The 51,362-nt window shown below is 52.2% G+C and carries 56 protein-coding genes, 1 tRNA gene and 1 pseudogene; 50 read left to right on the top strand and 8 right to left on the bottom strand.

Annotated elements, in window-relative coordinates; all coding sequences use genetic code 11:
• The 9 genes and pseudogenes from ACQRD3_RS08955 to ACQRD3_RS08995 form a co-directional block, all read left to right on the top strand.
• Nucleotides 1-250: pseudogene (locus ACQRD3_RS08955) on the top strand (hypothetical protein); the annotation flags it as partial.
• A 4-nt stretch (nucleotides 251-254) separates the two neighbouring features.
• Nucleotides 255-2,234, top strand: a complete 1,980-nt coding sequence (locus ACQRD3_RS08960; RefSeq protein ID WP_321067704.1) for a hypothetical protein — start codon at nucleotides 255-257, stop codon at nucleotides 2,232-2,234.
• Nucleotides 2,227-2,910, top strand: a complete 684-nt coding sequence (locus ACQRD3_RS08965) for a hypothetical protein (protein WP_321067705.1) — start codon at nucleotides 2,227-2,229, stop codon at nucleotides 2,908-2,910. Before ACQRD3_RS08960 ends, ACQRD3_RS08965 begins: the two co-directional genes overlap by 8 nt.
• 301 nt (nucleotides 2,911-3,211) lie before the next feature.
• Entirely contained in the window at nucleotides 3,212-4,339 is a 1,128-nt protein-coding gene (locus tag ACQRD3_RS08970; protein WP_343121038.1) for a hypothetical protein, read from the top strand.
• Nucleotides 4,287-6,503, top strand: coding sequence for a VirD4-like conjugal transfer protein, CD1115 family (locus tag ACQRD3_RS08975; RefSeq protein ID WP_278904273.1), 2,217 nt, complete (start codon nucleotides 4,287-4,289; stop codon nucleotides 6,501-6,503). The genes ACQRD3_RS08970 and ACQRD3_RS08975 overlap by 53 nt, the downstream gene beginning before the upstream one ends.
• Before the next feature lie 301 nt (nucleotides 6,504-6,804).
• Nucleotides 6,805-7,797, top strand: coding sequence for a Fic family protein (locus ACQRD3_RS08980; RefSeq protein WP_278904271.1), 993 nt, complete (start codon nucleotides 6,805-6,807; stop codon nucleotides 7,795-7,797).
• Between the two features lie 84 nt (nucleotides 7,798-7,881).
• Nucleotides 7,882-8,895 carry a replication initiator protein A gene (locus tag ACQRD3_RS08985; protein ID WP_278904270.1) on the top strand — a complete coding sequence of 338 codons (1,014 nt, stop codon included), beginning with the start codon at nucleotides 7,882-7,884 and terminating at the stop codon, nucleotides 8,893-8,895.
• Nucleotides 8,896-8,910: 15 nt separating this feature from the next.
• Complete coding sequence (locus ACQRD3_RS08990) at nucleotides 8,911-9,474, top strand: hypothetical protein (protein WP_427781083.1); 564 nt, start codon at nucleotides 8,911-8,913, stop codon at nucleotides 9,472-9,474.
• Between the two features lies 1 nt (nucleotide 9,475).
• Nucleotides 9,476-10,750, top strand: a complete 1,275-nt coding sequence (locus ACQRD3_RS08995) for a hypothetical protein (protein WP_343121040.1) — start codon at nucleotides 9,476-9,478, stop codon at nucleotides 10,748-10,750.
• 62 nt (nucleotides 10,751-10,812) lie between these two features.
• Here the strand turns inward: ACQRD3_RS08995 and ACQRD3_RS09000 are convergent, their stop codons facing one another.
• Entirely contained in the window at nucleotides 10,813-11,169 is a 357-nt protein-coding gene (locus ACQRD3_RS09000; RefSeq protein WP_278904264.1) for a helix-turn-helix domain-containing protein, read from the bottom strand.
• Nucleotides 11,170-11,232: 63 nt separating this feature from the next.
• Nucleotides 11,233-12,267, bottom strand: coding sequence for an IS110 family transposase (locus tag ACQRD3_RS09005; protein WP_278904262.1), 1,035 nt, complete (start codon nucleotides 12,265-12,267; stop codon nucleotides 11,233-11,235).
• Between the two features lie 162 nt (nucleotides 12,268-12,429).
• Here ACQRD3_RS09005 and ACQRD3_RS09010 point away from each other — a divergent pair, with 162 nt between their 5' ends.
• From ACQRD3_RS09010 to ACQRD3_RS09100, 19 genes are all read left to right on the top strand, one after another.
• A complete protein-coding gene (locus ACQRD3_RS09010; protein ID WP_278904260.1) occupies nucleotides 12,430-12,948 on the top strand; it encodes an RNA polymerase sigma factor in 519 nt (172 codons plus the stop codon).
• On the top strand, nucleotides 12,945-13,655 hold the full coding sequence (locus tag ACQRD3_RS09015; protein ID WP_427781086.1) for a DUF4367 domain-containing protein: 711 nt from the start codon (nucleotides 12,945-12,947) through the stop codon (nucleotides 13,653-13,655). Before ACQRD3_RS09010 ends, ACQRD3_RS09015 begins: the two co-directional genes overlap by 4 nt.
• Before the next feature lie 113 nt (nucleotides 13,656-13,768).
• The gene (locus ACQRD3_RS09020) at nucleotides 13,769-14,125 is read left to right on the top strand and encodes a hypothetical protein (protein ID WP_278904257.1); all 357 of its coding nucleotides are present in this window, start codon (nucleotides 13,769-13,771) and stop codon (nucleotides 14,123-14,125) included.
• A gap of 119 nt (nucleotides 14,126-14,244) precedes the next feature.
• Entirely contained in the window at nucleotides 14,245-15,921 is a 1,677-nt protein-coding gene (locus ACQRD3_RS09025) for a hypothetical protein (protein WP_278904255.1), read from the top strand.
• Nucleotides 15,922-15,943: 22 nt separating this feature from the next.
• On the top strand, nucleotides 15,944-16,747 hold the full coding sequence (locus tag ACQRD3_RS09030; RefSeq protein ID WP_278904253.1) for a hypothetical protein: 804 nt from the start codon (nucleotides 15,944-15,946) through the stop codon (nucleotides 16,745-16,747).
• 790 nt (nucleotides 16,748-17,537) lie between these two features.
• Complete coding sequence (locus ACQRD3_RS09035; protein WP_427781088.1) at nucleotides 17,538-20,618, top strand: helicase-related protein; 3,081 nt, start codon at nucleotides 17,538-17,540, stop codon at nucleotides 20,616-20,618.
• Between the two features lie 13 nt (nucleotides 20,619-20,631).
• Entirely contained in the window at nucleotides 20,632-21,756 is a 1,125-nt protein-coding gene (locus ACQRD3_RS09040) for a hypothetical protein (RefSeq protein WP_343121044.1), read from the top strand.
• Between the two features lie 11 nt (nucleotides 21,757-21,767).
• Nucleotides 21,768-22,184 (top strand): zinc-finger-containing protein, encoded by a 417-nt coding sequence (locus tag ACQRD3_RS09045; RefSeq protein WP_343121045.1) that lies wholly within the window; start codon nucleotides 21,768-21,770, stop codon nucleotides 22,182-22,184.
• A 96-nt stretch (nucleotides 22,185-22,280) separates the two neighbouring features.
• The gene (locus ACQRD3_RS09050) at nucleotides 22,281-22,934 is read left to right on the top strand and encodes a hypothetical protein (protein WP_427781090.1); all 654 of its coding nucleotides are present in this window, start codon (nucleotides 22,281-22,283) and stop codon (nucleotides 22,932-22,934) included.
• Nucleotides 22,927-23,160, top strand: a complete 234-nt coding sequence (locus ACQRD3_RS09055) for a hypothetical protein (RefSeq protein ID WP_343121047.1) — start codon at nucleotides 22,927-22,929, stop codon at nucleotides 23,158-23,160. The genes ACQRD3_RS09050 and ACQRD3_RS09055 overlap by 8 nt, the downstream gene beginning before the upstream one ends.
• Before the next feature lie 12 nt (nucleotides 23,161-23,172).
• On the top strand, nucleotides 23,173-23,703 hold the full coding sequence (locus ACQRD3_RS09060) for a hypothetical protein (RefSeq protein ID WP_343121048.1): 531 nt from the start codon (nucleotides 23,173-23,175) through the stop codon (nucleotides 23,701-23,703).
• Nucleotides 23,700-23,975 carry a hypothetical protein gene (locus ACQRD3_RS09065; RefSeq protein WP_343121049.1) on the top strand — a complete coding sequence of 92 codons (276 nt, stop codon included), beginning with the start codon at nucleotides 23,700-23,702 and terminating at the stop codon, nucleotides 23,973-23,975. The genes ACQRD3_RS09060 and ACQRD3_RS09065 overlap by 4 nt, the downstream gene beginning before the upstream one ends.
• A gap of 43 nt (nucleotides 23,976-24,018) precedes the next feature.
• Entirely contained in the window at nucleotides 24,019-24,270 is a 252-nt protein-coding gene (locus tag ACQRD3_RS09070) for a hypothetical protein (RefSeq protein WP_427781093.1), read from the top strand.
• A gap of 12 nt (nucleotides 24,271-24,282) precedes the next feature.
• The gene (locus ACQRD3_RS09075) at nucleotides 24,283-24,897 is read left to right on the top strand and encodes a hypothetical protein (protein WP_343121051.1); all 615 of its coding nucleotides are present in this window, start codon (nucleotides 24,283-24,285) and stop codon (nucleotides 24,895-24,897) included.
• The gene (locus ACQRD3_RS09080; RefSeq protein ID WP_343121052.1) at nucleotides 24,898-26,274 is read left to right on the top strand and encodes an AAA family ATPase; all 1,377 of its coding nucleotides are present in this window, start codon (nucleotides 24,898-24,900) and stop codon (nucleotides 26,272-26,274) included.
• 119 nt (nucleotides 26,275-26,393) lie between these two features.
• Complete coding sequence (locus ACQRD3_RS09085; RefSeq protein WP_343121053.1) at nucleotides 26,394-26,843, top strand: single-stranded DNA-binding protein; 450 nt, start codon at nucleotides 26,394-26,396, stop codon at nucleotides 26,841-26,843.
• A gap of 80 nt (nucleotides 26,844-26,923) precedes the next feature.
• A complete protein-coding gene (locus tag ACQRD3_RS09090) occupies nucleotides 26,924-27,274 on the top strand; it encodes a resolvase (protein ID WP_343121054.1) in 351 nt (116 codons plus the stop codon).
• 3 nt (nucleotides 27,275-27,277) lie between these two features.
• Nucleotides 27,278-27,886 (top strand): hypothetical protein, encoded by a 609-nt coding sequence (locus ACQRD3_RS09095; RefSeq protein ID WP_343121055.1) that lies wholly within the window; start codon nucleotides 27,278-27,280, stop codon nucleotides 27,884-27,886.
• A complete protein-coding gene (locus tag ACQRD3_RS09100; protein ID WP_343121056.1) occupies nucleotides 27,880-29,472 on the top strand; it encodes a VWA domain-containing protein in 1,593 nt (530 codons plus the stop codon). The genes ACQRD3_RS09095 and ACQRD3_RS09100 overlap by 7 nt, the downstream gene beginning before the upstream one ends.
• A gap of 67 nt (nucleotides 29,473-29,539) precedes the next feature.
• Here the strand turns inward: ACQRD3_RS09100 and ACQRD3_RS09105 are convergent, their stop codons facing one another.
• Nucleotides 29,540-29,743, bottom strand: a complete 204-nt coding sequence (locus tag ACQRD3_RS09105) for a polymorphic toxin type 44 domain-containing protein (protein ID WP_427781097.1) — start codon at nucleotides 29,741-29,743, stop codon at nucleotides 29,540-29,542.
• A 182-nt stretch (nucleotides 29,744-29,925) separates the two neighbouring features.
• Between ACQRD3_RS09105 and ACQRD3_RS09110 the strand changes: the two genes are divergently transcribed.
• From ACQRD3_RS09110 to ACQRD3_RS09195, 18 genes are all read left to right on the top strand, one after another.
• Nucleotides 29,926-30,153 carry a hypothetical protein gene (locus ACQRD3_RS09110; protein WP_343121057.1) on the top strand — a complete coding sequence of 76 codons (228 nt, stop codon included), beginning with the start codon at nucleotides 29,926-29,928 and terminating at the stop codon, nucleotides 30,151-30,153.
• A gap of 349 nt (nucleotides 30,154-30,502) precedes the next feature.
• Nucleotides 30,503-31,876, top strand: coding sequence for a hypothetical protein (locus ACQRD3_RS09115; RefSeq protein ID WP_343121058.1), 1,374 nt, complete (start codon nucleotides 30,503-30,505; stop codon nucleotides 31,874-31,876).
• Complete coding sequence (locus ACQRD3_RS09120) at nucleotides 31,873-32,634, top strand: ThiF family adenylyltransferase (protein ID WP_343121059.1); 762 nt, start codon at nucleotides 31,873-31,875, stop codon at nucleotides 32,632-32,634. Before ACQRD3_RS09115 ends, ACQRD3_RS09120 begins: the two co-directional genes overlap by 4 nt.
• 5 nt (nucleotides 32,635-32,639) lie before the next feature.
• A complete protein-coding gene (locus ACQRD3_RS09125; RefSeq protein WP_343121082.1) occupies nucleotides 32,640-33,731 on the top strand; it encodes a DNA polymerase III subunit beta in 1,092 nt (363 codons plus the stop codon).
• Nucleotides 33,732-33,794: 63 nt separating this feature from the next.
• On the top strand, nucleotides 33,795-34,526 hold the full coding sequence (locus tag ACQRD3_RS09130; protein ID WP_343121060.1) for a hypothetical protein: 732 nt from the start codon (nucleotides 33,795-33,797) through the stop codon (nucleotides 34,524-34,526).
• Between the two features lie 6 nt (nucleotides 34,527-34,532).
• Complete coding sequence (locus tag ACQRD3_RS09135; RefSeq protein ID WP_343121061.1) at nucleotides 34,533-34,733, top strand: hypothetical protein; 201 nt, start codon at nucleotides 34,533-34,535, stop codon at nucleotides 34,731-34,733.
• 72 nt (nucleotides 34,734-34,805) lie between these two features.
• Nucleotides 34,806-35,258 (top strand): hypothetical protein, encoded by a 453-nt coding sequence (locus tag ACQRD3_RS09140; protein WP_343121062.1) that lies wholly within the window; start codon nucleotides 34,806-34,808, stop codon nucleotides 35,256-35,258.
• Nucleotides 35,242-36,651: a DUF6094 domain-containing protein gene (locus ACQRD3_RS09145; RefSeq protein WP_427781100.1), complete on the top strand. Its 1,410-nt coding sequence runs from the start codon at nucleotides 35,242-35,244 to the stop codon at nucleotides 36,649-36,651. The genes ACQRD3_RS09140 and ACQRD3_RS09145 overlap by 17 nt, the downstream gene beginning before the upstream one ends.
• The gene (locus ACQRD3_RS09150) at nucleotides 36,648-36,950 is read left to right on the top strand and encodes a hypothetical protein (protein WP_343121064.1); all 303 of its coding nucleotides are present in this window, start codon (nucleotides 36,648-36,650) and stop codon (nucleotides 36,948-36,950) included. The genes ACQRD3_RS09145 and ACQRD3_RS09150 overlap by 4 nt, the downstream gene beginning before the upstream one ends.
• A 32-nt stretch (nucleotides 36,951-36,982) precedes the next feature.
• Nucleotides 36,983-37,522 carry a hypothetical protein gene (locus ACQRD3_RS09155; protein ID WP_427781102.1) on the top strand — a complete coding sequence of 180 codons (540 nt, stop codon included), beginning with the start codon at nucleotides 36,983-36,985 and terminating at the stop codon, nucleotides 37,520-37,522.
• Nucleotides 37,515-37,811: a hypothetical protein gene (locus tag ACQRD3_RS09160; RefSeq protein WP_343121065.1), complete on the top strand. Its 297-nt coding sequence runs from the start codon at nucleotides 37,515-37,517 to the stop codon at nucleotides 37,809-37,811. The genes ACQRD3_RS09155 and ACQRD3_RS09160 overlap by 8 nt, the downstream gene beginning before the upstream one ends.
• A gap of 9 nt (nucleotides 37,812-37,820) precedes the next feature.
• On the top strand, nucleotides 37,821-38,363 hold the full coding sequence (locus tag ACQRD3_RS09165; protein WP_343121066.1) for a hypothetical protein: 543 nt from the start codon (nucleotides 37,821-37,823) through the stop codon (nucleotides 38,361-38,363).
• Nucleotides 38,363-39,052, top strand: a complete 690-nt coding sequence (locus ACQRD3_RS09170; RefSeq protein ID WP_278903532.1) for a hypothetical protein — start codon at nucleotides 38,363-38,365, stop codon at nucleotides 39,050-39,052. The genes ACQRD3_RS09165 and ACQRD3_RS09170 overlap by 1 nt, the downstream gene beginning before the upstream one ends.
• Nucleotides 39,053-39,056: 4 nt before the next feature.
• Entirely contained in the window at nucleotides 39,057-40,109 is a 1,053-nt protein-coding gene (locus ACQRD3_RS09175) for a Rad52/Rad22 family DNA repair protein (RefSeq protein ID WP_278903533.1), read from the top strand.
• A gap of 36 nt (nucleotides 40,110-40,145) precedes the next feature.
• Nucleotides 40,146-41,981, top strand: a complete 1,836-nt coding sequence (locus ACQRD3_RS09180; protein ID WP_343121067.1) for an AAA family ATPase — start codon at nucleotides 40,146-40,148, stop codon at nucleotides 41,979-41,981.
• A 15-nt stretch (nucleotides 41,982-41,996) separates the two neighbouring features.
• Nucleotides 41,997-43,064 carry a CHC2 zinc finger domain-containing protein gene (locus ACQRD3_RS09185; RefSeq protein ID WP_343121068.1) on the top strand — a complete coding sequence of 356 codons (1,068 nt, stop codon included), beginning with the start codon at nucleotides 41,997-41,999 and terminating at the stop codon, nucleotides 43,062-43,064.
• A gap of 30 nt (nucleotides 43,065-43,094) precedes the next feature.
• Nucleotides 43,095-43,316: a hypothetical protein gene (locus tag ACQRD3_RS09190; protein ID WP_343121069.1), complete on the top strand. Its 222-nt coding sequence runs from the start codon at nucleotides 43,095-43,097 to the stop codon at nucleotides 43,314-43,316.
• A gap of 30 nt (nucleotides 43,317-43,346) precedes the next feature.
• Nucleotides 43,347-44,330: a DUF6744 family protein gene (locus ACQRD3_RS09195; RefSeq protein WP_427781108.1), complete on the top strand. Its 984-nt coding sequence runs from the start codon at nucleotides 43,347-43,349 to the stop codon at nucleotides 44,328-44,330.
• 53 nt (nucleotides 44,331-44,383) lie between these two features.
• On the opposite strand, the gene ACQRD3_RS09200 is transcribed toward ACQRD3_RS09195, so the two are convergent.
• The 4 genes from ACQRD3_RS09200 to ACQRD3_RS09215 form a co-directional block, all read right to left on the bottom strand.
• A complete protein-coding gene (locus tag ACQRD3_RS09200) occupies nucleotides 44,384-44,818 on the bottom strand; it encodes a hypothetical protein (RefSeq protein WP_343121071.1) in 435 nt (144 codons plus the stop codon).
• A 12-nt stretch (nucleotides 44,819-44,830) separates the two neighbouring features.
• The gene (locus tag ACQRD3_RS09205; protein WP_343121072.1) at nucleotides 44,831-45,526 is read right to left on the bottom strand and encodes an AlkZ-related protein; all 696 of its coding nucleotides are present in this window, start codon (nucleotides 45,524-45,526) and stop codon (nucleotides 44,831-44,833) included.
• 27 nt (nucleotides 45,527-45,553) lie between these two features.
• Nucleotides 45,554-47,062, bottom strand: coding sequence for a DNA methylase (locus ACQRD3_RS09210; protein ID WP_427781110.1), 1,509 nt, complete (start codon nucleotides 47,060-47,062; stop codon nucleotides 45,554-45,556).
• Between the two features lie 181 nt (nucleotides 47,063-47,243).
• Nucleotides 47,244-47,603, bottom strand: a complete 360-nt coding sequence (locus ACQRD3_RS09215) for a hypothetical protein (RefSeq protein ID WP_343121074.1) — start codon at nucleotides 47,601-47,603, stop codon at nucleotides 47,244-47,246.
• 134 nt (nucleotides 47,604-47,737) lie between these two features.
• Here ACQRD3_RS09215 and ACQRD3_RS09220 point away from each other — a divergent pair, with 134 nt between their 5' ends.
• The 3 genes from ACQRD3_RS09220 to ACQRD3_RS09230 all read left to right on the top strand — a co-directional run bounded on the left by ACQRD3_RS09220 (nucleotide 47,738) and on the right by ACQRD3_RS09230 (nucleotide 49,908).
• On the top strand, nucleotides 47,738-48,214 hold the full coding sequence (locus tag ACQRD3_RS09220; RefSeq protein WP_337550846.1) for a hypothetical protein: 477 nt from the start codon (nucleotides 47,738-47,740) through the stop codon (nucleotides 48,212-48,214).
• 173 nt (nucleotides 48,215-48,387) lie between these two features.
• Complete coding sequence (locus ACQRD3_RS09225) at nucleotides 48,388-48,585, top strand: helix-turn-helix domain-containing protein (protein WP_302644469.1); 198 nt, start codon at nucleotides 48,388-48,390, stop codon at nucleotides 48,583-48,585.
• A 126-nt stretch (nucleotides 48,586-48,711) separates the two neighbouring features.
• Nucleotides 48,712-49,908 carry a tyrosine-type recombinase/integrase gene (locus ACQRD3_RS09230; RefSeq protein WP_302644471.1) on the top strand — a complete coding sequence of 399 codons (1,197 nt, stop codon included), beginning with the start codon at nucleotides 48,712-48,714 and terminating at the stop codon, nucleotides 49,906-49,908.
• A gap of 42 nt (nucleotides 49,909-49,950) precedes the next feature.
• On the opposite strand, the gene ACQRD3_RS09235 is transcribed toward ACQRD3_RS09230, so the two are convergent.
• A tRNA-Leu gene (locus tag ACQRD3_RS09235) sits at nucleotides 49,951-50,034 on the bottom strand.
• A 415-nt stretch (nucleotides 50,035-50,449) separates the two neighbouring features.
• Between ACQRD3_RS09235 and ACQRD3_RS09240 the strand changes: the two genes are divergently transcribed.
• Nucleotides 50,450-51,298 (top strand): pyridoxamine kinase, encoded by an 849-nt coding sequence (locus ACQRD3_RS09240; protein ID WP_080906629.1) that lies wholly within the window; start codon nucleotides 50,450-50,452, stop codon nucleotides 51,296-51,298.
• The last annotated feature ends 64 nt before the right edge of the window (nucleotides 51,299-51,362 follow it).

Consider the following 51,362-nt stretch of genomic DNA (forward strand, 5'->3'; position numbering starts at 1 on the left):
GTATGAAGCTGGGATGCGAGCCAAGCGCAATACCGTGCAGGCCATCGTACAGCGGCTCAACGAGGAGGCGGACACTGCCCGGCGGTATCTGGACCTCTGTGAGCTGGAGGTGTTGGAACCCCGCTACTGCGACAACTTCATTCTCAATCTACTGTATGAGATCCTGAGTAAGAAGACCAGCCAGCGGGTCCGGCTGCCCGAAGGGGTATTTGACATGACTACCGCTGTACACGGCATTTATGAGGAGTGAGACAATGCAGACGAAAAAGATCCCCAAGAAGAAAACGGCGGCAAAGTCCGCCCCGGCAAAGGTCAAAAATGAGAAGCGGAGCAAAGAGGGGCAGGCAAGCGAAAAGCAGCCCTTTTTGAAGACACTGATTTTTGGTGAAGAAAAACCCGACTTAACAGAACTGGAAGCTGGCTCCACCACGATTCTTGATATTTTGTCCCCGACCACCGTGGACACCAAAAGCCGTGACTACATCGTAGTGGACGGCATTTATCATACCTATCTCTATGTTACGGGCTACGGGTACACCACCACAGTTGGCTCCTGTTGGCTGGCTCCGTTGGTAGAGGCCGGAGAAGGCATCAACGTAAATTTCCTGGTCAAGCGCCAGTCCAAGGATAAGATCCTCTCCAAAATCTCACAGACAACCATGGTCAACCGCTCCCGTATGCGGGATATCGGTGATACACGCCAGGACTATGAGGAGCTGGACAGCGCCATCAACTCCGGCCTGTATCTGAAGGATGTGATGAACCGTCAAGGCGAGGATTTCTACTATATGCACACCCTTATTGAGGTGACAGCTCCTGACCCGGAGACACTGGAGCAGCGTGTTACGGAGGTTGAGAAGCTATGCGTATCCATTGATATGATCGCCCGGCGCTGCGACTACAAAAACGAGCAGGCGTTCCTGTCATCTCTGCCCATTCTGGCCCTCGACCCGGATATTGAGCGCAAGGCGCGGCGCAATGCCTTGACCTCCGGCGTGGCAGCGGCGTTCCCTTTTGCCTCCTATGAGCTCAGCGACCACAACGGTATCTTTCTTGGCCTGAACCTCTACAATCGTTCTCCGGTCTTTCTGGACCCCTATGATGACTATAAATACACCAACGGAAACTGGTGGATCGGTGGCTCTACCGGCGCGGGTAAGACGGTCACGCTCCAGTGTCTCGGCGGGCGGCTCCGGCAGCAGGGCAAACGGGTCATTATCATCGCGCCCAAGAAGGGACACGAGTTCCGGCCTCTCTGTGAGAAACTGGGCGGGTTGTACCTGCGAATGTCACCATCGTCTAAGGACTGTCCCAACCTCATGGCCATTCGGAGAAAATCTCTGGACTCCTATGCCAAGCTCAAGAACATTGCCGCCCGTGATGACTCTGTGCTGGCCGATAAGATCGCGCAACTCATCATCTGGTTTTCTCTGAAGAAAAAGGACCTGGGCGAAGAGGACAAGAGCAGATTGGACTCCTCTCTGGTAGAAGTCTATAAACGGTACGGCATCACCTTTGATAACAGTACCATTGTGGATGAGGAAGGCAATTTCCGTACCATGCCCATTCTCTCGGATTGGTATGATGTGCTCTATCAGGACCCGGATACCCGGTATTTGGCCGTGGTGCTCTCGCGCTATGTGACCGGCTCCGCCTCAGCGATGGCATCCCGCAATGACATTGATCTGGATAACAAGTACATTGTTCTGGACCTGTCCGGTATGCCCGATGACATGATCGCAGATGGTACCTTCTGGGCTACCAGCATCGCCTACGACCTCATTATGAACTGTGAGACCGACCTCTCCGCACTGCTGGCAGACGAGCTATGGAGCCTTGTAGGAGCCACGGCCAACCCGCAGGCTGCGGGCTTTGTGCTGGAGATGGTGAAAACCGTACGCGGCCTAGGCGGGATTATGGTGACAAGTACGCAAGGAATGCAAGACCTGTTCAGTTTGGAGGGCGGCAGCTACGGAAAAGGCATTCTTGATGCCAGCCGGATCAAGCTGGTTATGCAGATGGAGGAACAGGAGGCCCGACTCATTCAGAATAAGCTGAATTTGTCCGAGGAAGAGGTGCGGCAGATTACCCGGTTTCGCCGGGGTGAAGGCTTGCTGTGTATCGGGTATAACCATGTGCCGGTGGCCTTCCACACCACACCAAAGGAATATGAGGCGATCACCACATCGCCCACCGACCTCCGTGTGAAACGGATGGAGGATGCCAATGAATGATGTGAAGCGGGACATGACCCGTATTCAGGAGTTGGTCGGAAATGCATTCGGTCAGACCGGCTCTCTTGTGGCGCTGGCCAACGGCGGACAGTTGAATCCAAACAAGTTGCAAAAAACGCTGGAGCAGACCATGGAGCAGTTTGAACGCGCCGCGCTGGAACTTCGGCGCCTTTGCGAGCAGTATTCACCGGGGGTTGGAGGCTTTGCTAAAAAGAACTTTTTACCCGCTATGGATGTGACCGGGAGCGTGGAGGAGATTGGCTATGGCTGGGTCCATATCACCTTGAATACGCTGCTGCCCCACTGTCGGTATCAGAGCCCCAACTGGCTCAGCGATACCATCAGACGCCTCCTGGACGGCTATGAGGCTTGTGGAAAAAAGCTGCCGTTTTACCGCCACGCCATGCTGGTGATCGACGAACACACGGACATAGAAGGACGCCACATTTTCGACCAGGACAATAAGGGATGGAAGGCTGTCAGTAACGCCATCAAGGGAAGACTGATTCCGGACGACGATCAGTACACCCTCGCTGTCGCTCTATTTTCTACAAAGGTCAAGGAGCAGGAGTGCTGCCATATCACACTGCTCCCGCAGTTGGATGCCCACGATTTTTTTGCCGCCCATTCCAGTGATTATGCCCTTGGAAACTTCTATTCCGGCCACTGGTGCTGATGACCTATATGGATAAAAAGTTGCAAAAACACCCATAAGGTTCTGCCCCAATTTCGGCTCGTTGCGGCCGGGTTCCGTGTGGCAGCCACCTTATGGGTGTCGAGACCCTTCAAAGCATTGATATAAGTGAATTTTCCCAAGTGACTAAAGCTGAAAAAATACATACCGGCCTTACTACTATGTGGGGGCATAAGATTGCCCTCACATAGAGGCGGCAAAAGACGCCGAAATTGTTCTTGCGCCGGAAGCGGCGCAAGGACGGTTTCGGCGTTCGCAGGAATCCGGGAGGGGTGATTTTAGTGTGATCTTCAGCGTGAGAGATATTGATGTTCTGCGCCTGCTTTACTGGTGTCAGAATATACGGCCTGATGATTTGAGCAGCATCTCCACGGAAGCAGAGCGGGAAAACCTGCTTGCTCTGGGATTCATTAAACTCCATGAAAAAAGCAATACCCTGACTATCACAGCAAACGGTAAGGCGTTTCTCCATGTGGTTTTAGAGGGCGCGGTACCTAACCTGACGATTTCCTATCGTGAGGAAATTATCGAACGCCGTATGCGTTTGTCTCAGATTGTCTTAACAGCATACTTTGCCGGCGTTGATATATTTACCACGGCGGCAAGCAGCATGGCTGGCCGTGCTGCCTTGTTTCTCACTGCGATCACAAGGGGGCGAGGCCACAATCCATGGGGCAGTTCACGAGTTGGGGCGATTGCCCATTTGGGTGGTGTTTATTATTCAACTCACTATGTATGCCCGAGCATTGGCCGTATGGCAATCAATGATGAGCTGGCTGCCTTCCATAACCACACCAATTTTGGCAAGGACACCCAGAGGGCATTCATCTTTGCCGGGCAGACCTATGGTGATGTGATTGAAGAACTAAAGGTGCGTGATGAAAAAAAGGGCACCAAGCTGATCAGCTATGGAGAAGCCTACCGCAGCCTTACTTATCCGATCCATCTGCTGTCTTGTGATCAAACCGGCTCGCTGCAGCTCCAGATCATGGCCACGCCTGACTACCGGTCAAAGCTCTCAAGGCTCATGCTGAAAACGGCCTTTCAGCCACCGCCAAAAGATGTCCCCGCCTGGGACGCGCTTTACAAGGGGCGCCCTTTTGTTATTGGAGTGGACATGAACCTGCGGCGAATCGACGCCGCCATTAAAATTGCGAAAAAGAGGGAGTGTCTGCCGATTTCACTGGCAGCCTTGGACGGACAGGGCGACGCTGTTCTTCTGTCCCGCTATAAAGATACCGGCCTTGCCACTGTCTACAAGGTGACGGGCAGTATCCTGACCGAGCTTTTGGGGCGGCCTCCATCGTTTTACATTCCGCCTCGAACGCAATATCTGACGGAGAAAGGAGATGTGGTCGATGCCCCGCTTATCCAAACTGCTGGAAAAACTGGAAGACAAGGTCGCAAATAGATGTGGCCGTTGGTACGAACGGAACCGAGCCCGTGTTCCGCTCTACATCGTGCTGGGGCTTCTCGGGTGGTACCTCTATGGAATGTTTCTCAACTCTTTGAAGCTGGGAAAGGCGTCGGTGTTCAATACCACCGGAGAGGTGATCGAGAGCATCTGGGTGTTTAACCCGTTCAAAAATCTATTCGTGGTCTTTACGCCCTTCGGTCTTGGCGTGACGGCGGTTATCCTGCTGCTGGTCTGCCTCATCACAAAAAAGGGGTACAGCTGGTTCTCCGGCTACAAGTTCACCCGAGATCCCCGCGGCTTTGATATCCTTCCAGACGGTACCCATGGCACCTCCGGTTTCAGCACCAAAAAGGAGCTTGCCGAGCACCTGGAACTTGGAAGTGCTCAGGAAGTCACCGGTATGCTGCTGGGCCGTATCAAGGCACACCCGAATGACCCGGATAAATACTCCACTTATGTGGCCCACCGTATGAAGCCCGGCGAGAACAATAACATACTGTGCATCGGCGCCCCTGGCTCTTACAAGTCCAGGGGCTTCATCATACCCTTTCTCATGGGCTGTGCCCAGAGAAGCTACCGTGGAATGTCTCTTGGCGGCGGAGACAGCGCACAGGCCCATTTGGAGTCGGTCATTGCCACCGACCCGAAGGGCGAGCTGTTTGAAATGCTTGCGCCGTATTTTCGGGAAAGAGGCTTTTACGTGAAGGCGGTCAACTTTCTGGATATGGCCCACTCGGATGGGTGGAACTGTTTGGCCGATTTGGACACCAATCCCAACCTTGTGACCACCGTGGCCAACACCATTATCCAGAACACCTCCGGGCCTAATGAGGCCGACGACTTCTGGAGCCGTGCGGAGCTGAACCTGCTCATGGCACTCATCCACTATGTCTGTAATTTGAAGGATGCCCAGGGCAACCTGCTGCCTATCGAGCAGCGCAGCCTTGGTGACGTCTATAAGATCCTTGCCTACAAAAGCGTCAATGAGATCAACCGTATTCTGACAGAGCTTCCGCCGGAGCATCCGGCAAAGGGACCTCACGGTCTGTTCCTGAAGGCCAGGGAAAATCTCTGGGGCAATATTATCATCGGCCTTGGCAACCGGCTTGCAATCTTTCAGGACCCCTTGGTAGATAAAATCACACGCAACCACGATGTGGACCTGCTGCTGCCCGGGCAGAAACCCTGTGCCTACTTTGTCATCATTTCCGCGCAGGACAGCACCTATCGCTTTCTCAGTTCCCTGTTCTTCTCGCTGACCTTTCCCCGGCTTTCCGACTATGCCCGCCTTCATGGCGGACGTCTTCCGGTACTGACCAATTTCTGCCTGGAAGAGTATTTGAATATCGGCTACATGGACGGCATCTCCGATGTGTTCAATTCCATTCGTGGCTTTAATATGTCGGTGCAGTTGGCGGTACAGTCCCTGTCCCAGTGGAAGGAAAAGTATCCCGGCATGGAATGGGAAAATCAGCTGGCCTCCTTCGACCAGACGATCTACATGGGCTGCAACGATTTAACCAGCGCCAAGTATTTTGCGGAAAAGTGCGGAAAGGTCACCATTTCAGTTACCAACAACCAGTTCCCCTTGATGCCGCTGTTTTCTCCCGTTTATAGCTCGACCCGTCCCTATTCACAGACCCGAAGCAATACCCAGCGTGACCTGCTGCAGGCAGATGAGTTTCTGAGGCTGGATCGGTATAAGTGTGTAGTCATGTTCAACCACTATAAGCCGACGCAGCTCTACAAAGTGATGCTGGAAGAACTGCCAGAGTATAAGAGCCTACACAAGTGCAGCGTGTTCGATTACATCCCCGACTGGAAGAAACGGGAGGAAGCTGAAAAGGAACGGCGTCCGGCTGCAAAACAAAATGTCGACTCACGGGCTGCGCAGCCGGAGCCCGCTGAGCAAGCCATCATGCAGGAAAGAAGAAGTAGCTTTCAGGAGGAGCAGAAAACTGTGGGGGCAGTAAAGAGCCCAACGCAAAAGCAGGATTCCGGCACAAGCTGCATTTATGAGATCCCGTCTATGAAGTCCTCCGCACCGGAGGACATTGGACTTGTGGAGATGACCCGCAGCGCCATCATTGGAAGCGACGATCCTGAACTGGAGGAGCTGGATGATCCATCCCGCATTCCGCCAGGCCGGGGAATATAAAAACGGAGGCCTTTCGGGCCTCCGCTAGAGTTTAGAGTCTTAATTCAGCTATCAGCTCTTCAAAGCTGATTTGTCCGAGCAGGGGTTCGATGTCTTGTTCCTCCTGCGTTTCGATTTGCAATTCTTTTTCATCCATCATCTTATCACCAAAAGCTATTCTACTCACCGACCACGGAAAAGTCAATGAATTCTTAGTTTTGACATCTATCGCATGCCAATGGTGTTGATTTTTTTATTGCTCTTATGTATAATAAGGGAAGATAGTACGCAAGATAATACGCAAGTTATGGAGGTGCTTTTCGTGGGAGCCTATACGCCGCCCTTTACAATTACCAACGAGATCGTATCCTATGTGTCCTCCATCTCAGAAAAAGTCGGTCGAATCACGGCAACGAGCAGTCTGGAGACCAAGCCGCATCTGAGAAAGAACAACCGCATACGCTCTATTCATTCTTCCTTGCGGATCGAGGCAAACTCCCTTTCCCTCGGCCAGGTCCGAGATGTGATCAACGGTAAGATGGTGCTTGGAGAGCAGCAGGAGATCCAGGAAGTCAAAAATGCCTACGCTGCCTACGAGCGCCTATCAGAGATCGATCCCTACAGCATTCGGGATCTAAAGAAATTCCACGGTATTATGACAAAATATATCGTAGAGGAGTCCGGTGAGTTTCGCCGGGGCGAGGAAGGCGTCTTTAATGGAGATCAGTGCATCTTTATGGCGCCGCCGGCAAGGCTGGTTCCGCAGTTGATGGATGAATTGTTTGGGTGGATGAAACGATCCGACAGCAGTATCCATCCTCTGATTCTCAGCAGTGTATTTCACTATGAGTTTGTATTCATCCATCCATTTTCAGATGGGAACGGAAGAATGGCAAGACTGTGGCACACGGCGATCCTCGCAAAATGGAACCCGGTTTTTGAATATATCCCCATTGAGAGCCAGATTGAAAAGTTCCAGAGTGAATACTACGATGCCATTGCGAAGTGCCATGTGGACGGTGCATCCACCCACTTTATCGAATTTATGCTCTCACAGATCGACAAGGTGCTGGATGACATTGGGCTTCAAATTGCGGATGATAACGAGCAGTTTACCGAGTATATCAAAAAACTGCTTGCATCAATGGAATATGATATTCCCTACACTGCAAACGCACTGATGGAGAGGCTGGGCCTGCATTCAAGAGAGGGCTTTCGCAGAAATTACCTGCGCCCGGCGCTGGATATGGGGTTGATTCGTATGACCATCCCAGATAAACCCAATAGCAGGAATCAGAGATATGTAAAAACCTGACCAAATTGTAAGATAAGATGAGCATCTATCACAAACGTGTGATAGGTGCTTTTCTTATGCCAATTTTAAGGAGGAAGACCCATTATGAGGGCTGCGAAAATGAAGGAGCGTCCAACGTTCCAACTGATGTGCCAAACCGATGTGCAAAGCATTTACCATATGCAGATGCCCCGCTGGCTGTTTTCTGATCCCCGCTACTGCGAAATGAGCCTGGATGCTAAAGTGGCCTACACGTTCCTACTAAACCGCTTTCAGCTCTCCCGCAGAAATGGCTGGGTCAATGAATATGGAGAGGTCTTCGTGATTTTCCCTCGCAAGGCGCTGGCCAAAGAACTTCGTATCTGTGAGCAGCGTGTCACAGCTGCATTTAAGAAACTGGTTGAACTGAAGCTGGTGTGGGAGAAGCGCTGCGGTCGAGGTGACGCCAACCAGATCTATCTTGCCCGGGTTACTCCCATTGAGGACCCGGACTACTCCTGCACTCCTTTCGTGCCAGAAGACCGGGCTGAAGATTGCGGTTCAAGAACCGCCGATTTTGAGGGCCTTGCCGCTTCGGATGCTCCTGCGGGAAAACAAGAACCGCAGAAGCCGCAGTCCAAGAACCACGGAAACGGTGTTTCAAGAAACGCAGCTGCTGAGCTTCCAGAACCGCAGAAACCGACGCCAAGTAAGAAAGAAAAAAGAAATACTGATTTGAGTCATATTGAAGTCAGTCAGTCTGTCAGCACGCGAGCGCGGGACGGACTGACTGACGAAGAAGCAGAAGAGGAACTTTTGGATATTTTGGAAGGCTGTGAGCTTTACTGCTTTGAGCCTGAGACCGCTCTGGTGTTTGAAAACGCCATCGAGCGGCTTTTTTATGCCGACAGTTTCCGCATTGGGAACGCTACACTGCCGCAATGCCGTGTTCGGGCAAAGCTCAAGCGGCTGGATGGAATGATTTTACGGGATGCAGAGAGCAAGCTCCACGCAAACAAGGACCGTAGTGTGAAAAACAGCACCGCCTACACTATGGCAGTGCTGTTCAACTGTATTGCCGAGAGTGAGAGCGATCTGATCATTGACCCGTATCTCAACACCATCTGCTCCAGTGCATGAGGGGGGTGAGAGAACATGATGCTGACCAATCAGCAAAAGTACATCCTCGGCGTGCTTAAGCAGCTGAAATACCTGCGTGTGTACCAACTCCATGCCATGGTACGGGAGCACTACATGTCCCAGGGGATAGAGATCAGTGAACACCGTATGGACGTTATGCTCCGTCAGCTGCGCATGGCCAGTAACAGCATTTTCATTCAGCAGGACCTTGTGTTTTATGGCCGTCGGGAAATTTCAGCGCACTATCTGGAGGCCATCGATATTATGCTGGAGCTGACAGAAAATGCTCCGGCGTTTTATTCCTGTGACCGGCTCCAAGATCCCTTCCTGCTTCGGTTTTCGGGCAGCGGAGACATGCTCAATTTCCTGTTCAGCGTTGCTTGGCTGGACATTTCCGGCCGCATCGCTGCAACACCTCGCATGAAGGGTGAAAGGATCATTTGGATCTCCGACGATGCCAACACGAGCGGGATCGCGCTACCCCGACACCATTTCTTTGCAGCCCGTCAGGAAGCCGGAACACATCGCTTTTATGGCTCTTTGGAGTCTGAAAGAAATCAAAATCAGGAGGTAAACTAACATGGCAAGAAAAAAGACCAATCCCGAAGAAGTCAATGTGACCGCTGCCGCCGAGGAACCTGCTCCGCAGGATACCCCTCTGACTGAGGCCGGGATGCCCCCGGGCGATGTGCCCGAGGCTACCACAGGGATCGATCCCACGCCGCCTCTCTCCATCGAAATGCCCACCGCAGAGGAAGCCGGCGCTGATGAGACCCCGGTGCCCGTCGAAATGCAGGATACAGGAAAAGAGCCGGAGCCTGCCGAAAAGTACGGTGTTGATACTTTGGAGGAGGCGGCCCCACCGGATCACGTCCCCTCCGCAGAGGAAAGCGACTGGGGTTTCCAAGAGGAACAAAAGAGCGCTGAGCCAGAAGCCGAAACACCTGCGCCGCCGAAACCCTCCAAGAGCGATCGGCAGAAGTTCTATGAACTGAAGTTTCATGACCTGGACCGCAACCTTACCCCAGAGGAACGGCAGGAATGGAACACCATCTACGCATCTTACCGTGGCCGCAGCGCTATCACCGGAACCATCATCGGCGTAGACCCCCTTTCCATCTATGTCTGGAACCCTAAGACGGAAGAGCGGGAAAAGAAAACCATGTACTGCGCCATCGTAGTGCCGTACCGTGTGCGCATTGTGATCCCCGCATCGGAAATGTGGGAGGAGGGCGAAGAACGGCCCGACTATGTGCTTCAGAACATGGTTGGAGCAACTGTTGACCTTATTATCATCAAGGTGGAGCGTGAAGGAAACTTCGCCATTGGTTCCCGCCGGCTTGCCAACCGCAGCCAGCGGTATTTCTTTGCCCACAGGGAGGATCTGCGCAGTATCGGCGCCCGTGTCAAGTGCCGGATGTTGGCCGTAGGGCCGAGGCGCTGTCTGGTAGACTGCTATGGACATGATCTGGATATTACCCAGCGGGAGATGCGCTACGCCTCTATTCCTGACTTGCGGAATGAATACCACCCTGGCATGGAGATCGACTGTATTGTGAAGATGTTCGACCCGGATAACGATAAGCTGGAGATCTCCATCAAAGAAACGGAGGTCAATCCCTTCTTCGGTGCAGAGCAGCGCCATCCCGTCGGCTCCCGGCGTCTTGCGGTGATCTCCGGCAAGTATGGCGGCGGCGTATTCTGTAATCTGCCTGATGGTGTGGTCTGTATGTGCAACTACTCCTATCAGCATGAGGACGCTGACTTCATGGTTGGTGAGCACGTCATGCTGATCGTACAGCGCTACGAAAATGAAAAGCTCCAGATGTACGGCAAGATCATGAATAAGTGGTGAGAAAGCAAGAGAGATCCCTGAGCTGGTATTTACGCCGGCACAGGGATCTCTTTTTGCGTTTATTACGACTCTGTTGGGCAGTCGGAACCATAGGTGTCCTTCCACTCCCGGATGTAGCGAGCTGACTCGCAAATCATTTGAATGTTCTCAGGGGAGAACTTCAGCAACTGACGGAACATCTTGTCCATTTGAATGCCGCCATCCGTGCGCTCAGCATAGAACAAAATTTTCGGTGAGATTTCAAGCAGATGGATCAGCGCATTTAATATATCAAACGGAATATCTGTTTTTCCATCTTCGATTTTACGCAGTGTGCGGATGTCAATGTTGATCTCTTCTGCCAGATACTGCTGCTCCCATCCTCTTTCTTCACGCGCCTGCCTGACCAATAACCCTACAAATTCATTTATGCTATACATACTCCACCTCCTGCCTCCAGTATACCAGGTGTATCAAAGCATTTCGGTTCATGTTAGGTGAAATCAGAAATCATGTTTGCTTCGCTGCAAACAGAGAAAAGGTGCGCGAAAGACTGTATTGCATGCAATTACTTCCGGAGTGTTTCCTTCCTGCCGCTTTTTTAACGCAACGGATTTATGCCCAATTTGTCCCCTTCCGAAACATTGGGCAGTTTCTATAAGCAAGGTCCTGACATGGCAGTTTCCGGCCTTTGTAATGCCGAGTCTGGTTTGAGATTCACCACTGGAACTTTCTCCGGGAACCAAACCCAAATAAGATGAGAATCTCTCCGCTGAAGAAAAACGCTGGAAATCCCCCACTTCAACAATGGTAGATAGAGCGGCGTGCGTTTTGATCCCAAGGAAGCAGCAAAGCTTTTTTACAGCTTTGAAATAAGCTGGATCTGCCGCCAATTCCTCGATGCGGGCATCCAAACGCTCCAGCTTGTCAGAAAGTGTCTGATAGGTCAGTAGATACTCCGACAAAATCTCACCATACAATCCTTCTGGCTTTAAGGCTTTCAACCATGCAATGTGAGCGGCAGTCCAATGATTCTTTGAACCCGTGTAAGTAAATCCATGCCGCAGGCAGAACGCCAGAATCTGCTGCTTTACCTTCTTCAGCGCCAGCTTGTGGTCATCCCGCATCCTGAGATATTCCTTAACCTGTTCATCTTGCTCCGTGGGTATATGTACCGGGCTATAAGTGTGGTAAGCCAGGCACTTTGCGATATTGGCAGCATCCCGCTTATCGGTCTTTATGGTTTTCTTTCCGGCTGTCTTCATCATTGTGGTTGGAGCCAAAATGACGCAATTGACCCCATACCGCGTTAGTTGGCGATATAGAGTGTACTCAATGCAGCCTGCCTCATAACCGCATACAAATTGCACATCTTGTCCTACGCTGCTCCGCACAGCATTCAGGTATTTGAGGACCAGCATGTAGTCTGACTCCACTTTCTGAGTGTGAAACACCTTGTCATGTTCCATGTCGTAGCAGCAAAGCGTAAAAGTTTCTTTATGGACATCCATTCCCACGAAAAGTGTGCTATAATTCATTTGTAATGACCTCCATTTGTATGCGGTAATTCCTGTACGTACTTGGTTTCGCATCCATATTATACAGATAAATCCACGTTCCTACAAATGCGAGGTCATTACATATTGTCTAAAAGAGTCTTGACTTTTTAGAGAGAGGTTCACAAAAAGGGGGAAAGTCATATGCTGATTTTCTTATCTATGTTGGAAACTGATGCAGAACGGCAGGTATTTTTAGGTTTATATCATGAGTATGGAAACGCTATGTTGAAGGTTAGCCAACGTTATTTTCCCAACGACCCATCTGCTGCAGAGGACGCCGTGCAAAACGCATGGCTGAAGGTGGTGCAAAATTTTTCTAAAGTTCAGGATATTCCTTGTAAGAAAAGAGGAGCCTATCTCGTCATTATAGTAAAGAACGAATCTATCTCCATCCTGCGAAAGCGTCGACAGGAGTTGCCATTCGATGAAACCTTGCCCTATAAGGAAACGGAAGATGACGATGTCGCGTCGATCATAGAAGTTATCCATAGATTACCTGAAACCTATCGGGCAGTTCTTGAGTTGCGTTTTGTAGAAGAATGCACCTCACAGCAAATTGCCCAAATGCTAAATTTAACCGAGGCTACAGTTAATACGCGAATTCACAGAGGGCGAACATTGCTGATACAAAAACTAAGAGAGGCGGGATATGCCGTATGATAAAATCTGCAGAGGATATCACCTTACGGGATATTCTATTGGATGCTGCAGCCAAAGAATTTTCCGTGGAATTATCTGATATAAAACCAGTCGTTGTATCTTTTCATTTTCAGAAACAGATGAAGGCTATGGTTGCAAATCCGCAGAGGTGGGCAAAGCGCCATGTTCGCCCTCTTTGGAAAAAATGTATGCAGACTGCGGCGGTAATCTTCTTGGCGTGTTCTTTGGCGTTTGGAACACTGATGGCGGTCAGTCCCACCGTACGCGCTGCTGTAATCAATTGGGTGACAGAGTGGTACGAGACGCACATTCTCTATCGCTATTCCGGAGAGAAAATTTCCGGTGAACTGCCCCGATATGAACTCACTGAGCTGCCAGATGACTATGTGGAAACCGCACGGATTGAAACGCCGGAATATTTCCGCGTGAGCTACAAAAATGAGCTAGGTCAGTGGCTGTGGTTCTCTTATTCTTTCATGCAGCAGGGTTCCGTGCTTGACATTTTAACAGAAGGTGGGGAGGTGCGGGATATCACAGTCAACGGCTTTGACGGTCAAATTTTCTTGTCACTTGATTCGCAGGACGACAACACGCTCACTTGGATTGATTCAGGCGCGAACATTCAATTTACAATAGACGCTTTTATTGATGAATCCGCTCTTTTGCACATAGCGGAGAGCATGGTTTTGGTGAAGTCGACAAAATGAGTGGTTTTCTGAAAAATTTCAGAAATTATGTAAGAAATGCACCTCCTCGAAGCGTTAATAGGGCAAAGGCAAAAACGAATGCCTTGCCCAACGCAGAGAGGAGGTGTATTTTGATGAAAAAGCGCATTTTTGCCCTGACGGTACTGATGTTGTTGCTGGCGCTGCCAATTTCCGTTCAGGCGGCACAGCCATGGGCTATTAACAACCGCCCTACCCTATCCTTTAGCAGGACAACCGCAAGTTGCTATGTGGATTGCAAAGGCGCAAACACCAAAGACAAAATTTCTGCAACGCTGACGCTCAATCAGGGGAGTACCTATGTAGACTCTTGGAGCGGGTCGGGAACCGGGTCGGTCTTTGTCTCCGGCCAACATGCTGTCAAGAGCGGTAAGAAGTACACATTGACCTTAAGCTATTCTGTGAATGGAGTAGCCAAGCCCTCCGTCTCCGTCACAAACACCTGCCCGTAACGGGCGCGACAGGATAGAAACAAAAGTGTGGCCCATTCTTCACAATCCCATGAAACTACCCAGTGCTTTCCTTAAGCTATTTACCAAAAGAAAGGATTATAATGATGAGAAGGAAGTTTATGAGTTCGGTTTTGGCTCTGGTGATGTGTCTGATACTGTGTGTCCCAGCGTTCGCTGCTACTATTACAACTGGTAATGGACAAAATCAAGTTCCCGTAGTTGATGCAGGTGAAAAGGTCGAAGATGAGTCTCCCATGACCAATGGGGACAGCGCCCCCGAAACTGAGTCCCCTATGGCCGAAGTGGGCAATGCTATCGAAGGTGAATCACCTACGGAAGAGCAAATTGACACCGCAGCGGCGAATAGAATTACCTTTACTAACTGGGCATTAACCTCTATTCGGATTCCAGATTCAACCAGTATGTTGTCCAAAGGAGTTGTCCTCAATGGTATTATAACCTATGAGGTGAAAATCAAGGTTCAGGTAAAAAACAACGGAAGCAATTACGCAAATCAATCGGTTACATGGAATACCTCGGCATCAACGTCAAATGCAAAGATTATCACCAAGGATACCAGAACCAATGCGAGCGGTATCGCAAAGATAACGTTCCATGTGCGTGGCATTGAGAAACTTCCCGTTACCATTACCTGTGCAAGTATAAGCGGAAGTAAGACTATTGACCTGGGAACGAGAGCAACTTATATCACTAATTTTCAGCGTACCCATTATATCACTGCCCTCGAATCTGACTACAAGGGGCAAAAAATTTCTGTGGCCGGTCTAAGTGGCACTTATAGGAGTGATTTTCTTGCCGATGTTAAGGTACAGGGCTCTGGCAAGGGAGAAGATGGCAAATACATAAGTTACTATGGCGGTAAGTATAGTTATCGAAAGCCGACCACTGCAACAGGAACAGAACCGAAAGTTGGGCAAACGATTGCGGTTGACTCTTATTATATTCCCCGTGTCCTCCGTAATGGTTCTTACTACCGAGGATACGTTACAGTCCAGGGCGGGATCGGCCACAGAATTGCTGAGGATAGCGGCGGCGGCATTGTAGGGCGGCATATTGATGATTATGTAGGCGTTGGAAAAAGTTCTCGGGATTCTAAGGACGGGTATTACCAAATTCTATTTATGGGAGTAAATAGTGATGGGCGTTCTGCCAGCAACAATTTTCTGTTAAGCGATTCAACTGATGTGGAAGCGGATGGTCTGGAAGAAAGTGCGGTATTTACGCCTCGGGCCCCAGTTACATGCAAGTCTGAAGACGGCACCTATTTTGCCTATGAAGGAGACGCTGACGCTTCTAAGGTAAATTCAATTACAGTTTCTGTTGTTCGAAACGGAAATGACCGAAATACATCCGATGATGTTAAATTTGACCTTGCTCCTTCCGTCACAAGCGTGGATAATATGGAAATTGCAAATAATTCATTGGTGACTATCGGTCACGTGAACCCGTCTGTCAAGGTATATCAGGAATTCAATATTGATACGCAGGAACTTATCAAGCAGTATTATGGATTCGGGTTTACCAATACGAACAAAGGATTGTTCTACGTGGAAGCTCCTCAGCATTTTTCTGGGGTCATTGGGCTGAACAGGATTATGGATGGCAGTGGCAATGTTCTGTACGAATCAGATGAAAACGTCCGCATTCTTGGAGACCTCACGCTCAACGGCTCAACGCTCTCCTTTACAGAGTTTAATACAGAAAGTGGAGAATCCAGCGCCCAGACCGTGAGTATCACAGCGCGGCTTGATTCCGTCAGTAGCTATTATGCTTAATCTGAACAAATGTGTGCTCACATTGCTGGCAATCATTGTGGCCTGCTCTGGGTGTTCCAGTGTCTCTGGAAGCAACCCCACCAATTCTTCGGCCGAGAGAAATGCCCAAGCGGTTGTGTTTGTTAGTAGCTATTTTGAGGAACCAGAGACCAGAGACTTCATTGCTGAACCCGAGCTACTTTCGATAAATGACAGTCAACTCAGTGTCATCAAGGTATCTGGAAAGCTCAATGATGGCGAATACCCCATGGACACCTTTGCTGTGGATGCCGCTTCTGGGATAAAATACTTTTACTCTCAGGAAAAAAAACAGTATGTGGATTTCCTTTGGGACCCCTTTTTTGCCAGCGCGGATTCCCCAGATGGAAAGTACAGAGCTGAAAGTGCAGGGATGAGTGAGGAAACCGTCAGCGGCCTTGTCTTACTAAAGGAGATGCGAGTCATTGATTTGGAAAACGGCAAAACACTGTGGTCTGACAGCGGGTTTTTAAATAACCAATTTTTATGGTCGCCCGACGGAAACTATTTAGCAATCCGATGCACTGGCAGAAAGTGGACTGAGACGAAGATCGTTGAAGCTAGGACGTGGAACGAAACGTCAAATCCAAACATCAATGACTTCTTGCTCGCAGTAGACCAAGAGGTAGACTTAGCTGATGCAGGACTAACCGTGATAAAACCACTGAAATGGGAGACGGACAATTTGTTATTACTTAAAGTGGAATGGGATACAAATACAGGGGAGAAAGTTACAGGTGAGTTCCAATACAATATACAGACTCACGTCTATTCCAATGTAAAACTGGAAACTAAATTGGCCGGATAAAAGAAACATACAAATTCCAAACAATCGAGTAGGAGGCTCTCGTAAATAGAGAGCCGACCTCTCACACCACCGTGCGTACCGACCGGTACACGGCGGTTCAACCGCATAAGTGCAAGGACTCGTAGTAGCTGAGGATGCTAACGTATCCCGCTGCTGCGAGTCTTTCGTTTGTAATGGAACATTTCAATACATGACTGCCGGCGATACGCCAATAACCCAGTCTGGAATTTCCCCACTGGTAAGCCTTGTCAGCCGGGACGCCCAGCTTTCTCAAGTTGGCCACCTTGGTTTTGGGCGTCTTCCACTGCTTCCAGATGTACATTCGGAACCTACGCCGCAGCCATTCATCCCAAGACATCAGTCGGCACAAAGAAAATGGCCGTGAAGGACTTTTTCCTTGAAGCCGAAACCAATGCTTTTGTTATCGCGGCAAGGCCCACAAAAACGGAGCAGTGCCGGTGCAGCCGGTGCCATCGCAAGGCAAAATACTACGACGGAGGACGCCGTGCAGTATGCTGTTTCAATTCCATGCGCCAATGCTCTGGTGTACTATGAAAAAATTCCAACTATACGGTCTGTGTCTGAAGCGCTACAATGAAGATGTATTTCAGGGCGAAGTAAGTTAGGGCGGAGTAAGTTAGGGAGGAACAGCGACGGAAAGGGGGTTAGTGCGCCCTCCGCCAGCCTCAAACGACCTGGAATTGAATAAAGGACAAGAATGAAACCGTAATTGCTCAATGAAGCAGTTGCGGTCTTTTTTTGTCCCCAAATGAAAGGAGCAAGCAGATGAATGTCACAAAGCAGACTAATTGAGCTGAGCTACTATGACCCGGCAGCACAGGTGCGTCTATCCGTTTATGCGGATACAGTGGTGCTCGATCACAACAGCAAGGGCGGCGTGATCAGCGCAGTCCGATTTGGTGGATACCCGGAAATGGTCCGGGCAATGTCCGATGCCATCTATGGCGGAGCGACCTTGGAAGCCACCCAAAACAGTACGACCCGAATGCTTCAGAGCAATGTCAAAGGGTATCAGCGCCAGATCTCCCACGATGGCGTTTATGCCGTGGCGACCCTGATGGCAAGCGACGACGCCCAGACCGATGACCGTTCGCAAAAAGGCGACGGCGATGGAGAAATGGAGGGTCAAGAAGCCCTGCAGCCCCGCAAGTGCTATATCTTTTGTCCGCAGGGAGACCGTGACCGCCTGTTTGAAGAGCTGGACCACAAAACGGCGGCGCCACTGATCCCGGCGTTCCGGGACTATGTTCTAGACTCGCTGCAGCAGCGTGGAGATCTTCGTCAGCTGGAGGTCATTTCCCTGAAGGAGAAAATGGACGCATGGGTGCTGGACTTGAAGCCGGAGGATAAGAATATGGTCGAAGTCCTGGAGCAGGGCCTGAAAGACGGAAGTATTCAGATCCCCGGAGCAGTTGACGGCGCACCGGATGGTTTTGACGGCGTAGAAAATGTCACGGGGTATCTCAATACCTTCGGAGTCACCGTGGCAGACCGCATCCGGAATCAGTTCATGCCGCTCTTTGATCCTGCCAGCGAGCCTCTATCTGATGAGGTACTGGAGATCAACGACTGCATCATGGGCCGGGCGGGCTATTCCCTGTATGATGCCCAACTTGCGGTGGCCGAGGCCGTCAAGCGTCAGCTGGATCGAAAGAGCGTTGCGTTCATCATTGCGGAATGTGGGTCCGGCAAAACGAAGATCGGCTCGACCGCTTTAGGCGCTCTGTATGGTCTTTGGGCATCCCAGAAGCGAGGCAAAAAAGAGAAATCCTTCAACCTTGTCATGTGTCCCTCACACGTGACCCGGAAATGGGTGCGTGAGATCGGAGAGACCCTTCCGGACACATACGGAATGGTGGTACACAGCATTGCCGATTTGAACCGGCTGTATTCCATGTACGAGCAGGGCGATAAAAATGTCTATGCTGTCTTTTCCAAGGAACGTGCCCGGGATGGCTATATGCGCTATCCGGCTGTGAGGTGGAACAAACGACAGCGGGCATTTCTCTGCCCTGACTGCAATGAAGTAATCACCATGGAGATCAGCGAAGATGGCAGCCGCTATACCGTGCCTGCTGACCAGTTCTTCTTCCAATCCGAACACAGGAAGAACCACCGCTGCCCAAATTGCGGTACAGTCCTATGGTCTGCGGTCAATCCCAGCAGACGGATCGAGTGGGTCAAAATCGGAGAGTACGGCTGGGTACACCGCTATGGAGCTGCGGCGCACCTCAAACGCACCAAAAGCGAAAGAGTAGTGGAACAGCTCACCCAAATCATGGAGAACCCGGAGGGGGCCTTCCCTGTTCGCGGCGCACAGCGGCGTTATCCTCTAAGCACCTATATCAAGAAAAAACTGCGGGGACGGATTGACGCTTTGCTCTGCGACGAGCTGCATGAGTACAACAATAACAGTGGCCAGGGCGACGCCATGGCAGAGCTGTTTGGAGTCTCGAAGCTGTTTGTCGGCATGACCGCCACCCTCATCAACGGGTATTCCTCCGGTATCTTTCACCTGCTCTACCGCATTGTTCCCGGGCTGATGCTCAAGGATGGCAAAAGCTATCGCAGGCCCAGCGATTTCGATGCCGAGTATGGCGTAGTGGAAAATACCTACGAGATCAAGGATGGCGAATACAACTCCAACCGGCGAACCAGTAAGCGTAAGGCTAAGACAAGGCAGCTGCCCGGCGTATCGCCACTGGTATTTTCACGGTTCTTGCTGGAATACACGGCCTTCTTATCTCTCTCGGATATGGGCAAAGACCTGCCTGACTACGAGGAGATACCAGTTCCGCTGGAGATGCCGGAAGATGTGTATGGTGCCTACAAGGAAGCGGAAAAGGAATTGCAGCGGGTCCTTCGCACCGACCGAAAGGTGGCGCAGAAGATCCTCTCTACCTATTTGAACCTGCTGACGGTCTATCCCGATCAGCCCTATGACCAGCCGGAAGTGGTACACCCTATTGACGGGGTACCCATCGTCAAGCCAGAGAACTGCGGCGATTTTACCCGCCTGCTTCCCAAGGAGGAAAAGGTTTTGGAAATCGTGCGGCAGAAAGTCGCCAATGGTGAACGGGTATTGATCTACACCAGCTGGACACGGACAGACTCCCAGAATAAGCTCTTGAAGCTGCTGCGGGAGGAAGGCTACCGTACCGAGGTCCTAACGCCCCAAGTCCCCACGGAAAAGCGGGAGGACTGGGTGGATAAACGGGTCAAAAACGGGCTGCAGGTGCTTATCACGAACCCTCGCTGTGTGGAAACCGGCCTTGATCTGAACGCCTTTACCACCCTCATCTTCTATTCCATGGGCTATAACCTCTTTACGCTGCGGCAGGCATCCCGCCGGTCATGGCGTATCAATCAGACGGCGCCCAGAGTGGAAGTGTATATGCTTTTCTATGTGGATACGATGCAGGCCAAGGCCATGAAGTTGATGGCTTCCAAGCTGGCTGTAGCGGGTATCATTGAGGGAAACTTCTCAGAGGAAGGTCTGGCGGCCATGAGTGACGTCAAGGATCTGACCTCCCAGATGGCAAAGGAATTGGCACAGGGCATCAAGGACAATGTGGAGGATATTGCCACTGCCTTTAAGAAAATGGCAATCATCAACCCCAACCGAAATCAGAAAGTTATGGAAGTCAAGCAGGAAGCGGCGTCTGCTCCCGCCCAGGAGTGTGTTGCTTCCGAGTCCCCGGACTTTGGCATTAGGACCGTAGAAAACACGGAACGCCAGAGGCTGTATGAGGGTCTGCTTGTGAGAACACAGGAAGAACAGAAGAAACGCAAGTCGAAGAAGCCAGTGGTGGATGAAAACCAGCTGTCGCTCTTCGGCTTTGTTGCTTAAAGGAGGAGATTTTTTGATCGTCACGATAAACCGGGCTGAGTTTCTGGATGCGGCCAAACGGGCGGCCTCCATCGCACCGGCGGAGTCTCCGCTGGATGTGCTAAAGGGCGCTTTGATGGAAGCTGACGCCGCGAGCGGTAAGCTGACCATCACCTCCACCAATATGGAGGTCGCGCTGGTAGAAAAGCTCCCCTGCTCCGTGCAGGAGGAGGGCTCGCTGGTGTTCAGCGCAAAGATGCTCACAGAGATGCTGCAGCGCCTTCCTCTGGATACGGTGCAGATCTCACGGCCTGAAAACCAGGGGCGTACCGCACTGAGAAGCGAAAATGCCTGTTATGAAGTGGACGTATGGGATCGGGGCGCCTTTCCCAAGCCTGACCTACCCTTTCCGGAGGATACGGTCAAGCTCAGCGGAATCCCTGCTATGGCCCAGCGCACGGTATTTGCTACGGCGCAGGACAACAACAAGCCTCTTCTCAAGTGCGTCAATCTCAAGTTCACCGATGTGGGACTGCGCGCAGCCGGCAGCAACGGCAGCTGCATCGTCACTGCCAAAGGCGATGACCAGAGCAGGGGCGACATCAGTATGCTGATCCCGGCTACCTCTCTTGGAAAGCTGGCCCGTATGTGCGCCGATAAGGATGAGTTCCGTGTGGGAACCACCGGGAAAAACATCGTTTTTTTCAAGGAGAATTTCCTGTTCAGCGCCCGCCTCATGGAGGGCGGCTACATCGACACGGATCTTCTGCTGAGCACCATTAAAAACAGCTTTACCGTGCTGACGGATATTCAGGACATGAGAAATGCCCTGACCTCTGTTCTCACTGTGGAGCCGGAAGGAAAAGTAAAGCTGTCATTCAAAGATCAGCGTCTGGAGTTCTATTGCAGCGGGAAATACGGCACCGCATCCGCGCCTGTGGATGTGATCGCCCTGACCGGTGCGCCTGCAGGCGATTACTGGTTCTCTTCACGGCAGCTTGGAACCTGTTTGAAGGCATTGACAGGAACCGCCACACTGGGTATCGCCAGTGGCGGGATGCTGACGCTTAGCACCCAGGACGCCTACTACATGCAAAGCGCCATGCGGCCGCAGAAAACAGAGAAAACCGCTGCGGCTTCTGCTGTGAAAGCTGCGTAAGGAGGGTGCGATTGGAGAATCCGAAGATTTGCCGCTACTGCGGCGGCACTGTCCATCTCGTTCCCGCTGCGAAAGTCTACGGTTCGGCAGCGGCGAAGCGGTTGGGCATTGAGCAGGAGAAATTCTACCAATGCCAGAACTGCAATGCCCGCGTCGGGTGCCATAAGGGCACAGATCGGCCCATGGGCAACCTTGCCAACGAGGCGCTGCGGATGAAACGCAAGGAGACCCATCAGGTCTTTGACGGATTTTGGAAGTCCAAAGGCATGAGCAGAACACAGGGGTATAGGTGGATGGCAAAAAAGCTGCGGCTGTCTGAAGAGCTTGCCCACATCGGCGGGTTTGAGATGGACCGGTGCCAGAAGCTGATCAACCTGTGCCATAAGGAAATGAATAAATCTGCGGCAGAAAACCGAACAGAAAATTGACAGGAGGCATCATGAATGTGTGAAGAAAAGGATTGTCGCCAGAAGTTCGGCTCGCTGTGCTCATGCAACCCCGTACAAGCTGGTGACACATTCCAGATGGCAATTCATCTGGCGGAAAATATCACGGATGTGGACTGGCATCTGAGCTATCAGAGCATGGAGTGCGTCACCCCCTACCAGCTTTGTCTGGTTGGCAGGTGCAGGATCTGTGGCGGGCGGCTGTGCATGGAGCAAAAGCCCTTTGGGGTCAACACCACCGATGATTTCCTTGCCGCGTTGTACCGCCACCTGTACCAGTTCCATCGCAACATGGGGCAGCGGCTGAGCGAGAAGGAATTTCGCTCCAAGTTTGTGGAAATGTTCCGTGAGGAGGACAAATCCTTTGTGACAGAATGGCTTGCCAGACCGGAAAACAGCCATGTTGCCCGGATGTACCGCAGAAGCGTGAGAAAAATCTATACCATCGTCCACACCTCCGTAGATGCTGACCGTGGCAGCTTCCCCGATCCTCTTGGCATGGGAAGCTATACAGATCAGCAGACGGCGCGGGATGAACTGTGGCGTCTGGTGGAGAAGGAAAAGGAAGAAATGGACATCCATTTCGATCCCGATTTGTACCGTGAGGAATACGGCGATGATTTCTGGGAGGCGTATCAGGATGGGTATGCCGCTGCATGGTTCACCCGGTATCAGATCCTGGAGTGTCCGCTGTATTCGGTAGATAAAAAGGAGGATGAAAAAGATGTCTAACATGAGCTATTGCCGCTTTACCAACACCCGAAGCGATCTGGATGACTGCCTGAACGCGCTGTGCCGTGATGAACGGCTGAGCGCAATGGAAGCCCGCGCTGGGAGAAATATGTTCAAGGAATTTCTGACCTTTTGCAGAGATCAGGACATTATCTCCGATTATGATGGCGAGGTGCTGGATAGCTTGTTCCGAAACCTGAAGGAACGCGACTGTGACGATGAATGAGAGGTACGGATCATGGACCTGAGAAAACTGACCTGCTCTGAATGCAAGAGCCATCTCCATTACATGGAGCCTATGCCCGTGAAGCAAAAAGGCGTCACCATGCACTTCGGCGAGCGTTTTTGCCTGGGCGGAAAGAAACCCCGCCGGTTTGGCCGCAGCGATTCCAGGATCTATGTGCCCAGCTGGTGTCCCAAGCGCAAGGTTCCCAGTGAGCTGCGTATCTACGGGTTTAAGAGTACGGAAGCGTGGATGATGCACCATGATATGTGCCAACATCTGGGCAAAGCCATTGCTCCGTCTGCATTCCGGTATGCGGTGGCCTTTGAATTACACACGCCGCTGACACCCCGGGAGTTTGCCAAGCGGTGCAACGAGGAACCGGACGCGGAGACTTTGGGCGTGGCTGTTCATCGGTATTACGTGGTGGAGATCGACGACGGTATCAAGCCGACCTTCTTCTACAAGACGGAGAATGGCTATCATCTGCTGGGACTGTTCGATAGCGAGACTGCACGAAAGAATGTCAAGGAGGACACTGTTTGAAGGAACAAAAGAAGCACTGCAATACCTGCGCATCCTCTTACTATCAGGAGGAAAAAGATTTGAACGGCGGCAAGGGTTTGGTTCGGATGCAACACTGCAGCAATCCGCACTATAACTCGCCCAATTACACCAATCAGATGTTACTGGAGGACTGGAACAAGGGCTATTGCCGCCTTTGGGAACCCAAACCAGAGAAAGGAACAGATTATGAAAAACAATTATTCCATCGTACAGCGCAATGCTCTTGTGGAGGACCATCTTTGGTGCATTAACAGCTTCATGGAGAAAAACCGCAAGTTGGTGAAAGCAACTGGTATGGAGCATGATGACGTTTTCCAGCAGTTAGCGCTTCGCCTTATCAAGGCTGTGGCAGGCTATGACCCCGATAAGGGAGCGCTGCAGCAGCACATCTTCGCTCAGTTCAAATACGAACTGCTTGACTGCAAGGCGGCTTACCGTCTGTGCGGCATGACTGGCGCACCGAAGGAGTTCCGCAAGAGCCATATCGTCTCTTTGGATGCGCTGTCCGAGAACAACGACCTGTATGAGCAGGCGCTGGCAGCGTAAGTGGAGGGTGATATGGTAATACGAGAAAATGGTGCCGTGTTTTGTTTCGGTGAAAAGGAGTTCAAGATTGGCGGCGTTGTGTTTGCCAACGATGAAAGCGAGTACATGGGCTTATACGGGACAGTGACGGAGATACGCACTGATGATGACCGGGAAACGGAGAACGACACCCCGGACATCTACTGCGAGTTTCTTCCTCCGCCTTCGATTGCGATGGCCGCAGAACTGGGAGCCCGGTTCTCTGATTTGTACGATCAACCCAAGGAATTGGAGGAGATCCCGCTGGACTTCGTGATCATGTCTCCCGAAATGCTGGAGCCGGTTCCGGCAAGAGCAGAAGAAAGTCGGGGAAACCTTATGACACTGACCTGTGTAGAAGATCAGGACGACAACATTCCGGGCGGCACGCTGGCCATCTCCAATGACTTGGGTGTGCTGCTGCGGAAAATGGCAGACGATCTGGAAGAGTACGATTATGCACCTGTGCTGACCCGCGTGGAAAAGACGATCAGCGGTTACCTGTTTACCTATGGAGACCTCGAAAACCAGGAAGATGGGCTGTGTATGGTTTACATCATAGCGGAAACACCGGTGCTGCCGGCAAAAAAGAAATGGAGGAAAATGTGAATGACACTGAGAGATAAAATGCTGGCCGTGATCGCCGATGTAAATGCCAGCGTGGCCGAACGCGAGGAATTGGTGGAGATGATCGCCATCGCCCTCCTGACCCGAAAAAACCTGTTCATTCTGGGCGCCCCCGGGCAGGCCAAAAGCTATGCTATCAATCTTTTCCGCCAGCATATTACCGGCGCCCGTCAGTTTGAACGTCTGCTCTCTAAGCAGAGTGACGAGGAGCAGCTTTTCGGCCGTGTAGACCTGGCAAGTCTTCTGCCTGGCTCTGTCCCGCAGGCTGTTCTGGACAAGGACGATGTATTCAACCACCAGCGCTTTAATCTGCGTGTGATGGTGGACGCCGTTGGCGGCATGAAGGATGAACCTGCCACATGGGAACGGCTTCGCGCAGATACGGAAAAGCTGGAGAGCTACAAAGCTGCTCTGGCGGCGCTCCATCAAAATGAGCCGACTGTGCAGACCACTGGTAAGATTCCGGAAGCGGACATTGTGTTCTTGGATGAGATATTCAAGTGCAATGATGGTGTGCTCAACTCTCTTCTGACAGCGCTCAACGAGCGCAAGTACACCAACGAGGGGCGTACATATTCCATTCCTACTGTTTCTTTCTTTGCGGCATCCAACGAAATTCCCAATTTCAACGATCCGCAGGAAAAGATTCTGGAGGCGCTGTATGACCGTCTGGAGTTGAAAGTGGTCACGGAAAACATTGAGGACCGGGCCACCCGTCTTGCCGTTCTGAAAAGTAAGCAGGAATGTGCTTTCGGACAGGTGTCCGTCACCATTTCCATGGAAGAGCTGGCTGAAATGCAGCTTGAGGTGGCTGCGATTCTTGTGCCAGATGCCGCCAATGAGTTGGCCGACGATATTCTCTGTGAGCTTCGGAAAGCCGGCGTTTTTGTGTCTGACCGCAAGTACCTGAGCTACTATCCCATCGCCCAGGCCAAAGCGTGGCTCTCCGGCCATTCCAAGGTGGAACCCTCCGATCTGCTGGCGCTGAAGAATTATCTCTGGCGTCTGCCTACTGACCGGGAGAAGGTGGAGAACGTGCTCAACCGGCTGTGTGTCAATCCGATGCTGGATAAGGTCAACAATATCCGTGGCATGGCGCTGGAGTCCCAGGAAGTCTTTGATTCCACCCGGGGGGACGGCAGCAATGTGGATGTCGGCCGCAAGGCGCTGATTAAGCTCCGCGGCGAGTTGATCCGGCTCTATCAGATGCAGTGTGAGCTTCGTGCCGCTGCCCAGTCTGACAGTGAGACCGCTATGGTGGATGCACTGCTGGCCGACCTTGAAAAGATCAGCCGACAAGCATATGAGGAGTGCGGTTTCACCTACACATCTCTGAAAGAAATTGCCGTATTGAATTAAACGGAGAGGTACGGTGATGCCGGCCGCTGCCACCACTGGTATCCGGTGCAGGATGATGAGCCCGCACCACAAACACAAGAGGAACATACCTAAATAAATTATTTACTGGAGGAATTATTATGCTGAACAGAATTATTTTGATGGGCAGACTGACCCACGACCCCGAGCTGCGCAAGACCCAGTCAGGCGTTTCCGTGTGCTCGTTCTCTATCGGGGTGGACCGTGATTATAAGGCACAGAACGGCGAGAAGGAGACTGACTTCTTCGATATCGTGACCTGGCGCGCTACGGCGGACTTTGTGAGCAAGTTTTTCACCAAGGGGCGTATGGCTGTGGTGGAAGGACGGCTGCAGAACCGCGACTGGGTAGACAAGGATAAGAATAAGCGCCGCTCTGCTGAGGTGATTGCCGATAATGTCTACTTCGGTGACTCCAAGCCCAAGGACGGCAGTGGTGATAACGGCGACATACCCTACTACGGCGGCTATCCCGGCTCCGATGATGGGTTCAGCGTACCTCCCGGATTCGTACCCAATTTCGGAGATGAGCCGGGCGGACTGCCCCTGTAAGCAGAATCAGAGGGAGGGCTTTTGCCCTCCCTCTGCCTTAACACACCAGATTTGATGACATAAAAAAACGGAGGGCATACATGATTGCAGCAGAAAAAATGAAAGCATTGCTTGAATGCGGAAATGTAATCAAAGGCTTTGTGTATCAGGATGAACAGCGGGAAGAGCTGTGGTTTGAGGGAACGCCAGAGAATATCGCATCTTTCATTGCGCAGCGCCCCTGTGCACATCACATGATTTTGACGGACTGTCTGGACCGCCTTATTCTGAGCACCATTGGCTATTTCATTGACACCTGCCCGGACCGGGAACTCTGTGAGCACGTCAAGGAATTTTTGTTCCCTATGCAGATGGGCATGAAGGCTCCTGCCTCGGTGTTTTCACCGTCCGTAGATGAAGTGGAACTATATTGCAGTGGATGTGAGGAATAAGAGATGGAGAGAAGCATTTTAGGCCGCCTGCTGACCGAGTGTCCGTTTCAGGAAACTCTGGACGATACGGAACTGGTGGAAGGATGCTCCTTCCCTGTTCCCAAGCTGAAAATCGGGCACCTCCGTGCCGACCACGACGGTTGGCGATGGCACAACACCGTATGGCCCTGCCACCGCGCACTGGCGACGCCGGAGATCTGTAAGGAGATTGACCGTGTGTATGATAAGCTGACTGCGGCCGATGCGCTGAAGGATCTGCCTGCGCTGCGTCGGTTTTGCAGCAGCTACATGGAGACGTGCATTGACAAGGAGTATCATGAGGAGTTCAGCTTCTTCTATACGGGAGAGCACTGCGACTTCTGGATCAGGCTCATCACCCGCAAAGGCGACTACAATCTGTACCTGAATGCCTATGCCAAAGGCCAGAATCGAAAGAAGTATTTTGATTTTCTGGAAAAGTTGCGCGAGTCCGGTGAGACCAATATGTATGGTGCCGTGCCGTATCTTCAAGACAACTTCAGAGAATTGCGCTATGCGCCGGAAGATGCAAAGCGTATTCTGCTGGATTGGTTCAAAACCTTTGAGGAGAAAGGGGCGAACAGCGAATGCTGAAGGATTACCGCACCATTCAGGATGTCCTTGCATCTCCCTGGGCGCAGCAGCCTGTTGAAAAAAAGGCGATGCAGGAGCAGACAGATCGGGTGCTGCGCTCCACCAAGCTGGAGAGCAGCATCTATCATGACCTGAGAAGTGAGGACGCAGCAATGGACGAGATCGAGCAGTCAGCCTGTCAGAAGCTGCGCTCCTTCCCGGCCCTGTCACAGGATGTATTCCAGTCCTTCTATTCTCTGATGCCACGGCGCAACGAAGAAGATGCCCTTTCTGTGACGGCACGAAAATTCAACGTACCCATTCTGGAGCATATCACTCGAAGCGAGGAATATCCCACGCTGAAAACGGTATGCGAAGGCAGGGAGCTGCCTGCCTATGAAGCAGCTGCGGAGTTTGTTTCCAGAGCTTCCGGCGAGTTGGATGACCTGCTCTCCCAGTTAGGCGGGAAGCAGGGCGCTCTCAATACGCTGGAGAAGCTGGAACAAGCAGAAGGAACGGCGGCCAGTGAGCTATCTGGCCTTCTGGAGCAGCTGAGACAGAGCCAGCAGAACAATCCTACGCTGAATGATGCGGTGGTAAAAGCCGCCAATGAGGCGCAGAGCAAGCATCGGCAGGTAGAGGCTGTCAGCAAGCTCATTGACGCCAGTCAGACGCAGAACAGCACGTCTGTTTCGGGTATTATTGAGCAGGCTTTAGGCGCCGCAGCGGAAAAAGCTGAAGAAGTGCAAAGCATCATCGGCGCTTGGAGCAGCGATCCTGCCGATCTGAAGCGGACGCCTGTAAACGAGGCCCTTCTTGCACGTGTACGCCAGAGTAATACGCTGCGGGATATTTCCAAGTATCTCGGCCGCTTTCGGGAGATATTCGCCCAGGGAAAGCGCAACGGCTTTGCCTATGGCCGGGGAGAAAAATACTCTCTGGAGTTGGGGAATGACCTGTCCCGGGCACTGACCTCGGAACTTGCCATGCTGGCCTCACCGAAAACGCTGCCGCTGTTCCTGCGAAAGTATCAGCGTAAGCAGATTAAGCAGTACCGTAGGCGGGAACCCATCTATAAGGGCGCCGGTGATATCATCTGCTGTTTGGATGAGTCAGGCTCTACCTCGGGAGAACTGGCATCTTGGGGCAAAGCTGTTGCCTTGACCTTGCTGGAAATCGCGGAAAGCGAGGGACGCAAGTTCGCCCTGGTGCACTTTTCTGGCCCGGGCAGCTTTAAGACGGACGTCTTTCTCCCCAAGCAGTATTGCGCGGAGGATAAGATTCGTGCGGCAGAAACCTTCCTTGACGGTGGTACCGATTTCCGCACACCGCTGGAAGAGGCATTGCGGCTCATGAAGGAGGACGGTTTTGAAAACGCCGATATTGTGTTCATCACGGATGGCGAGTGCGAACTGTCTGAAAGCTGCATCGAAGAACTGCGTGTGGTACAGACCGAGCACCGCTTCACAGTGACCGGCATACTGCTGGATCAGGATGATGCGGGCATGGATTTCAGCCTGAAATCATTTTGTCAGAACATCTATCGCACAAGTGAACTGACCGGCGAACAGGTCATGCGCGGAATCATATCTAATAGGGTATCGTAACTATTTAAAGTCAAAGCGGAGCTGCTGGGGCAGCTCCGCTTTTGCTTTGAAATGGGGCGCTTTTATGTTAGGTATTAGGTGCGTTCTCAAAACCGGCATCAATTGCAGGCCAATCCGAAACGTCAGCAGGGTCAAAACCCGAAACAGCTGAACTACCCAAATGCAGGGTGTTCAAGTCAAAAAGATAGGACCCCGTATAGCCGTAATTAAAGTTGCCGATGTACTCAGAAGTTACATGATTAAAATTGCTGTCAAAATAACAACAGAACATGGAATTGTATGGCGCAAAAACCGGGCTGGACTTTGTAATCCCAATCTCCGCCTGGCTCTACTTTGCTAACCCAGAATCCAACGGTTGCACCCCCGGGACTCAAATTCGGATTGACTAATACTAACTGAAGCATATCCATGTGGTACTCATGGAGGGTGTCATAATTGTTCTGACACATATGCATGGCCGTCCTTCTCTTTGCCATGACCACGGCAGTCATGGGCTGCTATCAGAAAGAGACGGAGCCTATCGACATTCCCGGCAGAACGCCTTCCGGCACATCTGCGCCTCAGCCATCAGCGACTCCCGCGGGCGAAGTTATCCCCTCGGTGGACAGGCAGGCAGAGCTGGCGGAAGCCAGAGCGAAGAATCCCGACACCGTGGCGTGGCTGTATATAAACCATCAATAAAAGTCAGGTAGAAATTTTGGGAAATCCCGTGAGGAGAAGCGTGCGCGTTTATGATATGAGCTGTTCTTGGTTTTGCTTGTATTATCTCCCCGACGGGCCGCTGCAGACTATGAAAAAAGTGCAACTATACAGATCGAAGGGCCAATGCTACAATAAAGGTGTATTTCAGGGCGAAGTAAGTTAGGGCGGAGTAAGTTAGGGAGGAACAGCGACGGAAAGGGGGTAAGTGCGCCCTCCGGAGCCCTCAAAAAGACCTGGAATGAAATAATGGACAAAGAACGAAACCGTAATTGCTCATGGGAGCAGTTGCGGTCTTTTTTTGTCTCAAAATCGAAAGGAGCAAACAATTATGAGTGAACCCAGCAACAGCGCGTGGCCTTTTTCCGAAATCAGCGAAACAGAGGGATTTGACATCAATGCCATTTTCGGGAGCGGAAACAATGCAGCGAGTCAGGGAAACCCGTTTGAGACTCCTGCCGCAGACGCAGTGTCTGCCGCACCTGTTCCCGCGCCTGTGGTGCAGGAAACGCCGCCGGCTCCCGTAGCAGCGCCCGCACCGGCTTCTGCCGCTGCCCCTGCTGTTCCGGCACCCAAAGTACCTGCTCCAGCAAAGTCTACTGCTGAGGCCACCGCAGAAAACCCCATTGCGGCGGCGTTTGAGCAGAAGACAGCGGAGAACACCAAGCAGGGCCTTTTGGAGAAGCCTCCGGTGTTCTACCACAAGGGCGTGAAAGAGGACATCGAGGACGCATCTATGACCTTTGAGGAACTGCGCATCAGAAAGTCGGAGGATTTTACGGATCTGGAGGAAGGCAAACGCGTGTCCTGGAGCGTGGAATACTGCGGTATCCGTAAGGAGGTCAGAGACCCCAAGGGTACCACGATCATTTCCATGAAGGAGATGATCGAGCGGTCCCGCGATTTCCTGGAAGCCCTCAAGAAAACGAAAGACAAGAATCCGTGCTGCTACGTCAAGCCCAAGGTGGAGATGAAGACCAAAGGCAATGCCGCTACCTACAAGGGTAAGTTCGGCTCCCTGGAGGAGGCCCGTGCCTCCGACAAGGTCATCTGCCTGATTCCCTCCAACGATGGCAGGATCTACGAGCTTCGCAAGATGGAGCAGGGCGAGTTCATCGCCCCCAAAAACAATGTGACCGATTTTGCTGAGGTCAGAGCCGGGTTCACCCCGGCTCTGCCTAAGATCCCCGCCAGTCTGATGGGTCAGATCATTGCCTTTTTTCGTGCCTTCATGGCGGAGAACGATGAAAACGAGGCGCTGGCTTTGATTTACTGGGATAAGGTCAAGCGGGAGTTTTTTGCCTACGTACCCAAGCAGACTGTCTGCAAGGTGGAAATCGAGGCCAACCTCCACGACTGTCCCTACGATGATGCGGAGCGGTATATCTGCTATGCGGATATCCACTCTCACAACAGTATGGACGCTTTTTTCTCTCCCAAGGATGATAGCGACGAGCGCTCCACGGGACTGTACTTCGTGCTGGGCAATCTGGATCGGTTCTATCCTGACATCAAAGCCCGCATCTTCTGTGGTGACACCTTCGTGCCCATCGACCCGGATACGGTGATCGAGGGGCTGGAGCAGCAGTTCCCCGAGAAGTGGCTGCAGCAGGTCACCATTCAGAAGCGAAAGAGCGAAAGAGCAGCACCTGCCCGAGAGAAGAAGCGCGGCCTTTTCGATATGCTGGCGGAGGTGGGGCTATGAAATTCCCTACGGATCGTCCGGTAAAGGTGGTCATGCTGGGTGCCGGTGGGACAGGGGCTTATGTTGCGCCCCATGTTTACCGCCTGCTCCATGTTCTTGACCGCCCTGCACGGTTCATCATATGCGATGGTGACATCGTGGAGGCGAAGAACCTGATCCGGCAGAACTTTGTGCCTGCTGACCTTGGTGAGAACAAGGCCCGTGTGCTGGCAGAACGCTATTCTACGGTTCTGGGCATAGAGACGGAGTATGTTCCCAACTTTATTGAGAAGCTGCCTGATTTGATGGAGCTGATCCAGCCTAACAACTGGAAGTCAAATCCCTATTCCTATCGTGAGATCAAGGAAATGGTGATTTTGCTCGGCTGCGTGGACAACAACAAGACCCGCCAGCTCTGCCATCAGGCGTTCAATCAGTGTGAAAACTTGATCTACATCGACAGCGGCAATGGCGAATACACCGGACAGGTGGTGTGCGGCGTTCGGAGAAACGGACGCACGGTACTCAAATCTATTGGCGGTGTCCACCCGGAAATGCTGAAAGCAACCGATAAGTTCCCGTCGGAAGTGAGCTGTGCTGAAGCTGCGCAGGAAGATCCCCAGAGTATCGCCGCCAATATCGCGGCTGCCACGGCTGTTGTGATCATGGTCTACAACATCCTGGCACATGGGGAAAATCTTGCCCGTCAAACGGACTTCTCCACCAAGACGGTGCGGATGCAGACGGTCGCTGAAAAGCAAAGGAGGAAAGCAGCGTGAAAGGCATGATTGTGGATGCCAAAGCGTTTTCGGAGGCTATGAACAAAGTCAGCCGAGTCCTGAAAAAGAGCGCCATCCCCATTCTGGAGGAGATCCGGGTCAGCGTTAAAGATGGGGTCTGCACCCTGACGGCAACGGATCTGGAGACCTGGCTCACCGCCCGGCTCCCGGTCAAGGGTGACGATATGTCTTTTACGTTCTTTAAGACCAAGGATGTTATGAAGGCTTGTTCCCATTTTGACGGTGAACTGACCATCGAACTGTATGAGCAGCCAGAGAAACGAAAAGATGCGCGGAGACTGCGGCTCTACTGCGGACAGCGTGCCGCGGAATACGACGCCACCTCCGATGAAGACTACCCCAGCCTTGTTTCCGTTGCGTCGGATAAGGTGTTCCAAACGAATGCAGCACAGTTTTTGGCTCGCATCGAGCGTGTACGCTATGCCACCATGAAGCCGGGTGCGAATACGAAGCCCTTCAACACCTGCGTGCAGTTCAAGGGCCAGCGGGTCTTTTCTCTGGATGGATACCGCATGGCTTGCGACACCCAGGAGGATTTGACCTTTCCTGTGCCGTTTCTGGCCTATGGAAGCTCTCTTGCCTATCTGAAGGTCTTTGGAAAGAGTGACGTTACGGTGCAGGTCGGTGATCGGTATGTCCTGTTTACGGACGGCGAGGTAAGCCTGTATGTCCATCGGCACGGAGTTGACACCTTTGATGTGGATTCGGCTGTCCCGAAGCAATATCAGGAGGCTGTTACTGTGAGGACTGCCGATTTCATCAAGGAGCTGAACTACCTAAAAGAGTGTGCATCCGGGACCAGCAAGCCCTATGTACGCTTCTCCGGTGAATCGCTCTCCATGTCGGCGCCCAACGGGAAGTTTCGCACCAGCATCCCTGTATCGGGCCGGGGTGATCTGACCCTCGGGTTTGACCTGCGGTATATGCTGGATGCCCTGAAACAGTTTAAGGACGAACCGGAAGTGACCGTAAAGCTCAGCGGAGTTTTTTCTCCTATTGTGATCGAAGCAGAAAATCGCGGCGATTTCGCCCTGGTGCTGCCCGTTCGCATTAAAGAGGAAGAACTGGCCGCCTGAGAAAACAAAAAACAATGGGAGGCAGACGCCGCCCAAAAATAATGAAAAGGAGAAAAAAACAATATGAAAACCGTCTACATTCCCAAGGGAGAAACCGTCCACTATGAGTCCCTGGTTACCGAGCGCCTGGTGGTCCACGGCCACCTGCATGTGACCTACGGTATCAAGGCCAAGGCCATCAGCGGCAAGGGCGTCATCAATGCCGGCACCGTTGAAGCGGATACTGTCTGTATGGATGATGTGGAAGCTGCCAGCGTGATCTGCAAGCGCCTGCTTGCCAAGCGTGTGCAGGCCCCGGAGGTTTTTGCTTCCGAAAGCGCCGCTGTGTCCTGCTTCCTGTCTGCCGCTTATGTGGAAACGGGAAAGCTCACGGTGGCCATCAGCGAGATCGACGTGGTGGAAGCGCAGGAGGTTGTGAACCTCAAGCCTAAAAAGCGTTCCCTGTTCGGTACTCTCCTTGCCTCCGTTCTGCGCTCTTTCTGGACTGCTCTGACGGTACAGAATGCGAAGCCGGAGGTCATGGACGCGGAGTTTACTCCCGTTCAGGAAAAAGCGGAGGAAGAGGTGCAGGAAGAAACGCCTGTGGAGCAGCCTGCCCCTGCGCAGGAGACGCCTGCTGAGGCCGCAGCCGAGCCGGAGATGGAAGTGGTGGATGAAGAGCTCAACCGCATCATCGGCCTGTTCAAACTGTCCCGGGATCAGGGGTACACCCTCAAGCTGATTCCCGGCACCCCGGAGGAAAATGCGCCGGTGTTCGACTTTGGAACTGAGCGCATCGTCCAGCGTGCAGCGTGAACGCCTATGTGGGAGATCACGGTTGAAAGCAAGACCCGCGTTATAGAGTGTGGCCGTGCCGTGCTTTATGAAACGAAGTATCGCGGGCTTCAGGAGGAAAACGGCAAAATTCGGCTGCTGTCGTATTTCGGAAAGCGTATGCCGCTGGCCGAAGCGCAGCTGATGGAACTGCCGAAGCCTGAGAGCAACATGAAAGATGCGGCGTAAGCCGTCTGAACGAGAGGCAAGGAGCGAGATGTTCCTTGCCCTCTTTTATCTACAGAACAAGGAGGAAACGGTATGTCGGTAAAATCTCAGGAAAACAATATGCGCCGTCTCGCCGCTCTGCTGGGACAGGATCTCAGCTATATTCACGGTGACAGTGAATGCGGTCCCAATGGCAGCAAGAAGACATTTTTGAACGTGGGGAAAGTGTTTCTCCGCGCCCTGTCCAAGGATTTGGGCCTGCGGGAAGTTACGGTCAGTTCCAATGCCGGCGGCATCGGTGTTTCCGGCGAGTGTACTCTGATTGGAATGTGGGAGGATGGCGGCATTTATGTCTGCCTGCATCAGCCGATTTATCATCGTGAATTGGTGCTCTGCTACCGGACGGTACGCCATGCCAGAGACTTCAAGGGTGGCTATAACCACTACCTCACCCGTGCTGATCTGAAGAAGTGGTCCTACAGCCAGTTGCTGGACACGATGAATGCTCTGCGAAAGGACGGATGCACCTATGAGCGAGCAGCCTGACCTCCATGCGCAAAAACCCTACGTACTGGACCGGCTTGTTCAGCTTCAGGGACAGATCCTTCAGCTCTCGCAGGGCATGGTAATCCAGCGGGCACGGATTGAGAAATTCCGGCAAACGGATCTCGCCGCAGCAAGGGACACGTATTCTGAACTGCAGCGCACGCGAAGCACACTGGTGGAAGATCTGGCAGAAGCGCAGCTTTTCCTGCTGGAGATGGAGGAATACAAACAGGCCGTGGCGGCCGGTCAGTTCCGAAAAGGGCTTGCCGGATTTAACCTTATGAGCACCGGATATAAGCCGATCTATGAGGCTCTGAGCCAGTTTGCGGCATCCTTTCCTGTGGGACAAAAGACCAATGCCGCTGTGGTTGGCCGCTTGATGAACAACATCAAGCTGGGCTATTACCCAACGGATCCAAACAATATCTCGTTGATTCTCCAAGGCATCCGGTTCCCGGAGGGGGTCACCACGAATCTGATCGACCCATGCTGTGGCTGCGGGAAGGCTCTGCGGCAGCTTGCCCAGGGAAATAACTGCTATGCCTATGGCGTGGAATTGGATGAGAGCCGTGCGGAAGAGGCGCAGACAAGGCTGCACCGAGTGGGTTTTGGCAGCTTCTTTCACAGCCGCATCAGCCATGAAGCGTTTCATCTGCTGTTCCTCAATCCACCGTATCTGTCGGTGATTAACGAGGGCGGCGGACGCTCCCGGCATGAAAAGCGGTTTTTGATCGAAAGCCTCCCCATTTTGATGTACGGCGGCTTACTGGTCTATGTCATTCCATACTACCGGCTGACACCTGATATCTGCCGCATCCTGGTGGATAACTTCGACGATCTCTCTGTTTGGCGCTTTACCAACAGCGAGTTCAAGAAGTTTAAGCAGGTTGCGGTGCTGGGCATCCGAAAGCGCAGAGACACGGAATTGCAGGACACACTCTGTCTGGAACAGTTTGCAGTCAGTCCCGGCTCCATACCGGAGCTGACGCAGATTCCGGAAGGTCACTACGCACTCCCGGCACAGCCTATGGAGGTCAACACCTTCAAGGGAGAGCGATTCAATCAGAAGGAGTTGGAACAGCAGCTGCGTAAATCCAACAGCTTCACGCAAATGATGTCCCGAAGTGAACTGGACAACGGCGTCAAGCGCCCCTTACTCCCGCTTTCCATCAGCCAAATCGGGCTGATCGGTGGCTCCGGTATGATAAACGGCCTCATTGAATGTGAGACGCCCCACATCATCAAGGGCCGCATCGTCAAGGTCGTGCGCACAGAGAGCGAGGAAAAGTTCAGCGCTCAGGGCAAGCATATGGGCAGCGAGTTAACAGAAACGATTTCCAATAAGATGATATTCAACGTGCTGACGCCAAATGGCTTTAAGGCACTGACATGAAGAAAGGAGACAAATACGCCATGGATAACAGCCCTATCCGATTTATGCCGGGATTCGTGTGTGCCACGCCAGCCGTTTTGGAGGTGCTCTCCCAAGAGCGTCTGCTTCGGCTGTTGGATCGGCACCTGCACGGAGATTGGGGCGATACATGCGCAGCGGATCAACAGGCCAATGAGCGGGCGATTCGCGAAGGTTCCCGTATCCTGTCGTGGTATCAGCTCAGCGGCAAGATCCGCGTGCTGATCATCACGGAGGCAGACCGTTCAATTACCACGATCATGCTGGCTGATGAATATTGATGAAGGAGGAAAGCAAAATGAGATCCTGCGATATGGTGATCGTTGTCCCTGTGGACAAGTTCAAAGGAAATGATGAGGCCCTGCGTTTGCAGGCGTGGGAGAAGGTTTCAACACTGCTGCGCCGCGACCTCGGAAAACTGTACCGCCAATTTAGCCCGTCTGGCAGTGTCTGGGAGCATAAATACCCGCGGCCTTTTGGCGTTGTGCTGGGTCGGCAGGAACCGGAGGTGTTCCGAAAACTGCTCAAAGCAGGAGAAGAGGCGCAGCATGAGGCTGTCGCCTATCACGTGGAGGCAATGCTACGCAAGACGGACCTCAACAGCACGCAGAAGATCGGCGATATGCTGTTGTGCTCTACGGTTGTGGACGGCAGTGATCCCGAACTGCTGGCGCACACGGTATGGAATATCCTGATCCAAGAGGGAGCGCCGGTTCCCGATTGCGGCATTTACTATGCCGCGCTGCATCGTGCGTCCGCAACTGAGGAGGAACGGCGTGAAGTTATAGACCATGCCGACAAATACGCGGCGTGCATGGTCGCGCTGAGTCGGGGGGTGCAGACGGATGCTTGAGTTTAACAAGGACCGCTTCCTGTCCTTGCTTTGCGCGGCGCCAAAGATCGAGCCGGTCATAGAAGAACCAGAGCATAGTGAGTATGTCCAGTCATTGATTGACACCTTTAAGAAAGAAGGTCGCCTGGATCTCACGGAAATCAATTTTGATGCGTTCGACCTGTGCCACGTAACGCCGGAGGGTTATACCCGCATGTATAGCCATATAAAGGATGGCTGGGCCAAAGGGGTCGTCCACTTTTGCCGGAAGACGCCGCCTGCCCATTTGCAGCAGCGTGCGTTCTTTTGAGGTGCCACCATGTATGACTATGAATATGAGGGCGACGTGCTGCTGGTGCTTCGGCTGCTGAAGTTTCTGCATCAGAGTTCTCCGGATATAGCCAAACGGGTCATTGAGCTTTACAAGGAACTGACCCTGGATGAAATGTTCGTCATGGTCGAGGAAATCATGTGGGGCATTTTTGATGATGTGACCATGGACTCTGATGAATTTGATGAAACCGCCATCGTGTATTTCTCCCACCCGGATATTGACCGGCTCTATGAGCTGGGCAGCCGGTGTCGGGATGAATACGGCAGTCTTTCCAACGCATGGCGGCGCAAAATCCAGGACATCGCCGAGTATTACATTTTGGGCACATCCCACTCCATCTATAGCTTTGATTACCATTTTTCTACCGGCGGGGTCGTATTTGAGGCCCGGCTTTCTCCGGATTGCTATGAGCCGGAACTGCTTGGTAATTCGCTGGTGGATATGCTGCTGCACGTCCAGCAGGAATTGCGTCGGATAGAACAAAAGGCAGAAGGAAACGAACATAACAACTGGAAGGAGGCGGCGTAATGGCACAGCCAGTGCGCGAAGATACCACGCAGGATGTGATTCTGCGGGTGTCACAGGCAAAAGGAACGATTATCGTGGAGGAACACAGGACCGGCGGCATTATCTCCTACCGGGAGATCAGTCCACTGGAGCTGTACTACGCCATCAATGGCAGCTACTCCAGCAACGATTTTCTGGAGACCGGTTTTCTGCCGGATCACTGTCTCCATGTGGCCATGAGCGCTTCAGAGCGGTGCTATGTGATCTGGAACCCAGAACTGCGAGCCGATGTGATCTATGGGGATACGGAGTATCAGAACTTTCCCATTCCCAGGCTTGTGTTTGGCCTGCGTATTCTGGAAAACGGCAAGGTGGCCGACTGCTCCATGGGCGTTGTGGCCGATGAAAGACCGACGGAAGATACACAGATGTATTTCTACCCCTTTTCCAACGTCCATCCGGATGGGAAAGTGTGTACGGGAAACAATGTGCTGCCGCGGTATAAGAAAATCTCGGCCATAAAGAATTTCCCCCGGTATCTGCTGGGCCTTCCCGACAACGATGATATGTTCGACCGGGAGCATAACAAGATGAAGCTGAGCCACAAAGAGCTTTTGGAGCATTTGAAGGACAAAGACCCAGCCTATTACTATACGGACATTCTGGTTCCGAATGGTAGGACGCTGGCCGAATTTATCAACAGGAGGTAAATCTATGCCGGAACGTAATCCGAGAGAGATACAACAGGCACTTGCACAGCCCTTTGCCCCGGAGGATCTGGAGTGGAGATTACAGAATACCATTGAGGACAAAATGCGTGGTATGGCCGTCCCCTATGTGACCAACCGCGCTATCCAAAATCGGCTGGATGAGGTCTGCGGCCCGGAAAACTGGTATAACGACTTCAAGCCATGGCACACGAACGGCAAGAAGGAGTCCCAGTTGTGCGGCATCGCCATCCACTTTGAGGGCAGAGGCTTCATTACCAAGTGGGACGGCGCTGAGGACTCGGACATTGAGCCAGTCAAAGGCGGTCTTTCCGACAGTATGAAGCGTGCCGCGTATCAATGGGGCATCGGTCGTGTTCTATACAGCCTGGATACAGTCTGGGTGGACATTGAGCGCCGGGGGCGCAGCTATGTGATCAAGGACAGCGAGCGGCCCAAACTGGACAATGCCTATCTGAGCACTTTGCAAAGGTTGGGATTACAGCCAGCACAGGCGAGCGGTATCCAGTCCCTGCTGACGCCCAAAAGCGCATCCGAGCAGAAAGCTCCCAAAAACGAGAGTCCTGCGCCTGTGTCCAATCAGCAGCAACCGCAGGCTCAGAACAATAACCAGCCGAGACCGGCGCCTGCTCCGCAGCCGGCACCGCCGCAGGGTCAACAACCCCAGTGGCAGCAGACTTCCCGACAGATGGCACCTGCCACTGTGCAGACCTCGAACAGCGCACCTGTTCAGGAAAGCCATCCGGCCGGAAAGACGATGCCGTTTTATCCGCCGCAGCAGACAGCACAGCCTCTGCCGGAGCTCTACACCATTCTGGACGCCAAGATTCAGGGCGGTATGAGCGCCAGCAATACGCTGGTTCAGATGGAAACACCCAATAAGAAGCAGCTCTACGCATATGTCCGAGGGGCACATCCGGAGCTTGTGCGCGGTATCCAGCTTTTCAATGTGAAGCTGACCACACGCCAGCAGGACACTGTGGCCTTCTATGTGCTGGAGTTCTATGAGATCTATCCGCAGACGCAGCAGGCAGCGTAAGAAAGTCGGTCATCAGAAAAAGAAAGGAGTAGTCATTTGAAAAAGATCGAACAGTTTCAGATCACCAGCATGAACATTTCTGGCTTTAAGTCCTACGAGGGCCCCACGGAATTGGTCTTCGGCAATCCCACCGTCATCACCGGCGGCAACGGCCGAGGCAAAACCAGCATCGCAGATGCCATTGCCTTCGTCGTAACCGGGCTCCCCTTCTTCGGGGAGCGCGGGATTGACCGGCTTCATAATGAGAACAATCCTGATGTCGCCATCCGGATGTGTTTCATGGATGAAACAGGTACGCACCACGAACTGACCCGTACCCGCCGGAAAAACCGCATGACCATTACCTACGATGGGTATGAGATCCGCCAGCTCGACCTGACGGATATGTTCGGAGAGCGTGACGTGTTTTTGTCTATTCTCAACCCTCTGTACTTCATTGAGGAGCTGGGCGAGAACGGCAAGAACCTGCTGGAAATGTATCTGCCCATGATCCCTCATGAAACGGTGCTGGCCGAGCTTTCTGAGCCTGTGCGGGAAGCGCTCAAGAACGAGTCCCTGCTCTCTCCGGATGTCTGGCTCAAGCGGCGCCGGGAGGAGATCCGCGGACTTGAAGAGCGCATTACATACTTAGGCGGTCAGAAAGACCTTGCGGAGTCTCAGCGTAAGACCTATGAGCAAACCCATCAGGACATGGCAAGCCAGATGGATAAGCTGCGTTGGGAGATCGCAGGACTGGAAAGCAAGCAGTTTGCGGGTATGGATATTTCAGAAATGCAGGAGCGGTTGGTAGAACTGAGCCAGCGCTATGACGAAGCGGCCCGGGATGACCGGTCTGATGCAGAGGAGCAACGCAAGAGCCTGAGTGACCTGCGGGAGAAAATTGCCCGCAGGCAGGCCGAGCAGTACCAGTCCAAGTTCACCCAGCCTTTGGCGGACATCGCCGCCAAGGTCAAGGATCTGGGTGCACGGTATCAGCAGGAGGTCGCCTCATTTAAGGCGTTTCACGCCGGCATGGAGTGTCCTACCTGCCACCGCGCAGTGACGGAGCAGAGCCTACCCGAAGTGCAGGTGGCGCTCAAGAAGGTGATTTCTGACCTCTACGCCGCCGGAACCGAGCAGCGCAGTCAGCTCACGGAGCTTCAGGAGATGGACAAAAAAGCGGCGGACACCTTTGACCAGTTCAAGGCAGATGACCTTGCAAAATGGGAGGCTGACGCCGCCGAAAAGGAAAGGCTCTGCCAGGAGTTGTCTGGCAGCGTTTCCAAGGAGGTGGAGCGGCTGCGTATGGAGATTCAGAGCCTGAGTACGGAGCTGGACTACGGGAACCTCACCCAGCCGGAGTATGATCGGCTTGCTGAATGCCGGGAAGAGCTTCGGCAGTGCGAAGCAAAGCTGGCCGCCCTTGAAACGATGGTTACGGCAGATGCCCCCGACTTTGATAAGGAGATCCAGCAGGCCAGAGATAACATTGGGGAAATCAAGCGCTCCATGACCGATGTGGTTTCTTACGTTTGTAAGCGCGCGGAGCTGACCTTCTCTCAGTTGAAGATGAACAAGGTGGAGATTTCCCTCTATGATGTGGTGAAATCCACCGGCGAGGCCAAGGATACCTTCAAATTCACCTATGGCGGCCGACGCTATGACCGGCTTTCTCTTTCCGAAAAGATTCGGGCAGGTATGGAGGTCTCCGAGCTGGTGAAGCGCCTGACTGGCAGAAATTATCCGGTGTTCGTGGACAATATGGAGTCTGTTGACGATCTTGCCAATGTCCGTCCCACGGGACAGATCATCATGGCAAAATGCATCAGCAACACTGCGCTGCAGGTGCGGCCTGTGAATCCGATCATCCGTATGGAACAAAAAGCTGCCTGACGGGGGTGATTCCGTTTGGCCGTCAAAATTTACGATAAGATCCCCATCGTGGAAACGGCCAGACGGTGTGGGCTCGTCCTCGACTCCCGGACGCTGCGGCGAAAGGAGGTCGAGGCGAGCTGCCCCTTCTGTCATGACCACGGACCAGGGAAATATCATCTGAGCCTCAATGCCGATACAGACCAATACCGCTGTAACCTGTGCGGCGCACACGGCAACAGCGTGAGTCTGTACGCAAGGATCAAAGGGATCAGCAATGCAGAGGCTTACCGGGAGCTGGTGAAAGAGAGCAAGGTTTATCCTATGCCTCAACAGCCAACTCCCCAAAACAGTGAGCGGCAGCCTGTTTCATTGGAACAGCGCCACGCCGCATATTCGGATATGCTGGATCATCTGGTGCTTCTGGATAAGCACGGAGAAAACCTGCTGGAACGCGGGCTGTCCGAAGAACGTATCCAGGAGAACGGATACCGCAGTATGCCCGAAACGGAGCGGGGCCGCCGGCTTTTGGCCGACCTGCTTCGCTCCCACGGACATGAGCTGTGCGGCCTGCCCGGGTTTCGCACCTACTACGGTGACTGGACGATATCCGGCCCCAACGGGTTTCTGATTCCGGTGCGGAATAAGGATGGCCTGATACAGGGCCTGAAGATCCGCCTGGATGATGCGGACACACCCGACCGAAAGTACCGCTGGTTCTCCAGCCGCAATATGCCAAACGGCACCCGCAGTTATTCCTGGGTCCACGTGACCGGGGATACATCAAGAAAGCGGGCTTTCCTGACGGAAGGCCCGCTGAAGGGTGACGTGGCAAGCCACCTTGCGAATAACGAACTGTTCATTTGCGTCGGCGGCGTCAATGCGCTGGGAGGACTCACGGACACCATTCGGGAACTCGGCGTCCGTGAGATCGTAGAGGCCATGGATATGGACCAAATGACCAACAAGAATGTCCGGGACGCTATCCTTACCATGCGCAAGGAGGTAAAAAAGATCCCCGGCATCCGATACTCAAAATACACATGGAACCCGGACTACAAGGGAGTGGACGACTACCTCCTCAGCCGAGTGGCAGCCATGTAACGGGAGGCAGATATGCTGACAAATCGCGAAATGGATGAGATCTACCTGCTGATGAAACAGGATGGATTCGGTATGAAACGCAGCCGGATGCTTGATTACATTGTGCAATATCGTCAAGCAAAAGAAAACGGAGACAGGTTGACGCTTGAGAAAATTGAGTACCACCTGAACTACATCAACTATCGCTACGAATTGGGATTGCTGATGGTTGGTCAATACGAAAAACTGACGCAGCTTGTTGAAAATTGGTGACCACAAAAACCAAAAGAAAGGATTATGAACATGGACAAAGTTATGGACATTCGCAATTTTGTTGCCGCCGCAGAGGGCGATGCCGAGCACGTGCTGGGCAAATTCCTCTATTTCTCCCTTGCCAACCTGCTTGTGGATAAGGATGAACTGTCCGAGCTATGCGACAGCATGGATATCCCTTACAGCGGAGGCAATCGGCTTTCTGTGTCGGATGCGTTCCGTTCCGCTACTGGCGACATTCGGGAGCGCGTCCCTGTTACGGAAAATGGGGAAACCAATATTTATCTGGCCTACTGCCGCGACAATAAGCGCACGGCGGAGATCCTGTCCCGTGAGTTGGTCAAAGAGACTATGAACCGTCAGACCAACCAGTACGAAAAGCTGGCCAACATCAGCTACGACAAGGTGGACGGCGTGTTCCGCTGCGATAATATGGTGATGGATGATGCAGTGGATGTGCGGGAATGCTGCCGCAGGGCCGAAGAACTGTTCGAGCTTTATCAGCGCTGCGCCAACCGCAAACAGATCGAGACCATTTGCACTAATTTCCTGCGCGGGATCGAGGCCACCAAGCTGAGCATCACCGGCCATATGTACTTTGTTCCCCGCACCTATATGGACAGGGTTGATATTTTCGAGGACTTCATCACTCTGCTCAGCGGGCTGAACAAGAAGCAGACCCCCTTGGTGGTCAATAGCTTCTACATCATCGACGATGCCAAGCAGCGCGATAAGATGACCGAGGAGTTCTATCTGGCCGTCAAGAAGGAAATCGCTACCTATCAGGAGAAGTGCGATTACCTTATCAAGAGCGGCAGCCAGAGCCCTGCGGTCATGGATCGTTGGGTGCTGAAGGTGCAGGCTTTGGAGCAGAAAAAGCGGCACTACGAAAGTGTGCTGCAGCGCGAGCTGGATGGGCTGGATGATGAATTTTCCGTTCTGAAGTTCCTCTCGCAGGAACTTCAGGTCAGGGCGAACAGTATCCGCAACCAGCGATTTCAGAAAGCAGCATAAATAATGTCACGGGGTATCGGCTCATTAAAGCCGGTACCCCGTTTGTTTTTGTTCTATCCTATGTTGTTAAAAAGCTCACTTTCAATGTCAACGATTTCGTCAAGCGGGATTTGAGCCCTATCAGTCAGAATAAGAAGCCGCTGGTAATCATCAATTTTCTTCACATTACCAGTGACTGTAACATAAGAGCCGCCGTCCTTCCGCTCATCGGGAATAAAGTAAGTGATGCTCACATCTGGACGTTCTCTGATGTTGTCGAGCAGGATTTGTTGCTTCATGTCCAGGACGATACGTTCATCCTCGGACAGTTCGATCTTTCGGTCGGTCAAACGGCCTGTTTCTTGAATTGCTGCACCGTATCCTGTAAGCGCTTGAAAGGGACTGAACTGCGCCGCACGGTCGATCATGGACATCCGTGGCCGGGTAGCCGAAACATGGTGCGGCAGACCAATGATGTCATCGTATTTATGATTGTTTTCGCTGGTCATACCGCACCTCCGTTATCCCTTTATCAGTTTCATAAGACTTGCGTGGCTATAGTTCGGCAGAGAGCAGGATAACTTACCAAGCAGCCGATCCAAAGACTCATCTGGATCACACTTATAGGCAGCGGTGCATAGTTCTTTGCCCCAACAGTTTTCGGCGGTATCGAGAACAGCCACTCCCCAGCCATAGGTTTCTCTTGTTTTGCTGGCGACTTTATATCGGAACTCGGTCACACCGATATAGGTTTGCATTTGCAGACGGTTGATGATACTATCAAAACCTTTCTTACCGTCTTTCCCAAAGCCAAGTTCCTTTTTCATCTGAGAAGTAAGTATAGGACCGGACCTGCTCAGATAATCTACAATCTCCTTATCGCTCCGCTTCATGAAGCCTTCATCATAAAGGGCATCGTAATCGTAGCCCTGTCTCCGGTAGTTGCAGAAATCCGGGAAATATTCCTTTGCAATAAAGCCAGCCTTTCCGCAGAAGAACTTGCCATAAATCGCGGACTTGTCCAACGCAATTTCCTCACGCCATGACCAAGCCTGCCATTTTAATTTTCCGTCCCCGAAACTGTCGTACCAAAATTCAGGCTCAACAATTTCTTCAAGAGAAAATCCTTCTATATGATTTTTGAAAAAGGGGAGAAAACCTATCTCATCAACATTGCGCACGACATCTTCTTTGCTTCTGATAATAGGCGTTTTCATTTTTCTCGCCTCCAATCTACCCCTTATTTACGCCTTGTGCCCACCTATTTGGGCGTTGCGGTCTCTGGCTGTCGCGCCCTCCTCCAGATTCATACCTTTTAGGATGGCGTTCTTGCCGAACTTCTTCTTGATGGACAGAATGGCCTCCTGCTGGCGCTTCTCACGCTCTAGAGCGGCTGCATCCTCAGCCTGCTGACAGTTCCGCGCCTCATAGTCGGTGAACAGGTCGAGTTGCTCAGTTTCCGGAGTTGCCGGAACAGATGACTCATCAATGACATGGTTGGCAACGATGTTCAGGCGTCGGACAAGGAGATCAGGATCAACGATGCGGTCGTAGAGTTCCGACACCGCCTGCAAAATCTCCCGCGTCGAGGAAGTGTACTTCCCAAGATTTCCTGTACCGTGGGCGTGCTTTGGGATCTTGCGCCCGTAGTGGTCTGTGGTCACTTCGCCCTTATAACTCCTACTCCGCTTCGAGTCGGTCAGGTTTTCAATATCATAGCCGACGGTCAGCACGATTTGGTCTGTAACCAGCCCCTTGTCTACCAAGTCCAAAACCAGAAGATCCGCCATCTCCCGCACCACCAACTTGGCCTCCTCTGCGGTGTAGGGACAGTGCAGCACCTGCCCGGAACCAAGGCTGTTGGAACTGGGCTTGTAGGCTTTAATGTCTGCAATAGTGCAGGGCTCCCAACCCCAGGCGTGGTCGATCAGCAGCTCGGCGTTGATGCCAAAGAGCTTGTAAAGCACATCCTCATTCTGGAGGGATTGACGAGCCACATCGCCCATGGTGAACATCCAATGTTCCTCCAGCTTCTTCGCATAGCCCCGGCCGACACGCCAGAAGTCAGTCAGCGGTTGGTGGCTCCAGAGGGTGCGGCGATAGGTCATCTCATCCAGCTCCGCGATCCGGACGCCGTTGCGGTCAGCGGGAATATGCTTGGCAACGATGTCCATGGCAACCTTGCAGAGGTAGAGATTGGTGCCGATGCCTGCCGTAGCCGTGATGCCGGTGGTGGCCAGAACATCCAGAATGATCTTCATGACAAGCTCCCGCGCTGAGAGTTTATAGGTACTCAGGTAGTGGGTGGCATCCATGAACACCTCGTCAATGGAGTAGACATGGATATCCGCCGGCGCTACATATTTCAGATAGACGTTGTAAATCTCGGTGCTGACCTCCATGTACTTCGCCATCTGCGGTGGCGCAACCACATAGTCGATTGCCAGCTCCGGATGGGCTTTCAGCTCGGTATCGTCGTGGGACGAGCCAGTGAATGCATGGCCGGGAGCGGAGCGCTGTCGCTGTGCATTGGCCTGCTTGACCTGCTGCACCACCTCAAAGAGCCTTGCTCGGCCGGAGATGCCGTACTGCTTCAGCGATGGTGTAACGGCGAGGCAGATGGTCTTCTCCGTGCGGCTCAGATCCGCCACAACAAGGTTGGTGGTCATTGGGTCGAGATTGCGCTGCATACATTCCACGGAAGCGTAGAACGACTTGAGATCTATCGCGATATAGGTACGCTGCGTATCCATTTGACCACCTCTCAGTCCTGTTTGCTTCGGGTATAGTATATCACGCAAGCACCGATTTTGTGTAGCGCTATTATAAATAGACTGCTTTCCTCAATAAAAATTATAATGTTACGGCAGACGACAAAAACACTAAAACTTTGGTAATATTTCTTTTATACTTAGAATCAAGTACGGGTGGTGTTTATTGAAATAGAAATGGTGGCATCAGCGAAGAGCAACAAATTTTCTGTCGCTCCTGATCGTCCCCGTTCCCCATAGGAAACGGAGGTAGATACATGACCTGTTTCGAGTAGCTTTCACTAAAGGAATAGCGTGTGCGCTCGGCGGCCCTGCGGATGCAGGTGTTGTTTCCGTGGGCCTTATTCAGGTCGAAAATCGAATTATTAAAATATATGTTGATTTGCTGCGCATTTCGTCCGTTTTCGCTCTTTGCCACGTAATTCCACCAGACACTGCGCTTTTTTGCCGTGCCTGTGCACCGCTGCCCTCTTTTACTTGGAAAAACTCCATATTTTATCAAGGCATCTTTGCGGGCTATCATGCCCGTAAGGGTGCCTTTTATTATATCTTTCCGGGTAGGGATCGTCCTCGTTGCCGCTCCCCACCGACAGCACTCACGTCCATTCGCTCCAAAACAAAATCTGAAATAGAAAGGAAATCATTATGAGTGCTGAAATGAAAAATAAGGTCAAGGACCTTTTGAAAACCTATAACGAGCGTGAACGTAAAATCGCACTGCTGCAATTCCAGATGGAGAATCCGCCCCTCGTAACGCTGAACGAGCAGATCGAAGCAATGAACTACGGACATGGGGATGGGCTTGGTCACACTCAGGGCAGAGTGTCCAATAAAACCCTTTTTATCGCGCTTAACTATGAGGAGCAGGCAGAGCGCCTGAATGCGCAGGCGTCCAGCGAAATTGCAGAGGAACTGTTTGAGTTGAAGCAAAAGCAGAAGCGTCTCAAGTATTACATCGCACTTTTGGACAAGCGACAGGCAGAGGTCGTTCGTCTGTTGTATCTGGAGGAAGTGGCTCCCAATGAGGTGGCGGAACAGCTTGGTGTAACCTACCGCACGGTGGATCGCGTGAGAAAGGCTGCGATCCTTGCTCTTGCGGAAATGTATGCCTATGCTGACAGCTTTAAGCTCTGATGTTCAGGTGATGTCAGAGTTGTGTCATAGATTTTTCAAAATAATGTACGTATCGTGGGGCTTGCGGTGTCGCAAATCCTTGTGATATTATTAGGCTGACAAGATGGAGATGCCTTCCGGGATACCGGAAGGCATCTCCTTTTTCAACAGTCGATATAAAGGAGGAAAGCACAGTGGCTCATAAGCGACACGAGAAACCTTTTGCTGAGTACCCAGATGTAGTAACCGTGAAACAAATGTGTCTGATGTTGGGCGGAATAGGGCCTAAAGCCGCATATCAGCTGCTGCACGAGGGACATATTCGCTACTTCAAAATTGGCAAGGCGTTTCGTATTCCCAAAATGAGTGTGATTGACTATATACAGGGCTAAAATTTTAAATGCCTACGGCGCCCAAAATAATAATCTCTCGTAAGTTGTAGGGAGGGAACGAGTGTGTTAAAATGGTGTTGCCATTAGCAGGGACACCGTGCCGCTATTACAGAAGGAGGTATGATTATGGTAGCGGGACACCTGCAAATCAAGAAAAACCGCTATTATATGGTGCTCAACCTTAAAGATAAATGGGGAGGGCGTAAAACCAAGTGGATTCCTACGGGGATCGCTGTTGGTGGGAAAAGAAATCTGAAGGCAGCCGAAGATATGCTCCTGGAAACCAGGTATAACTATAAAGAAGCGGAAGATTCGGAGAAGACCGTAGTGTCTTCGCAAATTGTCCCTCAGATGCTATTTTCTGATTATATGGAAAAGTGGTTGGGTTTTATAAAAAATTCGGTGGAGGAAAATACATATGCGGGATATGAACTGACGGTGAAAAACCGAATTTCACCATATTTCAAGAAAATCGGGGTTACATTGGCTGAACTGACTTCCTTAGCTATTGAAGGGTTTTATGAATATTGTTTCAATACGCTCAAAGTAAAGGGTGTCACAATCCAGCACTATCACGGGTTAATGCATAAGGCATTAAAATATGCTGTAAGGCATAACTTGATCGCGGCCAATCCTATGGATCGGGTAGAACGCCCCAAAGCACAAAAATTTGTCGGGTCATTTTACTCGGTTGCTGAGTTGGAGGCTCTCTTCGAGGCGGCTAAAGGAGATCCGCTTGAATTTCCCATTTTAATGGCGGCGTTTTATGGCTTGCGCCGCAGTGAAATTGTTGGGCTTAAATGGAAATCGGTAGATTTCGAGAATAACATCATCACAATCAATCACACTGTTCTCCAAGCGAAATGTGATGGCGAGTTGAAGTTGTTGTATAAGGATCGCACAAAAAATATGTCCAGTTGCCGCTCAATGCCCCTTGTCCCGCAATATCGGGAACTTCTGCTTAAACTCAAAGAACAGCAGAAGCAAAATCGAAAGCTGTGTGGGAACAGTTATATTGACAGTGACTATATCTGTGTGAATCCCATGGGGGGTCTGTATACCCCAAACTATATCACCCAACACTTTAGTCTGCTGCTCAAGAAACATAATCTCCGGCACATCCGTTTTCATGATTTGAGGCATACTTGTGCTTCGTTATTGTTGAAAAACGGCATTTCCATGCGAGAGATCCAGGAGTGGCTGGGACACAGTAACTTCACCACCACAGCAGGAACCTATGCCCACTTGGAAACGAGCGCCAAGGATGCATCGGCCGCACGAATGGCTGAAGTTATTCGCATTGATCCCAACCTTTCTATATAACAAAAACTGCGTCTGAAAATCCCGTAGGATTCTCAAACGCAGTGGTGCGGGTAGTGGGACTCGAACCCACACGAGAATTTCACTGGCTCCTAAGACCAGCGCGTCTACCAATTCCGCCATACCCGCAAATACTATTCAATTTTATCATGTAAGTTTTCTGAAATCCAGAAAAATCTCAAGGAATACTGGAACAGGAGAGAACTTAGGAGAGAACTCAAGAAAAAAGGCCAAAATCCGTTTACAACAGAAAACGGGAAAAGTCAGTCATTTCAATGGTTTGCGGCACATTTGAAATGGTATTCATACCGTTAGACGTACAAGTACCTAAATCTCGCATGTCTACCAATTTCATCAATCCCCCGTAAATATAATTAGTATATCACAAAAAAAACGGCTGCGTCAATCATTGCCTTCCTTAGAAAAAAAGAATATAATGATGCCATTCTCAACGATCCGCTTTGGCGCGCCGGGACCCGCCCCCTGGGGACAGAGCCGGCTGCCGCCCCCGTGCGGTCGCTGTTTTTTGTGGAGGGACTTCGAGATGCAAAAGAGCGCGCCCCACGTGGCTGCCATTCACGATCTGTCCGGCATGGGCCGGTGTTCCCTGGGCATTGTGCTGCCCGTGCTCTCCGCCCTGGGCTGCTGGTGTTCCCCGCTGCCCACTGCCTACCTCTCCTCCTCCACCATCTTTCCCCCCTCGGACAAATTCGTGTTCCGGGACCTCACCGGGGAGATGGCGGGATCCACAGAGCACTGGAAGGAGCTGGATACCCGTTTTGATGCGGTATACAGCGGTTTTGTGGGTTCGGCGGAGCAGATCGGCGTACTGGGGCGTTTTATTCAGACCTTCCGCGGCCCCGAGACGTTAGTCATGGTGGATCCGGTGATGGGGGACTGGGGCAAACGCTACCGGACGTATACCGAGCGGATGTGTGAAGAGATGTGTGAGCTGGCCGCGCTGGCCGATGTCATCACGCCCAACCTCACCGAGGCTGCCATCCTGCTGGGGGAGGACTATGCCGCCGCGCCCCGGGACGAGGCCGGACTGCGCCGCTGGCTGGAGCGCCTGAGCCTGGAGGGACACCGGTCGGTGATCCTCACCGGGGTCCACCCGGGGCCCGGGCTGGTGGGAGCCGGGTGCTTCGACCGGGAGACGGGGGAGGTCGCGTTTGCCGCCGCCCACGAGGAACCCGCCCAGTTCCCCGGTACCGGCGATCTCTTTGCCAGTGTGGCGCTGGGCAGCCTGCTGGCTGGAAAGCCGCTGGGAAAAGCCACCTCCCTGGCGGTGGAGTTTGTGGGCCGCTGTGCCAGACGGACGCTGGAGCTGGGCACCCCCATTCCGGAGGGCGTCCAGTACGAGGGCCTGCTGGGTGAGCTGGTCCGGAGCTGACCCGGATGCTGCCGGACGTCCTCTGAGCGAAAAGGGAAAAGGCCGGGGCGGGGAGCGTGCGCTC

It is taken from the genome of Candidatus Pseudoscillospira sp. SGI.172 (assembly GCF_050313575.1).
In the GTDB taxonomy this organism is placed as follows: domain Bacteria; phylum Bacillota; class Clostridia; order Oscillospirales; family Oscillospiraceae; genus Vermiculatibacterium.

Bases quoted from the DNA above. Each gene is read 5' to 3' on its own strand.
- ACQRD3_RS08960 (WP_321067704.1), top strand. From the start codon at position 255: ATGCAGACGAAAAAGATCCCCAAGAAGAAAACGGCGGCAAAGTCCGCC.
- ACQRD3_RS08965 (WP_321067705.1), top strand. From the start codon at position 2,227: ATGAATGATGTGAAGCGGGACATGACCCGTATTCAGGAGTTGGTCGGA.
- ACQRD3_RS08975 (WP_278904273.1), top strand. From the start codon at position 4,287: ATGCCCCGCTTATCCAAACTGCTGGAAAAACTGGAAGACAAGGTCGCA.
- ACQRD3_RS08985 (WP_278904270.1), top strand. From the start codon at position 7,882: ATGAGGGCTGCGAAAATGAAGGAGCGTCCAACGTTCCAACTGATGTGC.
- ACQRD3_RS08990 (WP_427781083.1), top strand. From the start codon at position 8,911: ATGATGCTGACCAATCAGCAAAAGTACATCCTCGGCGTGCTTAAGCAG.
- ACQRD3_RS08995 (WP_343121040.1), top strand. From the start codon at position 9,476: ATGGCAAGAAAAAAGACCAATCCCGAAGAAGTCAATGTGACCGCTGCC.
- ACQRD3_RS09000 (WP_278904264.1), bottom strand. From the start codon at position 11,169: ATGTATAGCATAAATGAATTTGTAGGGTTATTGGTCAGGCAGGCGCGT.
- ACQRD3_RS09005 (WP_278904262.1), bottom strand. From the start codon at position 12,267: ATGAATTATAGCACACTTTTCGTGGGAATGGATGTCCATAAAGAAACT.
- ACQRD3_RS09010 (WP_278904260.1), top strand. From the start codon at position 12,430: ATGCTGATTTTCTTATCTATGTTGGAAACTGATGCAGAACGGCAGGTA.
- ACQRD3_RS09015 (WP_427781086.1), top strand. From the start codon at position 12,945: ATGATAAAATCTGCAGAGGATATCACCTTACGGGATATTCTATTGGAT.
- ACQRD3_RS09020 (WP_278904257.1), top strand. From the start codon at position 13,769: ATGAAAAAGCGCATTTTTGCCCTGACGGTACTGATGTTGTTGCTGGCG.
- ACQRD3_RS09025 (WP_278904255.1), top strand. From the start codon at position 14,245: ATGAGTTCGGTTTTGGCTCTGGTGATGTGTCTGATACTGTGTGTCCCA.
- ACQRD3_RS09035 (WP_427781088.1), top strand. From the start codon at position 17,538: ATGTCACAAAGCAGACTAATTGAGCTGAGCTACTATGACCCGGCAGCA.
- ACQRD3_RS09050 (WP_427781090.1), top strand. From the start codon at position 22,281: ATGGCAATTCATCTGGCGGAAAATATCACGGATGTGGACTGGCATCTG.
- ACQRD3_RS09055 (WP_343121047.1), top strand. From the start codon at position 22,927: ATGTCTAACATGAGCTATTGCCGCTTTACCAACACCCGAAGCGATCTG.
- ACQRD3_RS09060 (WP_343121048.1), top strand. From the start codon at position 23,173: ATGGACCTGAGAAAACTGACCTGCTCTGAATGCAAGAGCCATCTCCAT.
- ACQRD3_RS09070 (WP_427781093.1), top strand. From the start codon at position 24,019: ATGGAGCATGATGACGTTTTCCAGCAGTTAGCGCTTCGCCTTATCAAG.
- ACQRD3_RS09075 (WP_343121051.1), top strand. From the start codon at position 24,283: ATGGTAATACGAGAAAATGGTGCCGTGTTTTGTTTCGGTGAAAAGGAG.
- ACQRD3_RS09080 (WP_343121052.1), top strand. From the start codon at position 24,898: ATGACACTGAGAGATAAAATGCTGGCCGTGATCGCCGATGTAAATGCC.
- ACQRD3_RS09085 (WP_343121053.1), top strand. From the start codon at position 26,394: ATGCTGAACAGAATTATTTTGATGGGCAGACTGACCCACGACCCCGAG.
- ACQRD3_RS09090 (WP_343121054.1), top strand. From the start codon at position 26,924: ATGATTGCAGCAGAAAAAATGAAAGCATTGCTTGAATGCGGAAATGTA.
- ACQRD3_RS09095 (WP_343121055.1), top strand. From the start codon at position 27,278: ATGGAGAGAAGCATTTTAGGCCGCCTGCTGACCGAGTGTCCGTTTCAG.
- ACQRD3_RS09100 (WP_343121056.1), top strand. From the start codon at position 27,880: ATGCTGAAGGATTACCGCACCATTCAGGATGTCCTTGCATCTCCCTGG.
- ACQRD3_RS09105 (WP_427781097.1), bottom strand. From the start codon at position 29,743: ATGTTCTGTTGTTATTTTGACAGCAATTTTAATCATGTAACTTCTGAG.
- ACQRD3_RS09110 (WP_343121057.1), top strand. From the start codon at position 29,926: ATGGCCGTCCTTCTCTTTGCCATGACCACGGCAGTCATGGGCTGCTAT.
- ACQRD3_RS09115 (WP_343121058.1), top strand. From the start codon at position 30,503: ATGAGTGAACCCAGCAACAGCGCGTGGCCTTTTTCCGAAATCAGCGAA.
- ACQRD3_RS09120 (WP_343121059.1), top strand. From the start codon at position 31,873: ATGAAATTCCCTACGGATCGTCCGGTAAAGGTGGTCATGCTGGGTGCC.
- ACQRD3_RS09125 (WP_343121082.1), top strand. From the start codon at position 32,640: ATGATTGTGGATGCCAAAGCGTTTTCGGAGGCTATGAACAAAGTCAGC.
- ACQRD3_RS09130 (WP_343121060.1), top strand. From the start codon at position 33,795: ATGAAAACCGTCTACATTCCCAAGGGAGAAACCGTCCACTATGAGTCC.
- ACQRD3_RS09135 (WP_343121061.1), top strand. From the start codon at position 34,533: ATGTGGGAGATCACGGTTGAAAGCAAGACCCGCGTTATAGAGTGTGGC.
- ACQRD3_RS09140 (WP_343121062.1), top strand. From the start codon at position 34,806: ATGTCGGTAAAATCTCAGGAAAACAATATGCGCCGTCTCGCCGCTCTG.
- ACQRD3_RS09145 (WP_427781100.1), top strand. From the start codon at position 35,242: ATGAGCGAGCAGCCTGACCTCCATGCGCAAAAACCCTACGTACTGGAC.
- ACQRD3_RS09150 (WP_343121064.1), top strand. From the start codon at position 36,648: ATGAAGAAAGGAGACAAATACGCCATGGATAACAGCCCTATCCGATTT.
- ACQRD3_RS09155 (WP_427781102.1), top strand. From the start codon at position 36,983: ATGGTGATCGTTGTCCCTGTGGACAAGTTCAAAGGAAATGATGAGGCC.
- ACQRD3_RS09160 (WP_343121065.1), top strand. From the start codon at position 37,515: ATGCTTGAGTTTAACAAGGACCGCTTCCTGTCCTTGCTTTGCGCGGCG.
- ACQRD3_RS09165 (WP_343121066.1), top strand. From the start codon at position 37,821: ATGTATGACTATGAATATGAGGGCGACGTGCTGCTGGTGCTTCGGCTG.
- ACQRD3_RS09170 (WP_278903532.1), top strand. From the start codon at position 38,363: ATGGCACAGCCAGTGCGCGAAGATACCACGCAGGATGTGATTCTGCGG.
- ACQRD3_RS09175 (WP_278903533.1), top strand. From the start codon at position 39,057: ATGCCGGAACGTAATCCGAGAGAGATACAACAGGCACTTGCACAGCCC.
- ACQRD3_RS09190 (WP_343121069.1), top strand. From the start codon at position 43,095: ATGGATGAGATCTACCTGCTGATGAAACAGGATGGATTCGGTATGAAA.
- ACQRD3_RS09195 (WP_427781108.1), top strand. From the start codon at position 43,347: ATGGACAAAGTTATGGACATTCGCAATTTTGTTGCCGCCGCAGAGGGC.
- ACQRD3_RS09200 (WP_343121071.1), bottom strand. From the start codon at position 44,818: ATGACCAGCGAAAACAATCATAAATACGATGACATCATTGGTCTGCCG.
- ACQRD3_RS09205 (WP_343121072.1), bottom strand. From the start codon at position 45,526: ATGAAAACGCCTATTATCAGAAGCAAAGAAGATGTCGTGCGCAATGTT.
- ACQRD3_RS09210 (WP_427781110.1), bottom strand. From the start codon at position 47,062: ATGGATACGCAGCGTACCTATATCGCGATAGATCTCAAGTCGTTCTAC.
- ACQRD3_RS09215 (WP_343121074.1), bottom strand. From the start codon at position 47,603: ATGATAGCCCGCAAAGATGCCTTGATAAAATATGGAGTTTTTCCAAGT.
- ACQRD3_RS09220 (WP_337550846.1), top strand. From the start codon at position 47,738: ATGAAAAATAAGGTCAAGGACCTTTTGAAAACCTATAACGAGCGTGAA.
- ACQRD3_RS09230 (WP_302644471.1), top strand. From the start codon at position 48,712: ATGGTAGCGGGACACCTGCAAATCAAGAAAAACCGCTATTATATGGTG.
- ACQRD3_RS09240 (WP_080906629.1), top strand. From the start codon at position 50,450: ATGCAAAAGAGCGCGCCCCACGTGGCTGCCATTCACGATCTGTCCGGC.